Origin of the sequence: Novosphingobium sp. (genome assembly GCF_036820275.1) — a bacterium.
Lineage (GTDB): Bacteria > Pseudomonadota > Alphaproteobacteria > Sphingomonadales > Sphingomonadaceae > Novosphingobium.
Window position 1 is genome coordinate 57672 of the sequence record NZ_DAISLT010000020.1, and the last position, 44068, is coordinate 101739.

33 protein-coding genes (1 of these 33 running past the window's edge) are annotated in these 44068 nt (G+C 64.8%); 9 read left to right on the top strand and 24 right to left on the bottom strand.

Translation table 11 applies throughout. The features are described 5' to 3' along the window. The 4 genes from V7066_RS16345 to V7066_RS16360 form a co-directional block, all read left to right on the top strand. Positions 1 to 6: the 3' end of an amidohydrolase gene (locus V7066_RS16345; protein WP_334184044.1), read on the top strand. The gene continues 1455 nt to the left of window position 1, outside the view; the window shows 6 of its 1461 coding nt (coding positions 1456-1461); its start codon lies off the left edge, out of view; its stop codon occupies positions 4 to 6. Between the two features lie 115 nt (positions 7 to 121). Beyond that, the gene (locus V7066_RS16350; RefSeq protein ID WP_334184045.1) at positions 122 to 1381 is read left to right on the top strand and encodes a dicarboxylate/amino acid:cation symporter; all 1260 of its coding nucleotides are present in this window, start codon (positions 122 to 124) and stop codon (positions 1379 to 1381) included. Between the two features lie 222 nt (positions 1382 to 1603). Next, positions 1604 to 3208 carry a sensor histidine kinase gene (locus V7066_RS16355; protein ID WP_334184046.1) on the top strand — a complete coding sequence of 535 codons (1605 nt, stop codon included), beginning with the start codon at positions 1604 to 1606 and terminating at the stop codon, positions 3206 to 3208. Then, a complete protein-coding gene (locus V7066_RS16360) occupies positions 3205 to 3801 on the top strand; it encodes a response regulator transcription factor (protein WP_334184047.1) in 597 nt (198 codons plus the stop codon). The genes V7066_RS16355 and V7066_RS16360 overlap by 4 nt, the downstream gene beginning before the upstream one ends. 214 nt (positions 3802 to 4015) lie before the next feature. Here V7066_RS16360 and V7066_RS16365 read toward each other — a convergent pair whose 3' ends face one another. The 3 genes from V7066_RS16365 to V7066_RS16375 all read right to left on the bottom strand — a co-directional run bounded on the left by V7066_RS16365 (position 4016) and on the right by V7066_RS16375 (position 5584). Further along, positions 4016 to 4369: a hypothetical protein gene (locus tag V7066_RS16365; protein WP_334184048.1), complete on the bottom strand. Its 354-nt coding sequence runs from the start codon at positions 4367 to 4369 to the stop codon at positions 4016 to 4018. Between the two features lie 84 nt (positions 4370 to 4453). Further along, the gene (locus tag V7066_RS16370) at positions 4454 to 4858 is read right to left on the bottom strand and encodes an acyl-CoA thioesterase (protein WP_334184049.1); all 405 of its coding nucleotides are present in this window, start codon (positions 4856 to 4858) and stop codon (positions 4454 to 4456) included. Positions 4859 to 5002: 144 nt separating this feature from the next. Then, positions 5003 to 5584 carry a DUF4142 domain-containing protein gene (locus tag V7066_RS16375; protein ID WP_334184050.1) on the bottom strand — a complete coding sequence of 194 codons (582 nt, stop codon included), beginning with the start codon at positions 5582 to 5584 and terminating at the stop codon, positions 5003 to 5005. 121 nt (positions 5585 to 5705) lie between these two features. Here V7066_RS16375 and V7066_RS16380 point away from each other — a divergent pair, with 121 nt between their 5' ends. Then, positions 5706 to 6107, top strand: coding sequence for a DUF3597 family protein (locus tag V7066_RS16380; protein WP_334184051.1), 402 nt, complete (start codon positions 5706 to 5708; stop codon positions 6105 to 6107). 113 nt (positions 6108 to 6220) lie between these two features. Here the strand turns inward: V7066_RS16380 and V7066_RS16385 are convergent, their stop codons facing one another. The 7 genes from V7066_RS16385 to V7066_RS16415 form a co-directional block, all read right to left on the bottom strand. Continuing rightward, positions 6221 to 6403, bottom strand: a complete 183-nt coding sequence (locus V7066_RS16385; RefSeq protein ID WP_334184052.1) for a hypothetical protein — start codon at positions 6401 to 6403, stop codon at positions 6221 to 6223. Positions 6404 to 6494: 91 nt separating this feature from the next. Continuing rightward, the gene (locus tag V7066_RS16390; RefSeq protein ID WP_334184053.1) at positions 6495 to 6950 is read right to left on the bottom strand and encodes a hypothetical protein; all 456 of its coding nucleotides are present in this window, start codon (positions 6948 to 6950) and stop codon (positions 6495 to 6497) included. Positions 6951 to 7087: 137 nt separating this feature from the next. Then, entirely contained in the window at positions 7088 to 7264 is a 177-nt protein-coding gene (locus V7066_RS16395; RefSeq protein WP_334184054.1) for a hypothetical protein, read from the bottom strand. 110 nt (positions 7265 to 7374) lie between these two features. Beyond that, a complete protein-coding gene (locus V7066_RS16400; RefSeq protein WP_334184055.1) occupies positions 7375 to 9441 on the bottom strand; it encodes a glycoside hydrolase family 97 protein in 2067 nt (688 codons plus the stop codon). Next, on the bottom strand, positions 9438 to 11060 hold the full coding sequence (locus V7066_RS16405; protein WP_334184056.1) for an alpha-amylase family glycosyl hydrolase: 1623 nt from the start codon (positions 11058 to 11060) through the stop codon (positions 9438 to 9440). The genes V7066_RS16400 and V7066_RS16405 overlap by 4 nt, the downstream gene beginning before the upstream one ends. A 22-nt stretch (positions 11061 to 11082) precedes the next feature. Then, a complete protein-coding gene (locus tag V7066_RS16410) occupies positions 11083 to 12897 on the bottom strand; it encodes an alpha-amylase family glycosyl hydrolase (RefSeq protein WP_442947336.1) in 1815 nt (604 codons plus the stop codon). Positions 12898 to 13065: 168 nt separating this feature from the next. Continuing rightward, positions 13066 to 15849, bottom strand: a complete 2784-nt coding sequence (locus V7066_RS16415; RefSeq protein ID WP_334184057.1) for a TonB-dependent receptor — start codon at positions 15847 to 15849, stop codon at positions 13066 to 13068. A 251-nt stretch (positions 15850 to 16100) separates the two neighbouring features. Here V7066_RS16415 and V7066_RS16420 point away from each other — a divergent pair, with 251 nt between their 5' ends. From V7066_RS16420 to V7066_RS16430, 3 genes are all read left to right on the top strand, one after another. Then, complete coding sequence (locus tag V7066_RS16420) at positions 16101 to 17186, top strand: LacI family DNA-binding transcriptional regulator (protein WP_334184058.1); 1086 nt, start codon at positions 16101 to 16103, stop codon at positions 17184 to 17186. 112 nt (positions 17187 to 17298) lie between these two features. Further along, complete coding sequence (locus tag V7066_RS16425) at positions 17299 to 18795, top strand: MFS transporter (protein ID WP_334184059.1); 1497 nt, start codon at positions 17299 to 17301, stop codon at positions 18793 to 18795. A 499-nt stretch (positions 18796 to 19294) separates the two neighbouring features. Next, a complete protein-coding gene (locus tag V7066_RS16430) occupies positions 19295 to 19942 on the top strand; it encodes an NPP1 family protein (RefSeq protein WP_334184060.1) in 648 nt (215 codons plus the stop codon). A 205-nt stretch (positions 19943 to 20147) separates the two neighbouring features. Here the strand turns inward: V7066_RS16430 and V7066_RS16435 are convergent, their stop codons facing one another. From V7066_RS16435 to V7066_RS16480, 10 genes are all read right to left on the bottom strand, one after another. After that, the gene (locus tag V7066_RS16435) at positions 20148 to 21164 is read right to left on the bottom strand and encodes a FecR family protein (protein ID WP_334184061.1); all 1017 of its coding nucleotides are present in this window, start codon (positions 21162 to 21164) and stop codon (positions 20148 to 20150) included. Then, positions 21157 to 21690 carry an RNA polymerase sigma factor gene (locus V7066_RS16440; protein ID WP_334184062.1) on the bottom strand — a complete coding sequence of 178 codons (534 nt, stop codon included), beginning with the start codon at positions 21688 to 21690 and terminating at the stop codon, positions 21157 to 21159. The genes V7066_RS16435 and V7066_RS16440 overlap by 8 nt, the downstream gene beginning before the upstream one ends. A 127-nt stretch (positions 21691 to 21817) precedes the next feature. Continuing rightward, positions 21818 to 24802: a TonB-dependent receptor gene (locus V7066_RS16445; RefSeq protein WP_334184063.1), complete on the bottom strand. Its 2985-nt coding sequence runs from the start codon at positions 24800 to 24802 to the stop codon at positions 21818 to 21820. Positions 24803 to 24926: 124 nt separating this feature from the next. Next, positions 24927 to 27659 carry a TonB-dependent receptor gene (locus tag V7066_RS16450; RefSeq protein WP_334184064.1) on the bottom strand — a complete coding sequence of 911 codons (2733 nt, stop codon included), beginning with the start codon at positions 27657 to 27659 and terminating at the stop codon, positions 24927 to 24929. A gap of 292 nt (positions 27660 to 27951) precedes the next feature. Then, positions 27952 to 30816, bottom strand: coding sequence for a M16 family metallopeptidase (locus V7066_RS16455; RefSeq protein WP_334184065.1), 2865 nt, complete (start codon positions 30814 to 30816; stop codon positions 27952 to 27954). Positions 30817 to 30947: 131 nt separating this feature from the next. After that, positions 30948 to 31694, bottom strand: a complete 747-nt coding sequence (locus tag V7066_RS16460) for a TonB family protein (RefSeq protein WP_334184066.1) — start codon at positions 31692 to 31694, stop codon at positions 30948 to 30950. Between the two features lie 70 nt (positions 31695 to 31764). Next, positions 31765 to 32865, bottom strand: coding sequence for a cytochrome-c peroxidase (locus V7066_RS16465; protein WP_334184067.1), 1101 nt, complete (start codon positions 32863 to 32865; stop codon positions 31765 to 31767). Between the two features lie 8 nt (positions 32866 to 32873). Next, positions 32874 to 35705 (bottom strand): TonB-dependent receptor, encoded by a 2832-nt coding sequence (locus tag V7066_RS16470; protein WP_334184068.1) that lies wholly within the window; start codon positions 35703 to 35705, stop codon positions 32874 to 32876. Between the two features lie 163 nt (positions 35706 to 35868). Further along, positions 35869 to 36849: a FecR family protein gene (locus V7066_RS16475; RefSeq protein ID WP_334184069.1), complete on the bottom strand. Its 981-nt coding sequence runs from the start codon at positions 36847 to 36849 to the stop codon at positions 35869 to 35871. A 123-nt stretch (positions 36850 to 36972) separates the two neighbouring features. After that, positions 36973 to 37476 carry a sigma-70 family RNA polymerase sigma factor gene (locus V7066_RS16480; protein ID WP_334184070.1) on the bottom strand — a complete coding sequence of 168 codons (504 nt, stop codon included), beginning with the start codon at positions 37474 to 37476 and terminating at the stop codon, positions 36973 to 36975. 269 nt (positions 37477 to 37745) lie between these two features. Here V7066_RS16480 and V7066_RS16485 point away from each other — a divergent pair, with 269 nt between their 5' ends. Next, positions 37746 to 37988 (top strand): hypothetical protein, encoded by a 243-nt coding sequence (locus V7066_RS16485; protein ID WP_334184071.1) that lies wholly within the window; start codon positions 37746 to 37748, stop codon positions 37986 to 37988. A 50-nt stretch (positions 37989 to 38038) separates the two neighbouring features. Here V7066_RS16485 and phoA read toward each other — a convergent pair whose 3' ends face one another. The 4 genes from phoA to V7066_RS16505 all read right to left on the bottom strand — a co-directional run. Beyond that, positions 38039 to 39442: an alkaline phosphatase gene (gene phoA / locus V7066_RS16490; RefSeq protein ID WP_334184072.1), complete on the bottom strand. Its 1404-nt coding sequence runs from the start codon at positions 39440 to 39442 to the stop codon at positions 38039 to 38041. A gap of 47 nt (positions 39443 to 39489) precedes the next feature. Continuing rightward, the gene (locus V7066_RS16495) at positions 39490 to 40374 is read right to left on the bottom strand and encodes an endonuclease/exonuclease/phosphatase family protein (RefSeq protein ID WP_334184073.1); all 885 of its coding nucleotides are present in this window, start codon (positions 40372 to 40374) and stop codon (positions 39490 to 39492) included. Positions 40375 to 40461: 87 nt separating this feature from the next. After that, positions 40462 to 43242, bottom strand: coding sequence for a TonB-dependent receptor (locus V7066_RS16500; RefSeq protein ID WP_334184074.1), 2781 nt, complete (start codon positions 43240 to 43242; stop codon positions 40462 to 40464). 292 nt (positions 43243 to 43534) lie between these two features. Next, positions 43535 to 44068 (bottom strand): hypothetical protein (locus V7066_RS16505; RefSeq protein WP_334184075.1); only part of this gene is annotated, 534 nt, incomplete at its 5' end.

Consider the following 44068-nt stretch of genomic DNA (forward strand, 5'->3'; position numbering starts at 1 on the left):
GACTGATCGCCTTTCCAGAATTGACCGTACCCATCCTGACCCCGGTTCCGCCGCTCCAATTCCGGCGGAACCGGGGGCTTTTTTTGGGCTTCACCCACCTCCTTCGAAAAGAGAATTTCCTATGTCGCGTCGCCTGACGACCTTCATCGTCGCCGGGATGGTTTCCGGCGTCTGCGCGGGGTTCGCCGCCAACCGGCTCGTTGGCGATACGCCCGAGACGGCCAGGGAAGTGGCGGGCTACTTCCACCTCCTCGCCGATGTCTTCCTCCATCTCATCAAGATGATCATCGCCCCGCTGGTGTTCTCCACGCTGGTGGCGGGCATGGCGCATATGGAGGACGGTAAAGCGCTCGGCCGGATCGGCGGGCGGGCGATGGCCTGGTTCCTCACCGCCAGCCTGCTCTCGCTGGCACTGGGGCTGGTCCTCGTGAACCTGCTGGCACCGGGCGAGGGACTGCACCTCGTGCGCAGCGGCGGCGCGTCGGCAATCGATGCTCAAGCTCTCAACTTCCGCGACTTCGTGCTGCACGTCTTCCCGACCTCGATGGTCGGGGCCATGGCGGAGAACTCGATCCTGCAGATCGTCGTCTTTTCGATCTTCGTGGGCGTGGCGCTCACCGCGATCGGCGAGGACGCCAAACCAATCGTCACACTGATCGAGGCGATGGTGAAGATGATGCTGACGGTGACCGGCTATGTCATGCGCATGGCGCCGCTGGCGGTGTTCGGCGCGCTCGCGGCGGCAGTGACGACCGAGGGTATCGGCGTGCTGGCGACGTTCGGGCGACTGGTCGGCTCGTTCTATCTTGCGCTGGGGACGCTGTGGCTGCTGCTGGTCTGCGCCGGAGCCCTGTTTCTGGGGCGCCGCATTCTCGACCTGCTGCGCCATGTGCGCGAACCGGTGCTGCTGGCATTCTGCACTGCGTCGTCAGAGGCGGCCTATCCCAAGATGCTCGAACAACTGGGCCGTTTCGGCGTGCCGCGGCGCATCTACAGCTTCATCCTGCCGCTGGGCTACAGCTTCAACCTCGACGGTTCGATGATGTACGCCACGTTTGCAACGCTGTTCATCGCCCAAGCCTATGGCATCGACCTGCCGATCCTCACCCAGATCACGATCCTGCTGGTGCTGATGGTGACGAGCAAGGGCATCGCCGCCGTGCCCCGCGCCTCGCTGGTCGTCGTCGCGGCGACGCTGGGGCAGTTCGACCTGCCGGTGGAAGGCATCGCCTTCATCCTCGCCGTCGATCACTTCATGGACATGGGCCGCACCGCCACGAACGTGCTCGGCAACGCCATCGCGACCGCCGTGATCGCGAAGTCCGAACAGAAGCTGGAGGCGGCGATGGGCACATCTCTCGAATGCGCCACCCCGGCATGAGATGGCGGGGATACGCGACATAGCCCCGCCCATTCGGCATTCGATTGCCGCAAGAATGTGCCCGACGAAACGAAGGGACGCGATATCAAGATCTTGCTTGCGGAGTAACCACAAGTCAGGCGAAGGCACCGCGGGACCGTAAAAGCTCCGGGTATCGCGATGAGACTCCAACTGCCAAGGCTCCGGCGGATGAACTTGCCGGAAAATCGATCCGGGACGGAAATGTCCTGGCGCTGCTTGCGGCTGCGTACCGGCGAGTTGCCCTTGCTGGTGGCCTATGGTTTCGCCTTCGCACTGCTGCACTGGACCGCCAGCCCATGGAGCGGTGAAGGGTTCTTCTCGCTGTGGTACCCGCCCGCCGGTCTGCGCTTTGCGGTTCTCTGGAGCCGAGGCGCGCGCCTTGCCCCCTGGCTGGTTCTGGCCGAACTCGTCTCCGACTGGTGCACCGGAAGCATGTCGTTGGCGGGACCGGAGGCATTGCAGGCGGTGACGGGTGTCATGCGACCCGGCCTCACTTGTGGGCTGGCCGTGGCGGCCGTCCGCCGCTTTGCGCAAGGGCGCGGAAATATTGCGCAAGGGCGCGGCGATACGCTCTCCCTGCCGCCCATGCCGCTGGGTCTCGCCGCCGTCGCCGCCCCGGCTCTCAATGCCTTGATGGTGATCCCGATCGAGGCGCTGCTGCCCGCCGCCGCCGGACGTTACCGGATCGGGGTCGATATCGTCATCTCGCTCACCGGACTTGCCGTGGGCGATCTGCTGGGCATTCTCGTCCTCGCCCCGTTGCTCCTGTGGATGGCCGCACTGATCGATGCACCGCGGCGCGCCTTGCCCGGTGTGCCGAAACTGCGGCCCGTCCTCGAAGACGCCCTCGTCATCGGCGGCTGCCTGCTGCTGACGATGGCCCTGTGGCGCGCCGGGCTGGGCGCCCAGCCCGCTCCCGGACTGCTCGCAGGCGCCTGGATCGGGCTGCGCCATGGCCGTATCGCCGCCTGGCTGGCGATCCTGGCCCAAGTCTCCGTCTTTCTGCCCTATTCCGCCGGACGACTGGACGATGCGACACGGCTGGAACTCCATCTCGGCATCGCCGCCGTAGTGCTGGTCACCTGGCTGGCAGGCAGCTTTTCCGATGCCCAGAAGACCGCCCGCGACGTCCTTGAGCGACGCAATCGCCTGTTGTTCCAAGCCGAACGGCTCAAGACCCTGCGCGCCATGTCGGTCGCGGTGATCCACGAGATCAGCCAACCGCTTACCACCCTCGCCATCGAGGCCGGCCATCTGGCCCGCGCGACCGAGGGCCTGCCCGCCGACATCGCCGAGAGCGCCGCGCTGGTCGATCGCAAGGCCCGCGCCCTTTCCGACCTCGTGCGTCGGCTGCGCCGCTTCGGAGGCCGCGACGTCGACGAGCCTTCGCCGCTTCCGGTCTCCATGCTGCTGCAGACCGCCGGCCAGATCGTCGCCGCCGAGTTGCGCGCTTCGGGGGGGCGGATCGCCTTCCCCGGCGTCGCGCCCGATCTGCTCGTGCAGGCACAGGAGATCGAACTGACTCAGGCCCTGGTGAACCTGCTGCGCAATGCCCTCACCGCCAGTCCCGGCGAAGCGATATCCTTGCATGCAGAGGCACGGCAGGACGAAGTGCAGATCGCCGTCACCAATCCGCTCGCCGCCGCTTGCGAACCGACGGCCGGCATGGGCGCCGGTATGGGCGTCGGCCTGGTCATCGCCCGCACCATCGTCGAGGCGCATGGCGGCACACTGGTCAGGCGGGACGCGCCGGGCCTGGCCCGTTTCATCGTATCCCTCCCGCTCCTGACCGGATCTCCCGCATGACCGATACCGCACCCCCTCTCGTCGGCGTTCTCGACGACGATGCCGACCTTGCCGCCACAGTAGCGCGGCTGCTGGGCCGCAACGGCCTGGCCGCACGCGCTTTCGTGGCACCTCAGGACCTGCTCGCGGCACTGCCCGCCTGCACTTTCGGCTGCGTCATCAGCGATATCCAGATGGGCGAGATGGACGGCTTCGCCTTTGCCGACGCCTTGCGGATGCGCGACCCCGCCGTGGCGCTGGTCTTCATGACCGCTTGGCCTACCACGACCCACGCGGTCGATGCGGTACGCCGCCACGGGGGCCTCGACTATCTGGAGAAGCCGATCGACGAAGCGCGCCTGCTCGCAGCGGTTCGGGAAGGCCTTGCCTGGTCGGCGCGCGAACGGCGCATTGCCGCGCTGACGGACCAGTTCACCCGGCGCGAGCGCCAGGTCTTCGATCTTCTGATCCGCGGCCATTCCAACAAGGAAATCGCCGAACGCCTGACGATTTCCGCACGCACCGTGGAGGATCACCGCGCCGCGATCGTCGCCAAGTCACGCACCAACGGCCTTGCCCAGCTCGTCGCCCTCAGCCGGGGCGAGACCTTGTAACGCAAAGCCGGACAAGGGGAGGAAGGCCGAAAACACCGGAAATTTCCCGGATCGACCTCCCCGCCGCGCGGCTTCATTCTCCGTTTGCGACCCGAGGGCCGGGGCATTCCCGCATAAACCGGCCTGAACCTGGCCGGTGAAGGCCGTTCGGCTTTCACCGGCCATCTGTGCGCCGTCCATGCCATCTATGCGCGCGGCGCCGCGCCGCCGCGCTTCAGGAGCGCGCCTTCGCCACGGTGCCCTGAAGCTCTGGAAAACACTCGCGCGCAAGGCTCTTCCACATGGGTTCGACGGCATCCTTCCAGTCGCCGTAACCATAGAGGATCAGGGTACCGTCGTGGCGCGCCTCGAACGACATGAGCGGACTGGTGGGGGTATCGACATCCTTGGCCACGCGGAAATCCACCTTGCGGCCGAATTCGACCGAGAGGTTCTCGCTCACCCCGACATCGTCGAATTCGGTTTCGACGCAGGCCGCGACCTCACCGATGGGACGGTCCGAATGCGCCTTGATGGAAGCCGAGACCGAAGGCATCGCTGCCGAAAGCATGATAGCAGCAAGAAACATGACGCGTTGATACCACGAGTGGACAGATGGCCCAAGGCCGCCCGTCGGAGGACGCGGCAACCGGCGCGTATGACGGTCAAAGGATCAGGACGGGTTTCCGAAGAAATGGTCGATCACGTCCCGTGCCAGACGGGCAGGCTTGAGCGTGGCGGCATCGAGACAGCACCAGCTGGACTTGACCTCGGCAAGGACTTCCTCCCCGCGCTTGATGATCGTTTCGTAGAAGGCCCGTGCGCCCTGGACCTTTTCCAGCAGCACGGTGGCGATCACGTCGTCCCCCAGGAACGTCGGCTTGCGATAAGTGATCTCGTGCTTGAGCGCGACCCACAAGTGCTGGCCGACCACATCGGTCGGCGCGATGGCCCGCCAGTGGTCGAGAACCGCATCCTGCACCCACTTGAGGTAGCTGGCGTTGTTCACATGACCCATGAAGTCGATGTCGGCAGCATCGACGCCGATGCGGAACTCGTGGGGAATCGCGGTGCTCACGGCATGACTCTAACAGAACTGCGGCCCGCGCAGCAGACAAATATCTCCGCCTTCGGATAAACCGACATTATTGCAGAACCGCGACAGCGGCAGGGATCGCCGCCGCCTTCCGGGCGACGATCCCTGCCTGCGATCGTACCGTCGTTACAGTGACTTGGCCATGTTGAGATGGGCCGTAACAGTCGGGACCAGGCCCTTGGCAAAGGCCTGGAGCGGCGCGGAATCGCCGTTGGCGGCATAGTCCTTGAGCGCCGTCAGCGTTGCCTGATGGGCTTCGACCTGCGCCTTGGCATAGGCCTTGTCGAAATCGGCACCGCTCAGCTTGCCCAGCGAATCGACGGTCTGCTTCTGCGCATCGCTCAGCGTCGCATAAGGCGTGATCGCGGGAGAAAGCTTGTCGGTGACGCCCTTGAGCTTCTCGGTCGAGGCCGTGTGCGCTTCGATCATCTTGTCGGCAAAGCGCTTCACCGCCGCCGATGCGCCCTTGGCCACGGCCAGCTTGGAGGTCTCGATTTCGAAGGCGTCGCTTGCGGCGGCCGTGTTCGCGAAGGCCTGCCCCGGGCTTTGCGTAGCCGTGCCCATCGGCACGTCCGCGCCCGGAATCGCGCCGGGAACGACGCCCGTTGCGGTGCTGGTGGCCACGTCGCTGGGGGCCGGAGCTTCTTTCTTGCAGGCCGCCAGCGCGAGCGCGGCGAACGAAACGGCGAAAAGTATCCGGTGCTTCATGGTGAGTTCCTCTTCCAGACTATGCCTCTGCGTGAACCATCTTCTCCGCCGAGCGTTCCCGCACAGGCTGCTTCCGGTCGCCCGGACCGGCAAAGCGCCCTTTCCTGCCAGGAGCACGACAATGGGAATCCTCGGAAACATCTTCGACAAGGTCTTCCATCGCAACAAGGCGGAAGCTGCCCCCGCACCTTCCCCGACTGCCCCGGCCGCGCCTGCCCCAGCCGCTGCCCCACCGACCGCCGCCCCGGCACCGGCGGCGGAGCCTGTCGATGTCGGCGCCGTGCTGGAGGAAATGGCCTCGATGAAGGCCGACCATGGCGGCAACTACAAGACCTCGATCGTCGACCTGCTGAAATTGCTGGACCTCGATTCCAGCCTCGCCGCACGCAAGGAACTGGCCGACGAACTCGGTGTTCAGGTCGCCGCGGACGGGTCCGCGGAACAGAACATCGCCCTGCACCGCGCGGTCATGGACAGTCTCGCAAATAACGGCGGCGTGGTTCCGGACAGCCTTCGCCAATAGCCTTAAGATATCGGGCGATCGGAACATTCGATCGCCCAGAGCATCAGATCAAAAACCTGGGGCAGTTGATCCAAGGAATTGGGATCGGAAACTGCTCCAGTTTCTCAACGTTTTCAATTCCTCAACATGTTCCAGTCGTCATCGCCGCCCTTCATCCGCAGGACATCGAGCGCCGTCTGGACGTGAATCGCGGCAAGGTCCTGCCCGCAAGCGTCGAGACGTCCGACCGCCTCCTGAAGCAGGGCAGCGATGCTGCGCAGTTCAAGGACAAGCTGCTCCTGGTTGGTGAGTGCCATACAAAACCGTCTCTCCCCCTGGCCCTGACGCCAAGGCTAAGCGATCGGAGACGCTTCACCAAGTGGAATTACGTATTATTTGTGGCGAACGTCAGACAATCCGTGCCGCGCGCCTGAGATAATCGTGCATCAGCGTGGAACCCTTTTCGGTCAGGCGGATGTCTCTGTCCAGTCTGTCGCTACCCGGCGCATGATGGACAAGCCCTTCTGCTTCAAGGACATTCACCCACCGCTGGGTCGTGTTCCAGGACACCATGCGTCCAGGCATGGTGCGGCTTTCGGACTGCCCGATATAGAGGTCGAGAAGGATGTCCCATGCGGGATCTCCAAAAAAATCGGCACCGAACACGTCGTCCCGCAGCCGCCGACAGCTGCAGATGAATTCCGCCATCGGCACCAGATCGACAGGTTCCAGAGTATCTTCGGGGTTGTCTTCGAGGTTGTCTTCGAGGTTGTCTTCGCGCTCGCGCTTCAGCAACCGGCGCGCCAGAACCGCCAGCTTCGGCGCGACGCCGGCGGCTTTCCCTTCCCGCAGTTTTCTACCCATTTCCCCCGCTTCTCGATTCCACGATCGCAGCTCATACCGCAGTTGCGAATGCAGGAAGCTCGCCGTGCTGACAACGGCACAGCTGCGATAGATGTCACGACTGCAAAAAGTTAATCAGCAGGGCCTTGCTTCCGACATCATCGGCGACGGGCCGCGGCAACCAGCGCGTAAGTCGTCACGCCGCTGATCGCCAGCGCCAGCACGAAGCCCGCGATCGCGCCCCATTTCGCACCGACCGGCCCCAGAAGAAACCCGCCGAGCGCCAGTCCCATGAGCGGGAGGACGATCAAAGCAAGGCAACCGATTGCGAACACGGGTATTTCTCCTGTCAGGGCCGGGCTCTTGCGCCCCCGGCCCTGAACCCAAGCTTTCGCTCCTCTTCCGTCATTCCAGCCCCGAAGGGAACCTGAGCGACGCCCCCTGTTTACTTGCCCGGCACCAGCCGCATCGCCGCGCCGCCGCCCGGGGCGAGCCAGAGCGTGTAGGTATCGCCCTTCTTCACGTTGCGCGTATCATAGGCGATCCTGTGGCGGGCATCGGTAAGGTAGGTCGCGCCCTCTCCGTCCTTCCAGATCGTTGCCTTGTAGGTCTTGCCCGGTTCGAGGAAGTCGAACGAGAGCGTGACATTACGTGCCGTCGCGTCGTTGACGCCGCCGACGAACCATTCGGGGCTTCCCCGATCCTTGCGCGCGAAGATCGCATAGTCGCCCACTTCGCCCGCGATCAGGTGGCTTTCCGCCCAGTCGGTGGGGACATGGCTGATGAACTCCATCTCGCGCGGATGCTTGTCGAGATTCTCGACGAAGTCCGCTGCCATCTGGATCGGCGAATAGATCGCAAGGTAGAGCCCGAGCTGCTTGGCCAGCGTGGAAGCCAGCGGATCGTGGTGTGCGCCCTCAAGACTCAGCACGCCCGGCGTGAAGTCCATCGGGCCGGAGAGCATGCGGGTATAGACCAGCGTCGGCTCATGGTCCGGCCCGTTGGCGAAGGCGCCCCAGGCGTTGTATTCCATGCCCCGCGCACCTTCGCGGCTGACCCAGTTCGGATACGTGCGGCGCAGGCCCGTGTCCTTGACCGGTTCGTGCGCGTCGATGGAAATGTGGTGCTGCGCGGCCAGCTTCACGACGTCCAGATGGTGGTTCACCTGACGCTGGCCGTCATGCCATTCCATATGCGTTTCACCCGGTTTTTCGCCGTAATGCCAGGTATCGGCAATGATGCCGCCGCCATCCGCAACGTAACCGGTCTTCACCGAAGTGACGCCCAGCTTCTCGTAAAGTGCGAAGCCCGCGTCCATCTGCTTTTCATAGATGGCGATGTTGCCGCCGGTCTCGTGGTGGCCGATCAGCACCACGCCCTTCTTTCGGGCATAGTCGGTGACCGCCTTGATATCGAAGTCCGGCGTCGCCTCGGTAAAGCTGAAATCGCCGTGGCCGAACCAGTCGCCGTCCCAGCCCTTGTTCCAGCCTTCGATCAGCACGCCGCCGAAATTGTGGCGGGCGGCATAGTCGATGTACTGCTTGGCCCGCGCGGTGGTGGCGCCGTGTTTCGGACCGGTCGCCCAGGTCCAGTCGCCGCGGATCATGCCCCACCAGATGCCGATGTAGCGCATCGGCTTCACCCAGCTGACATCACCCAGCTTGTTCGGTTCGTTGAGATTGAGTTCCAGATCGTTCTCGACAAGGCCCGCCGCATTGTCCGCAATGCGGATCGTGCGCCAGGGCGTGTTGAACGGCAGGTCGCGCACCACCCGCGCGCCGCGCGACGAGGGCGAGAGCGTGGTGCGGAACTTCTGGCCATCCGCCCGCTTGAACCAGTAGCCGGCATAGTCGACCAGCGCCGCCTCGTGGAACGACAGGTGGGTGCCGTCCTCCAGCTTCATGGTGATCGGCGTGTGCGCGGTGGAAACGGCGTCGATCGGGGTCTTCTGGTAGACCTGTTCGTAGCGGTTCCACTCGCCGCCGGGGATCCACCATGCCTCGCCCTTGGGCACGATGTCGAACTCGGTGGTTTCGTCGGTGATCTTCATCGTCTTCATCGCCGGCTGCTCGGGCAGTTCGTAGCGGAAGCCCACGCCGTTATCGAAGAGGCGGAAATGCACGTCCATCAACCGGCTGCCCTGCGAGGCGGACTGGCGGAAGTGGACGGTCACCTCGTTGTAGTGATCGCGCACATGGGTTCGCTCGCCCCAGGGCTGCTCCCAGGTATCGTCCTGCTTGCCGGTCTCGCTTCCGGAAATCGCAAAGCCGCGCACCATGTTGACGCCGTCGGTCAGCACGAAGCCCAGCTTGCTCGGCGCGATCAGCAGCTTGCCTTTGCGCGACAGTGACCATGTGGGGCGGCTGTCGTTGTCGGTGCTGACGGTGAGCACGATCGAGCCATCGGGCGAGGCGGCGGTTACCTCGGGCCTGGCCTCCTGAGCGTGGAGCGAAAGCGGCGCAAGGGCAGCGGCGAGGATGCCGGCTTTTGCCAGCAGGCGGAAAGGCTTCATGCGTGTTCTCCGTTCGGAGCCTTGGCTCCGTCTTCAATCCAGATCGCAGCCCATGCAGGGAGCGAGCCGGGTGCGGTATCGTTGACGGCGGCGAGGACTTGGCCGGTAGTCGGCACGCCCTCCGGCCAGACTGCATCGCGCTCACCGATGTTGAACACCGCCAGCACCGACCGCCCCTCGGCCTCACGGCGCAGCACAAGCCGCGTCTCGTCGGCGAGCAAAACCTCGCAAGTTCCCCGGCGCAGCGCCGCATCGTCACGGCGCAAGTGGATAAGGCGGCGCGTCAGGTGCAGCAGCGAGGCGGGATCGGCCTCCTGCCGATCGATGGCGCGGGCAAGGTTCGCTTCGGAGAGCGGCAGCCACGGTTGGCCGCCGGTGAAGCCGCCGTGCTCATCCTGCGCCTTCCACGGCAGCGGCGTGCGCACGCCGTCGCGCGAGAGGGTGAGCGGCCAGTTGGCGATGGCCTCCGGGTCCTGCAGCAGCTCGAACGGCACCTCGTCCTGCTCTAGCCCCAGTTCCTCGCCCTGAAACACGATCGGATTGCCTCGGAGGGACAGCAGCAGCATCGCCTTCATCCGCGCAAAGGCGTCGCGGTGTTCAGGAGCACACCAGCGCGAGACGGCGCGGGGGGCGTCGTGGTTCTCGAAAGCCCAGCTCGGCCAGCCCATTCCGGGTTCGTCCGGCCAGAAATCCTGTGCCGCCGCGACGCGCGCGGGGGTCAGGTTCTCGGCATAGAGGAAGTCGAAGCCATAGGCGCTGTTCAGCCGGGCGGAGCCCTGCGTGAAGGCCTTCATCTCCACCCCGGCGTTGAGCCCGCCGACCTCGGCCAGCGAATAGGTATCGGGATAAGAGGCGATCAGCGCCTGCAACCGCTCGATGAAGGCAAGGATGTCCGGGTGCGACTGGTTGTAGCGCTGGATCTGGAAATCGTAGGGTCGGGTACGCAGCTTGCCGTCCTCGGGCGCGGGCGGATTGTCGCGCAGCAGCGGGTCGTGCATCGAATGGTTGAGCGCATCGATGCGGAAGCCCGAGACACCCCGGTCCAGCCAGAACTTCGCCACGCCCAGCAGCGCGTCCTGCACTTCGGGGTTGTGGCAATTGAGCTGCGGCTGCTCGGTCAGGAAGTTGTGCATGTAATACTGCCCGCGCCGCGCGTCCCAGCGCCATGCGGGGCCGCCGAAGATCGACTGCCAGTTGTTGGGCGGAGTGCCGTCCTCCCTGGGATCGGCCCAGACGTACCAATCCGCACGCGGGTTATCGCGGCTGGAGCGGCTCTCCACGAACCATGCGTGCCGGTCCGAGGTATGCGCGTAGACCTGATCGACGATGATCTTCAGCTTGAGGTCGCGGGCCCGCGCGATCACCGCGTCGAAGTCTTCCAGGGTGCCGAAGATCGGATCGACCGCACAGTAATCCGAAATGTCGTAGCCGAAATCGGCCATGGGCGAGGCGTAGAAGGGCGAAATCCACACCGCCTCCACGCCAAGCCCGGCGACATGGTCCAGCCTTGCCGCGATACCGGGCAAGTCGCCGATGCCGTCGCCATTGGCATCCGAGAAGCTGCGGGGATAGATCTGGTAGATGGCGGCGCCGCGCCACCATTCGGCAGGTTGAGTCATGGTCGTTTCCGGGGGGAGTGGATCAGGGTTTGGCCGCGCAGACCGCAAAGCCCAGCGGCGGCAGTTCGACGCGCACCGAACCCGGCGCGCTGGCCGTGGCGGCGCAGGCGGTGCCCGCCAGCGTCTCGAATGCAAGCGAGGCCGGATCGACGGCAACAGCTGCGGAAACCGGTGCGGTGGAGGTATTGAAGGCCAGCAGCACCTCCCGGCCCGTTGTCGGATCGAAGCGGGAAATGGCGACGAGGCCGGGCTTCTCCGATGCCGCGCGGGTGACCGAAGGGCCTTGAGTCAGTGCCCGGGTCTTCACGCGCAAGGCGGAAAGCTGCGCAATCAGGCGGTAGAGCGGATGCGCGGGATCGAAGTTTTCGGTCGCGGTGGAGTTGGCCGTGCCAACGAGCGCCTCGCCGTTGTAGATCGCCACTTTGCTGGCGAACATGTCCTGCCGCGAAAGCTGGTCGCCGCCGACGCCGGCAAAGCCCTGCTCGTCGCCGTAATAGATCGTCGGCACGCCGCGCAGGGTGAGCAGCATGGCATGGGCCAATTCGTCGCGCCGGAGCAGTTCGTCCGCGCTCATCGCCGGGTTCGCCGCCTTCAGGAACATTGCCGCGCGCCCGGCGTCATGGTTGCCGAGGAACGTCGGCAACTGCATCGCGGCCTTGGCGCCGCCCTCGTAAAGCCCGTCGTCATCGGGCAGGCGCGCCAGTTCCTCACTGCTGCCACCGCCCGCAGCCTTCAGAACCGCGTGCATGAAGGCGAAGTCCAGCACGCCGGGCAGACCGGCATTGCGCGTCCAGCTCGCCAGCAGCGCCGGCTCGTAATCGCCGGTCATCACTTCGCCGAAGATGTGGAAGTTCGGGATGCCCTTGGCCGCCGCGCGCGCCTTCATGGCGGGAACGAACGCGCGCCAGAATTCGGGGTTCACATGCTTGGCGGTATCGATGCGGAAACCGTCGACGCCGTACTTGTCGATCCAGTCGCCGTAGATCGCGATCATGCCCTCGACCACGCGCGGGTTCTCGGTCGCGAGGTCGTCCAGCCCGACGAAATCGCCGTACTGCGCGCTCTCGCCCTTCCAGTCGGTATTGCCGCGGTTGTGGTAGTAGATCGGGTCGTTCAGCCAGGCGGGCGCTTTCACGTGCTCCTCGCCCTTCGGCACGTAGGGGATATAGGCGAAGGACGGATCGGTCATCTTCGCCCAGTTCGCCGCGCCGGCATCGCCGTCGCCCGCAAAGCCGGGATTGATCGGCGCGCCGGAGACACCGCCTTTGCGCGAGAAGGGATAGTCCGCCTTCGAACGGTAAGGGTACTCCTGCGCAGCGCCTTCCCGGTACTGGATCACGTCCGCCGTGTGGTTGACGATGATGTCCATGTAGACCTTCATCCCCCGGGCATGGGCGGCATCGACCAGCGCCTTGAACTCCGCGTCCGTTCCGAAATGCGGATCGACATGGGTGAAGTCGGTGATCCAGTAGCCGTGATAGCCCGCGCTCTCGCCCCCCTTCGGCCCCTGCACGGGCTTGTTTTTGAAGATCGGCCCCACCCAGATCGCCGTCGCGCCGAGGTTCTGGATATAGCCCAACCGCTGCGTCAGCCCCTTGAGGTCGCCGCCATGATAGAACGCCTTGTCCGCCGGATCGAAGCCGGTCGCGAGCTTTCCGCCCTTGAGGCCGCCCGCATCGTTCGACGGATCGCCGTTCTCGAACCGGTCCGGCAGGACGAAGTAGATCACTTCCTGCTCTGGCGAACGCGCGCGCAGGTCTTCCAGCGGTCCGGCCATCGCGACTGGCGCGGCGAGCGCTGCGGCCAAGGGCAGGAGAGAAGTAAGCAGGCGGTTCATTTCAGGCACTCTCCGATGTTTTGCGTCCCGATGTTTTGCTTCAACGTCGCCCCGAAACCCGTTCGGGGGAAGCGGAACCGGGAAGGGAGGGAGAGGGACTTCCCGGTTCCGCCCATTGCGGTGGCGCCGGAGAGGAGGAGGTTCCCCGAGCGGCACCGATAATTGGCCTCAGAACTTGTACGTGAAGCCCGCCAGATACCTCGCGCCGTAGCGCTGGTAGTCGATGATCTGACGGCTATCGCCCGGATTGGTCGTCACGAAGGGCGCGTTGGTGAGGTTCTGGCCCTGAATGTAGAGCGACAGCCCTTCCAGCGCGCTGCCCGGCTGGAAATCGTAGCCGATCTGCGCATCGATGATCGTCTCGGGCTGGGCGCGGCGCCGCGTGCGGTTGGCCGCAAAGCCGGAGACTTCGCCGATGAAGCTCGAACGGTAGCGCACCGAACCGCGCACGTTGAAGCCCCCCTTCTCGAAGAAGGCGGTGCCGTTGGCCACCCACTTCGAATAGCCCGGCAGCGCGGAAGCGGCCTCTCCCGGCGTCGGATGGATCTTCGATTGCGTATAGGCCACCGAGCCGGTCACGCCGAAGCCGGAAAGCACCGAGGTGAAGGCGTCGAAGGGAACGGTCCCGGCCACTTCCACGCCGTAGAGCTTGCCGCCCTGGCCGTTGACCGGCACGTTGATCACCGCGATCGGCGAGATCGTGTAGCCGCTGCCCGGATTGGGCAGGGCCAGCGTCGAACTGTCGATCACCACGTCCTGATTGTAGATGTAGCTCTTCAGTTCCTTCCAGAAGAACTGCGCGGCGATATAGCCCTTGCCGGCGAAGTACTTCTCAAACGTGAGGTCCAGCGCATTGGCGCGCCACGGACGCAGATCCGGGTTGCCCGAGGTTCCCGTCACCACGGCGACGCCGTTGGTGAAGGTATAGCCATATTCGAGCGAGGCGCGCATGTCGTCGAGGCGCGGGCGGATGATCTCGCGCGCGGCGGCGAAGCGGACGACGAAGTCGCTGGGGAAGCGCAGCGAGAGATTGAGGCTGGGCAGCACGTCGATATAGTCGGTGCTCGACTTGCGGGTGGCGTAGAGGTAGCTCGGCGAGCCGTTGGGGTTGAGGATCTGCTCCCCCGTCACCGGGTCGAGGTTGGGCGCGGCGCTGCCGCCGCTGGAGTTCTGGTCGGTCCAGATCGCCTGGACGCCCAGGTTGCCGGTCAGTTCGGCGGCGCCGATCTGCGACTTGATATTGGCCTGGACATAGCCGGTCATCAGCTTTTCGCGGATCGCATAGCCCTTGGAAACGACGTCTCCGGTCGGGTTGGGCACCAGATTGTAGATGCCGTCGCGGATCAGCGCGAGCGGGTTGTAGCTGATGACATTGCCGAGGCCGAGATACTTGAGGTCGGTCGTGCCGAGCTGGTACTGTTCGGGAACCGCCACGCTCACCGTGCCGTCGGTATTGGCGGCAAGGCCCAGGAAGTATTCCTCGGGCGTCAGCGTCTTGGCGTGATTGGTGTAGTTCATCCCCGCCTGAATCGAGCTGAGGAAGGAGGATTCGAACTCCTTCTTCACTTCGGTGCGGAACTGCCAGAGTTCGTCCTTGATCTTGCGGTCGTTGTAGTAGCCGTCCTGCCCGCCGTAGATTGCGGTGCCGTCGGTGCCGATCTGGGTGCCGCCCCAGCCTTGCGGGCTGGTCAGCAGGATCTGGTTCCAGTCGCCGTAGTCGATGCCGTGGGTGAAGGTGGTGCCCTTGGCGGCGCTGGTGAAGCCGATCGTGTCGGTGGCGCCCGCGCCCAGGCGGCCGGTGCCGGAGTAGCTTTCGACGGTCAGTTCGTTGCGGTCGGTCTTCGAATAGCTGGCATCGAACATCGCGGTCCAGCCGTCGTCGCCCTTCCACTCGTTGTTCCAGCCGAAGGAGTAGAGCTTGGCGTGGCGCTGGAACACGTCGTTGCGCAGCACGCCCTTGACGTCGGAGAAGCTGCCCGTGGTGATGAGGCCGTCCTCGACGGTATAGCCCGGATTGAGCACGGCGGAGGACCAGTAGAGCGGCAGTTCGATGCCGCGCTTGATCTGGTCGTCCTTGAAGTCCGAATAGAAGGCGTCGATCGTCGAGGTGAAGTTCGGGGTCGGGCGCCACTGCAAGGTGCCGTTGAGACCGAGACGCTTGAGCTTGCTCGAGGTGTTGTACGACTTCGAGCCACCGATCACCTGGTTGCCGTCCGCCGCATCGGCATAGCCCCAGGAATTGAACTCCTGCACCTGGTAAGGTTCGTCGTTGTAGCTGGCGCCCAGGGCCACGCCGATGGTGTCGTTCGCGAACTGGTCCACGTACATGCCGTTGACGCGGAAGCCCTTGTCGTCCGACCCCTTGTTGAGCTTGCCGAGATCGGCATAGACGCCGCGCGCGCCCACGGTGACGATGCGCTTGCCGGTGTCGAGCGGACGGATCGTGCGCATGTCCACCGTGCCCGACAGGCCCTGGCCGACCAGGCTGGCCATCGGCGTCTTGTAGACGTTGACCGCGTTGATGACCTCGGAGGGGTACTGGTCGTACTCCACCGCGCGGTTGTCGCCGGTCGAGGTCTGCTCGCGGCCGTTCAGCAGCGTGGTCGAGAAGTCCGGCGCAAAACCGCGGATCGAGATCGCATTGGAGCGGCCGTTGACGCGCTGCGAGGTCAGGCCCGGCAGGCGGGCGATGGATTCGGCGATCGAGGCATCGGGCAGCTTGCCGATGTCTTCGGCCGAAACCGATTCGACGATCACTTCGGCGCGCTTCTTCTTGTTGACCGCCGATTCCAGGCTGGCGCGGAAGCCGGTGACGATGATCGCCTGATCCTGCCTGGGATCCTCCGCCGGCGCCGCGTCCTGCGCGAAGACGCAAGTGGGCGCAGCGGCGAGAGCCGCGGCAAGCGCCAGCGAAGACGAATTCCGGCGCGAAAACTGCTTATGAAGCGACATCCTGTCCTCCTCCTCAAGTGGCCGTCCGCTTCCCTCGCTGTCTCGGGAGGCGGCCGTGGAAGGCCCGGCGTTTTTGCGCCGCGACTCTTTCCGTTCCCCCTCGCTTAGGGCGGGACAGAGCAATGCATAATATGGCATACGTATACGCAAGTGCCGTGAGGCCACGTTGCGTTGCGCGAATGCAACGCTGCGGACATGGGCCGAGCGAAGCGAAAACAGGGCTTTAGCGGAAAGAGCCGGAAAGCGAGAGGATGGGACGCAGACCAGGCAACAGGCCGACCAGTTTCGATATCGCCTATCGGGCGGGCGTGTCGCAGCCCACGGTCAGCCGGGCGCTGAGGGGTAGCAAGGCGGTGAGTGCGGCGACGCGCGCCCGCATCGAAGCCATCGCGCGGGAACTGAACTACTCGGTCGACAAGAACGCCTCGTCGCTGCGCTCGCAGCGGTCGAACACGATCGCGTTGCTGTTCTTCGAGGAGCAGACGCCGGACGATTCGAAGATCAACCCGTTCTTTCTCGCAATGCTGGGATCGATCACCCGGCAATGCGCGAATCGCGGGCTGGACCTGCTCATCTCGTTCCAGAAGATGGAGGACGACTGGCACGTCCGCTATCAGGACAGCCACCGCGCCGACGGGCTGATCCTGCTGGGTTACGGCGACTACACGCTCTACGAGAGCCGCCTCGAACAGCTTGTCGGCCAGGGCACCCATTTCGTGCGCTGGGGCTCCGTGGGCGAACAGAACATCGGCGCCACCGTGGGCTCGGACAATTTCGGCGCGGGCAAGCTGGCCGGCGAGCACCTGATCGGCCTCGGCCGCAAACGCATTGCCTTCCTCGGGCAGGCGGACGAGCACTACCCGGAATTCGCCGACCGCTATCGGGGCCTGTGCACCGCGATGGCCGAGGCCGGCCTCGCCTGCGACCCCGCGCTCCAGCGCGACGCGATCAGCCATGAGGAACTCGGCCACCGTGCCATGCAGGACATTCTGGACAGCGGCACCGCGTTCGACGCAGTGTTCGCCGCCAGCGACCTCATCGCGATCGGCGCGATGCACGCGCTCGCCGCTGCCGGACGCACGATTCCGGGAGATGTCGCGGTGATGGGTTTCGACGATCTGCCCGCCGCCAGCATGACCAATCCGCCGCTGACGACAGTGATGCAGGACCTCAAGGGCGCAGGCGAGCGGCTCGTCGAAACACTCGTCGCGCAGATCGAGGACGGTCCCCGGCCCGCCCCTACGCTCGCATCGCGGCTGATCGCGCGGGCGAGCACGCTGGGTACAGCCAGGGACGCTCCCAAGCGGGGTGCGCAATCGGATCGGAAACCGCTCTAGGCATTCGTATGCATCTTGCCGTGGACGGACCGCCGTGCAAGGCCCGAGGCCGTGCAACCGACGGGCCGGGAAGGCCTGCGCAGCTCAGGGAAAGGGCGTGATGGAAGACGCGATGAGGCTTGAAAAGCCCCGGCAAGGCTGGACCGGACTATGGAACATCAGCTTCGGCTTCTTCGGCATCCAGATCGGCTTCGCGCTCCAGAACGCCAACATGAGCCGCGTCTTCCAGTCGCTCGGCTCCTCGATCGAAGACTTGCCCGCCCTGTGGATCGCCGCCCCGCTGACCGGACTTCTGGTGCAGCCGGTGGTGGGCCATCTGTCCGACCGGACATGGCTGGGCCGGCTCGGCCGCCGACGCCCCTATTTCCTGGGCGGTGCAGTGCTGGCGACGCTGGCGCTGCTGGTCATGCCGGAAAGCACCGGCCTGCTCATGGCGGCAATGCTGCTGTGGATGCTGGACGCCAGCCTGAACATCTCGATGGAGCCGTTCCGCGCCTTCGTGGGCGACATGCTGCGCAAGGATCAGCACACTGCCGGCTATGCGGTGCAGACCGCCTTCATCGGCGCGGGCGCAGTGGTGGGATCGCTGTTTCCCTACGTCCTCGACCATCTGGGCATCAGCAACCTGGCCGGGCCGGGCGGCATCCCGGACACCGTGCGCTTCAGCTTCCGCGCCGGGGCGCTGGCGCTGTTCGTCGCCGTGCTCTGGACGGTGCTGACGACCCGCGAATACTCGCCCGAGGAACAAGCCGCCTTCGCCGACGGCGATGACGACCACACGGCGACGACCGCCGCCGCGCTGGCCCGGCGCAATCCGCTCGGCGGGCTTGCCTGGATCGCCGCCGGTGCAGTGGTCGCGCTGGCGGTGTGGCAGTGGGCGCTGGAGAAGGAAGTCTACCTGCTTGCCGGCCTGCTTGTCGGCTACGGCCTGGCAGTGATCGCGGCGATCCTTCTTGCCCGCTCAGGTCGCAGCGCCTCCATGCTCGCCGGAATCGTGGGCGATTTCGGCGGAATGCCGCCGATCATGAAGCGGCTGGCCTTCGTGCAGTTCTTCAGCTGGTCCGCGCTGTTCATCATGTGGATCAACACCACGCCGGTCGTCGCGCAGTACCACTTCGGCTCGGCGGACCCCGCCAGTACCGCCTATCAGGAAGCGGGCAACTGGGTAGGCGTGCTGTTCTCCGTCTACAACGGCGTTGCCGCGATCGCCGCGCTGGCCCTGCTGCCCCGGCTGGCCCGCCGCCTCGGCAAGGCCCGCACCCACGCGCTTTGCCTGACACTGGGCGCACTGGGTTTTGCCGGGTTCTTCATGCTGCGCGACCCCCAGGCGCTGATCTTGCCGGAAATCGGCATCGGCATAGCCTGGGCCTCCATCCTGGCCATGCCCTACGCCATCCTGGCGAGCAGCCTGCCGCAAGCGAAGCTCGGTATCTACATGGGTCTTTTCAACGTCTTCGTGGTGCTGCCGCAGCTGCTCGTGGCAACCGTCCTGGGGTCCGTGATGAAGCACTTCTTCCCGCAGGCCCCGATCTGGACGATGGCCTTCGCTGCCGGAACCCTGCTGGTGGCGGCTTGCGCCGCCTTGCGGATCTCCACACCCGCCGATTGAGCGGCCGAACGCACTGCTGGGCGCTCCAGGGTAGTGAATGTCGAACCACTTCGCCGGGCGCCAGGTGGCTTCCGGTTCGGTGCCGTGGCCGACTGCCCGAGGTTGACGGTGCTCTTGCCTTCGACCTGGCCGCTGGCTTTGATCCGTTCGCCCGGTCAGTTGCCCTAAAGCGCCGTTAAATGACTTAAAAGCTTCATAAAATTCCCTGTCCCCGGTTTGCCTGCCCGATCTTCTCCCCTCTCGGGAGACCTGCTGCAATCTGCACGACGGAGATCTGGGATGCTCGTTATCGCCATCGCTCAATCTTCGCAGACAGCCTGCGCATGGTCCCTGCCTCCGTCGTGCATCGCGTTCTCCTGCCTTTGCAGAATGACGCCGATGACACGCCGGATTCGTGACTTTTGCGGATAGCCTTTGAAGGAGCAATGCGATGCGTTCTGTTTCTCGCCTGCACAAACTCGTTGGATGGCATAAGCTCGTTGGATGGATAGTCCCGGCAATGGCCGTATTCATCGCCGGACCGGCCGCTGCCGCGGTCATAGGGCACGATCAGGTTCAACCGATCCCCGCCGCAGCCGAAAGCTACATGTCCAAATTCCAACCCGTGTTGAAGGTGGAGGACGGCTGCGTTCCGTTCCCCGCCGTCGACGCCAGCGGCAATACCAACGGCGGCCTTTCGCCTACCGGCTCACGGAACGGCGGATGTTCTTCCAGCGTCGGGCAGGTCTATGTCCGCGCCCAGAGCCATTATGGCCTCTGCGCGGTCATGTATGCCTGGTATTTCCCCAAGGACCAGGTCCTGGACGGTCATCGACACGATTGGGAAAGTGCGGTCGTCTGGCTTTCGAGCTGTGAGGATTCCGCCAGCGTCGTTGCGGTTTCGTACTCGGCGCATTCGGGTTACGACAAATCGACCTCGCCGCCGCTCGATGGCAGCCACCCGAAGGTCCGCTATTACACCAACGGCATCACCAACCATCAACTTGGCTCGACCACGTCGCAGGGCGGACAACAACCCCTGATCCAGTGGGAAAAAATGCCCGCGGCCGCGCGCGACGCCCTGACGAACACCAGCTTCGGCGATGGCAACGTCCCGATGAAGGATGCCAATTTCGCCAACAACATCGTCAAGGCCGATTTCCGTTAGAGCATTTTCCAATCGGGTGGGATCACCTGATGACTCGGAAAATTCGGCAAACCAGTAGTTTAGAGCGGTTGATCCGGCACAACCGGATCAACCGCTCCAAGGCCATTTGACGGGTTTCGTTTCTACTCGGCCCGCTGCGCTTTCGAAGTGCGGCGGGCAACCCTCGCGAGGGGGGGTAAAGACGTCGCCGGACCGTCGCTTCGCCTCAGGCGGCGGCAAGGTAGATCCCGTCCGCCTGTTCCTTGACGTGCAGGCCGAACAGGGCACCGATCAGCGCCAGCGACTGCTCGGGTCGGTTGAGCCGGAAGCGACCGCTGAAGGTCAGACCCGCCAGCCTGGGATCGGCAATGCGCAGCGGCACGGCGCTGTAGCGGGCGAGGCGCTGTACGGCGAAGCCCAGCGGCATGGCATCGGCATCCAGCCAGTCGCTTTGCCAGTCGGAATGACTGGCGGGGTCGAATGCTCCGGTCGAGACCGCGCGGCCGCCGACCAGTGCCCAGTGATCGGCCGGGACCACTCTGGCTTGCTGCCCCGCCACATCCAGGCGGACGCGGCCGGCAAAAACGCGCAGTTCGCTCGCCTCGGCCAGATGATCGACGCTGAAGCTGGTGCCGAGCGCGACCATGGCGGCGTGCTGCGTGCGCACTTCGAAGGGCCGCTGGGGATCGTGGCGCACATCGAAACGCGCGGCGCCCTGCTCCAGCCGCACATGGCGGCGACCTGCGGAGAAATCGACGGCCACGCGGGAGGCGGCATCGAGCAGCAGGGCCGATCCGTCGGGCAGCGTGAACCGCCGCCGCTCCCCCACGCCGCTGGCCAGAGGCAGCGGCGTGGCCGGGTCGGCTGCATGTTCGCGCGTCAGCCAATAGCCCGCGAAAGGCAGGGCAAGGGCACCGGCCAGACCGGCGGCAATCGCCTGTCGGCGGGCAAGCATGGGCCTGGGGCGATCGGCGGTGCGGGCGGGTCGGCTCGTCCGGGCACGCAAATCCGGCAGGGGGGCAAGGGCCTGCGGCGCCTTGTCGTCGCCCCCCAGGGCATCAAGCATCGCGGTATCCGCCATCAACCGCCGCATCCGCGCGAAAGCGGCGGCGTTCTCCGGCGAACCCTCCAGCCAGACGGCCAGTTCGCGGCGTTCCTCGGCGGTCAGTTCGGCAAAGCGGTCGGCCCAGTCCGCCGCACGTTCAAGGGGGGAGGCCAGAGGGGAAATCTGTCGGTCATCCATGGTTTGCTTGTCCCTCTCCGGCGGGTTCGAGATCGCCCTCCAGCGTCTGCGCCAGATCGGCCATGGCGCGCACGAGATGCTTCTTCACCGCCTCCAGGCTCAGGCCGAGTTCGGCGGCAATCTCCTGCCGGGATTTTCCGTCGACATGACGCAGCCGGAACACGGTGCGGCGCATCGGCGTGAGACGGGCCAGGGCGGCTTCGAAACGGGCGAAGCGTTCGCGATAATCCAGCACTTCGTCCGCCAGCGGCATATCGCATACGAGTTCGAGTGGATCGAGTTCGCAGCCGATCCCCCCTGCCCTGCCGCTCTTGCGGACATCGGCGATGATGACCGAATCGGCCACGCGGAAAGCATAGGCCAGCGGGTGCTCGATCGCTTGCCGCCGCTCCTGCTCCATCACCCGGGCAAGGGTTTCCTGCACCACGTCCTCCACACCCTCGGGATCGCGCATGCGCTTGCGCACATAGCTCTTCAGTCGGCCCATCCCGGCCAGCAGCGGGCTGGTGGCATTGTTCATGAACATGCGCGGCATCTCGATGCAGGGGCCGATCGGGAGGCGCGTGGCCCGAACGAACCGGCGCGCCTGAACGGTAGAGGCGCCGAAGCGCCAAGCGGGGACAGGTCGAATGATGAAAGGGTCCGCGCCATCGTCAGAACGCGCAACGCATACCGAGCGAGAAGATCCGGCCGGACCGGGTTCGGGCCAGCAGGCGCCGGGCTTCGCGGTCGGTGTACTGGGTGATGGGCGCGTCGGTCAGGTTGCGCGCCTCGAACATCGCCTGGAGATTGCCGCTCAGCCGGACGTGGGCTGCGAAGTCGAGCGTCATGCCGCCCTTGATCCATTCGCCGATGTTTCCGTTGTTGCCGATGTCGATGCGATAGGTGCCGCGCCAGGCCGCCGCCACGCGTGCGTCCCATCCGCGCCCGGTGTAGTAGAGCGTGGCATTGCCCGACCAGCGCGAAAGGTCGATCAGCGGCAGTTCGATCGCCGTGCCGTCATAGATCACATCGCTGCGGCCCGAGGCGAACGTCACGTTGGCTTGCAGGCCCAATCGGTCGAACGGGCTGGGCAGGAAGCGCAAGTCGCGCTGGGCGGCGGCTTCGACACCCAGGATCGATGCACCCCGGCCGTTCAGCGGGCGCACCACGTTGTAGAGCACCGAACCGTCCAGACCGTCGTAGAGGAAGGCCAGCGGCAACCCGGTGTCGCGATAGGCCATCATGGTGGTTTCGGACGTGATGAACGATTCCATCCGCTTGTAGAACAGCCCGAGCGAGACATAGCCGTCATGGCCCATGTAGCGCTCCAGCGAGAGGTCCAGCGCCGTGACGGCGAAAGGCTTCAGCGCGGGATTGCCGGTTTCGACGGTGCCGCCGAACGGGGTGGAGTTGACCGAAGCCGCGGCGCGCAAGTCGGCGACGTCGGGCTGGTTGAGATTGCGTCCGGCGGCCAGCCGCAGGCGCAAGTCGCGGGCCAGGTCCATCCGCGCCTGGAACGAGGGCAGCCAGGCCGAATGGCGGCTGCGCTGCACCACGGCGACCAGCGTGCTGTCATCGCTCGCCTCGCCCGAGGATGTCGTGACCATCCGCAGATATTGCAGGCCGAATTCCGCCTCCACGGGGATCGTCCCCAGCACGAAATCGAACTGGCCCAGCGCGAAGGCGGCATAGCCGTTTTCGCGCACGCGATAGGCGGTGCCGGGCAGGTCCGCCGCGGCGGTCAGGTCGCGCGACTGGCCGAGCGCGGCGAAAGTGGCGTCCAGATCGGCGACGACGTAGCGGGCGAGCGAGCGGGCGTCGATCCGCGTGGTGACGGCCCGATCTGCCCCGGTCGATCCCGCCGCGTCGCGGTAATCCGTGGTGATGCGCCGTTCGTAGCCGTCGTTGCCGAAGAAGCGATAGCTCGCGCCCACCCGCAGTTCCGCGTGAGCCCCGAACCGCCGCACCAGTTCGATCCGGGCGCCGGCGTTCTCGTTGACGACGGCATCCTCGCGCACGTCCGCGCGCATGAGGTTCCAGTTGGCGGCATCGGCAATGTCGAAGCCATAGGCGTTGCGGGTGCGCGCACCGGTGGCGACGTAGGCGAAATCCTGCCCGCCGGATTCCAGGAAGACCTTGTCGGACACCGGCTCCTCGAAGTCGGACCGGGCATAGCCCGCGCGGACCTCGATCCTGGTGGAAGCGCCGAGCGGTCGCTGCACGAAAAGCGCGACCTGATCGAAATCGGTGTGGTCCTCGGTCGTCTTGCGCTCCGTGCGCATGTCGATGCCGCCCAAGTCCGCTGCGACCATCGTGTCGCCGACGATCTTCGCGGACCTGAGAACTTGCGTGCCGCCGACGGTTCCGGTCGTCAGGCCGTTGGTGCCCGCCGCCGCCAGCGAATATTCGCCGCGATGATTGGAAAGGCGCGCGTGGATCAGGTCGAGCGCGACGTGCAAACCGTCCTCGCCCTCATGCTCCAGCGAGCCGACAAGGTTCAGCCGGTCGAAGCGGTTCGTCCAGGTCGAGTACGTCTGCCCGCGCGACATGTAGACGGGATCGCCGTGGCCGGTCAGCCGCGCCCGGTCGGCAGCGGCGACGCCGGGGCCGATATTGGCTTCTCCGAAAGTCACCGGCACCCAGTCCCAGTTCCGATAGCCGTATTCGGTCACTTCGTTGCGGCTGTAGGATAGCGCGAAAAGCGCGCCCCAACTGCCGCCCCGGCGCGAGACTTCGGCGGTGACTTGCGGGGTGACGGCGCCGCCGTTGCCGGAGGTGCGGCCCTTCACCGAAAGCAAGGTCACATCGTCCGGCCGGTCGAACGGGCGCAGCGTTTGCAGTGCGACAGTGCCGCCGATGCCGCCGGCGTCGAGGTCGGCAGACCATGTCTTGCGCACGTCCACGCCGGAAAACAGCCCGGCATCGAACACCGAATAGTCGAAGCGGCGCTGGCGGCTGACGGAACCGCGATTGTCCATGCCCGAAGCGGTCGTCGCCAGCGCCTCGATTCCGTTGAGCGTGGTGCGGGTGAACAGGGGACCCAACCCGCGCAGCGAGATCTGCCGCCCTTCGCCGTTGTCGCGACTGATGGCGATGCCCGGCAGGCGCTGCAAGGCATCGGCCGCGTTGTGATCGGGAAAGGCGGCGATGTCTTCGGCGCGCGTGACTTCCAGGATCGATCGGGATGCGCGCTTGACGGCGACGGCCTGCCGCAGGCTTTCGCGATAACCGGTAACGACGATCGGCTCGGGGGGCGGAGCCGGTTCCGATGTCGGCAAGTCGCGGTCGTTCGGCTCCGGTGCCTGCACGGGCCGGACCGGAGCGGGCGTGACCAGATAGCCGCCCGGCATCTGCCGAACCGTGACGGGAAGGCCCTGCGTCACTTGCCGAATCGCCTCCCCCACCTCGAAGCGGCCGCGCACGGGATGCGCGACGCGCAAGTCGGCGGGCACGGACGTGACGACCTGCGTTCCGGAGCGGCGCGAAATCTCGGCAAGCGCATCGGTCAGGCGGATGGCGGCGATATGCAGCGAGATACGGGCTTCGCGCGGCTTGCCGTCATGCGCCTGCGCCGCTGCGGGCAAGGCAGCGGTAAACAGGAAGCCGGACAAGGCGAGACGGGCCGAAAGCAGGCCGACTGACTGGAGCGAAGACACGGGGATGCGCCCTTTCGGGGGCGCGGCTAACAGCGCTGCATGACATTGATGTGACCTGCCGGAACGGCGGGATAAAATCGTCTGAAGGGCGGGTATTGCGCCCGCCCTTCAGACGCGGATACGATCAGAACTCGAAGCGGACGCCGCCCATGACCGTCGTGCCCGAACGGGTATTGACGTAGAGCCGCTTGGTGCTGTCCGAATACTGCTTTTCGTGCTGGTTTGTCAGGTTGATGGCGTCGAGCGTCAGTTGCACGCCCTCCATCACCTTGTAGTGCGCGGACATGTCGACATAGACCGTCGCCGCATAGCCCGAGAGGTCCTGGTCGAGACCGAGCGAGGTGGAAATCGGCGCCGCGCTGTAGACGTAGCTGCTGCGGTAGTTGGCCGAACCGCGAATGTCGAACTTCGCGTCCTGGTAATAGAGCGTGATGTTGCCGTTGTACTTGCTGAGACCCTCCAGCGTCGTATTGGCACCGCCCGCATACATTGCCGAATAATCGTACTTCGAATTGACGTAGGTGAAGTTCACCGCCGTACCGAAGCGGTCGAAGGGGGCGGGCAGGAACGTGAAGTCGGTCTGCGCAGCGAGTTCCAGGCCCCAGAGGTCGGTCTTGCCCAGGTTCACCGGACGCGAGAACGTGGTGACATTGGTGCTGCCGGTCACGCCCGTGACGAGGGCGGTCGAAAGCCCGGTCTCGCTGTAGGGCACGTCGTTGACGGTCTGGGTGGTGATGAAGCCGTTCAGGGTCTTGTAGAACAGGGCCGCGCTGACCGATCCGACTTTGCCGAAGTAGTATTCGACCGAGAGGTCGAGATCGGTGGACTTGTAGGGTTTCAGTGCCGGGTTTCCGACGGAGACCGAAAGCTCGTTGTTGTCACCTACCGTGACGGTGCCGTTGACCGCCAGCGAACCGAGCGCCGGACGGTTGATGTTGCGCGCCGCCGAAGCACGCACGACAAGATCCTTCGCCGGATCGAAGATCAGGTTCACCGCCGGCAGGAAGCCCTGGTAGCTGGACGAGACCGCGATCGGCGCATCGGTGCCGCCCACGGTGCCGACACCGGCCGAAAGGATGTCGGTGTGGTAGTAGCGTCCGCCGATGTTGCCACGGAACGGCAGGCTGCCGAGCTGGTGATTCCAGTCGTACTGGACGTAGCCGGCGGCGGTGCGTTCCTCGACCGCGAAGACGCTGTTCTCGCTCGTCAGGTATTTGCTGCGGTCGATCCCGAGAGCGGACAATGCCTTGTCGTAGTCGACGATCACCCAGTCCTGGCCCTTGTAGCCGGTATAGACCTTGGAATAGTCGCTGATGTCGGCGCTGACGGTTCCGTTCTTGAAAGCCGTCAGGAGGGCATCGTTGTAGGTGCGCTTGAAGCCGGAGTTCTTGAACCGGCGCCACTCGCCGCCGACCGAAATCTTGTCGTCAGGCGTGATTTCGTAAGCCAGACTGCCCTTGACGTTATCGAAGGCGGAGTCCTGGAAGCTCTGGTTCATGTCGATTTCATGCGCGTGGTAGTTCGACGCATCGCCGGTGTCCCAGCCGTAGGTATTGACGAGCCCGTAACTGCCGCCGCGATAGTCCGAGATCACGTTGCCATAGGCCTCGGTGTAGAACTGGTCGCTCAGCGGCATGTCATAGCTGGAACGCTCGATACCGCCGAGGAACGTCGCCTTGAGGCCCGGCACGATCTCGGCATCGCCGCTGAAAGTGAGCTGCTTAAAGGTGTTGCTGGCCTTCTGGATACGCGTTTCGGTCGCCGTCTGGCCGCCGGTGACGTCGAGGTAGGTCACCTCGTTCTGGTCGTTCCACTCGATCGCGTTGATCTTGGAGTTGGGATAGGTCACGCCGGCAAAAGTCTGGCCGCCGCCCAGCCAGGTCGAGCCGCCGCCGCCGCGCGAGGCAAGGTGAGTCTCGAAACGATCGGCCTTGTACTTGCCGTAGAGGCCGTCCAGCGTGAGATGGACGGTATCGGCCGGGTTCCACTGCGCCGAAGCCGTCACGCCAAGGCGGTCCTGCGTGCTGTCCCAGACGGACTGGCGATTGCCGCGCGCGAAACGTAGTTCGCCGGAGTTGATCTTGTCCTGCTCCTCCTGCGTCAGCGCGGAAATATCCGAGCCGTTAGCCTTGTTCCGGCGCCAGCGATACGTATCGACGCCGGTCTCGCGGGTCTGGCGATGGCTGTAGGCGGCCGAGACGAGAATGCCGAAATCGCCCCAGTTCTTGGAAACGAGGCCGGTCAGGCGCGGCTGGAAATCCTTGGTCAGGGTATTGGTGCCGCCCGAAGCGGAGAAGGCGAGCTTGGTGCCCGTATAGTCGAACGGACGCGCCGTGAAGAGGCCGACGGTACCGGCAAGGCCACCTTCGGTCTGGTCGGCCGAGAACGACTTGCGCACATCGACGCGGTTGAACAGTTCGGCGGCGAAGATGTTGAAGTCGAACGCGCGGTCGCGCGTGCCCTGGCCGCGGCTGTCCTGCGGGGAATCGACGTTGCCCAGCACTTCCATGCCGTTCAGCTGCACGCGCGTGAAGTCCGGCCCCAGGCCGCGCAGGCTGACGCGGCGGCCTTCGCCCGCCTCACGGTTGATGGCCACGCCGGGCAGACGCTGCAACGCTTCGGCAAGGTTGAGATCGGGGAAGGCGGCGATGTCGTCTGCGACGATCGAGTCCTGGATGATCGTCGCATTGCGCTTCACATCGCGCGCGCCTTGCAGGCTGGCGCGGAAGCCGGTGACGACAATCGCTTCTCCGCCATCGGCCGGAGCCGCGGCGTCGGTTGCCTCCTCGGCCAGTGCGGGTTGCGCCGCGAAGGCCAGTGCCGTCGATACCAGCCAGAGGCTGCGCCTGTTCCACATTGTCATATCCCTCATCTTCATTTCGTCGAGAATTCCACGGCCCGGATCGGGTGCGCGAACGAGGGTGAAGAGAGGGATGAGACGATGGCGGGGACAAAAGAATTTTATGAAAGTTCAAAGACTAAATATGACATTTCCATGAAATTCAAGACGAGAAGACGAGAGCATGTACTGAAACCATCCAGTATTGTTTGAGCGGACCAGTCCATTACCGAATCCGCCCTTTTTTCCGCCCGCAACCTTGGCCGCATTTTCCGATTGATCAGGCGAACCCACCTGATTGGAAAATGCTCTAAGGATCGCGTCGGGCGATCTTCCCGGCCACGGTTTTTGCTTCGTCTACGCTCTTGCCGATCGAGAGAACTTCCAGGCGGCCATCCGCACGAAGGTAGCGAACGGCGGTGTCCTTGAGATCGACAGCCGAAATCGAACGCAGACGATCGGTCGCGCCCTCGAACCGGGAAATGCGTTCCGGTTCCGACTGCGACCGCGCGACAAGGCTCATCCAGCTGCCATTGCTCTTGAGCGCATTGGCAAGCCGCTGAAGGACAGGTTCGCGTGCGCGCTGAAGGGTGTCGGCATCGACGGGACCGGCCCGCAAGTCGGCAACGACCTCCTCGATCGCGTTGCGGGTCGCCGGGATATCGACCGCATCGATCGATGCATTGACCTGGAAATAGCCATAGCCCTTCCAGACATGCGAGGTGAGACTGGCCGACCCCGGCGAATAGGCCTTGCCGAGCTTTTCGCGCAGCTGCTCGGTCAGCCGGATGTTCATGACCTCGTGAAGCAGTTCAAGCCTGGCCTCTTCGAGCGGATCGGCATCGTCGCGAGTGGGCCAGAGCATCCGCAGGATCGCCTGGTTCGCCGGTCCCTTGTGGCGGATGACGTGACTGGCAGCGGTTTTCGGAAACACGCGCGGCGCCTGTCCGTCATGCGTGCCGAAGGCCGCCTCGCGCTGGGGGAGCGCACCGAAAGTGCGGGCTACGAGGGCAATCGCGGCTTCTTCGTCGACATCGCCGACCAGGCCGATCTCGATTGCGCCGTGGGCAAGGCGATCGCCGATGTCGGCCTTGAGGCGGGTAAAGGAGAGGCTGCGATAGTCGTCGGGCGATCCCAGCGAGAAGCGCGGATCGCCGCCGCTGGTTATGCTGCCCAGCTCGGCCTGCATTGCCGATTTCGGGGTGGCACCGATCTGGGCGAAGCGGTTGTCGATCGACTGGCGATAGCGAACCTCGCCCTCGGGCCGATAGCCCGGATCGGTAATCAAGGCAGCCAGCAACTGCAATTGCAGCTCCAGGTCGCGCGGCGTGGTGACGCCCCCGGCATCGAAGGAATCGTCCCCGCTGCCCAGACCCATGCCGACGCTGCGTCCGGCCAGGATGGACCTCAATTCGTCGGCGCTGTGCCGACCGAGGCCGCCGCCCGCGAGGCTCGACACAAGCTGCGTCGTGCGGGGATTTTCCCGTGTGTTCAGACGATTGCCGCCGTCTAGCGCGAAGCTGAACCGGATGCGGCCTTTCTCCAGCCCGGTCCGGCGCAAGTTGACCATGACCCCGTTGGCGAAACGAACCTGACGGATGCCGAGATCCGACCGCTTGTCGCTGACGACCTGCCCCGGCGTACCGAACGTGGTGTAGGCGAAAGGCCGGGGCTTCGCTTCGCCGGTTCTGCCGATCTTCGACCGCTGCACCGAAGCCCATGCCGACCGCAGCGCGCCCTCACCGCCTTCCGGCGCCTTTCGCCCGGTAAAGCGGATCATCGGTCGGTCCAGAGGGACGGCCTCGCGAAGCATCGCCTGCAAGACATCCTCGGGCGTGATCCGGGGCGCCAGTTCCTCGATGCGCTCCAGCGCGGATTGCGGCGTGGAAGGTACGACGCGGTCGTCCACCAATCCCAGCGCCAGCTGCGCCAGCCCCTTGTTGCCGCGGGTCTCCGCCGAGGCGGCGGCATTCTGCGCCCCGGTCAGCAAGCGCGCGACCTGCTCCGCCACTTCGGCTTCGGTGAAACCATGTTCCAACGCGCGCCGGTATTCGAGACCGGCGGCGTTCATGCCCGCCTGCCATGCGCCGTCGACGGTGCTGATGCCAAGCGCCGTCGAGCGCGCCGTATCGAAAAGGTCGCCGGTTCCGAAGCTGGCGCTGCGGAAGGGAGGCTTGGTGCCGCTGGCCAGCCGGCTCAGGCGCCGGTTGACAATGGCATATCCCACGGCGCGCAGAATGGCCTGCTCGCGGTTTTCCAGGGTATCAGCCTCATCGATATAGGCACCGTTGCGCTGGATCGTGACCTTTTCGGACAAGGAGGGTGCCGTGTAGATGCGTACGCGGTCTGAATCGGCGGGATCGATCGGCCCCGCGTCGGGCTGTGCTTCGGCGCGGCGCGGCTGCCAATCGCCGAAGCGGCGCCGGATATCCGCCTCCACCGCATCGACATCGATATCGCCGACGACCACGAGCGTCGCATGGGCAGGCACATATTCGCGTTCATAGAAGGCACGAAGCGAGGCGGCGGTCGCGGCCTCAAGCGTCTCGGTCGTACCTATCGGCAAGCGCTGCGTGTAGAGCGCGCCGGGATAGAAGAAATCCATTCCATCCAGAGTGCTGCGGAATGCCGGAGAATCGCGGTCGCGCATCTCGGCGAGCACGACGCCGCGTTCGCGCGCCACAGCATCCTGCGCGATCGTGAGATTGCTCGCCGTCTCCCGCATCAGCATCAGGGCCGTGTCGAGCAGCGCGCGGTCCGCGCGCGGAAGGTCGAGCTTGTAGAGCGTGCGGCTGAAATTGGTCGAAGCATTGGTGTCCGACCCGAACGCCAGCCCTGCCCGCTCCAGCAAAGGCACCATCTGGCCTTCCGGAACATTGCGCGATCCATTGAAGGCCATGTGCTCGAGGAAGTGCGCAAACCCACGCTCGCCGGGCGCTTCATCAAGCGAGCCGACGTTCATGTCCATGCGGACCACCACCGTGCCGGCCGGCATGCCGTTGTGGCGCACCACATAGCGCATCCCATTGGCGAGGCGGCCGACACGGAAACCCGCGTCCATGGGAACATCACTGCTTTCGAACGCCCACGAGGTGTCGTCCGCGCGGTCGGGGGCACTCGCCGCGAGGGGGCTGGCGGCAAGAAGGAGAACGATGGGAACGAGCGAGGTCTTCATGGTCTGGCGCGGGGCTCCGTGGGAGAGGCTGCAAGCGGGGGACGAGGCAACGGTCATGGGTTCGTTGCCCGCCCATCGGTTTGGTTGTCGGAAGAAGTTGAGAATTGGCCGATCGGCGCGGTCCAAGGCGTTCAGGTCGAGGCGCGATAGGTCATGGGCACGATGAACTGGAGCTGCGCCGCGCTCAGCTCTTTCGGCGGGCGGGGATAAGGTACGGCCCCCCGGATCTGCGCCAGCGCCAACCCGTCAAGCGCGGCAACGCCGCTGCTGCTGACGATGAGGATGTCGGTGATCTCTCCCGCTCCCGTAAGGTTGAAACGAACGAGCACCCGGCCCTGGACACCCGACCGGGCGAGGCGGGCGGGGAAATCCTTCTTGCTCAGGATGTGGCGGAAGACCTTGACGGCATAGCTGTTGCTCCCCCTGCTTGACCTGGCCGGAGCGGATGCCGGCGATGCCGCGGACGAAGCCTCGGGACGGCCCTCGTCGGATGCTGCGGGCGATGCCTGCGGCGGGGCTTCCGCCGAAGCCGCATTCCGGCTCCTGGCGCCCTGCTTCCCCTCGCCCTCGGCAATCTGGACCGGCCGTGGCAGCGGCAGTTCCGAAACCACGGGGGGTGCCGCCGGCAGCGAGACAGCAGGTTCCCGTAATGCCGCCGGCCGGGCCGCACTGTCCGCTGCGCGCGCCGCCTGCTCCGGGCGTGGTTCGGGTTCGCTGGCTTCGTCCGGCGCGGCGGCAAGCGATACGGTGGTCAGGCGCTCCCCATCGGCAGTGCCTTGCAGCTCCGCCTCCGGCGCCCGCCACACCGCCAGAAGCAGGAGCAGGACGGCGGCGTGAACCGATATCGCGAGGCATGCCGAGGTGATCCGGGACGTCATCGAACCCCCACCTCGCCGCCTTGCCACCTGTGCGTGAGCAGGCCTGTCGCTGCATTCGATGCGTTCATCGTCACAAGACCTTGAGGAAAGCCACGAGCGCATCGCGCTCCTGGCGCGTCAGCTTGAGCGGCGTCAGCAAAGGATCGTGGATGGGCGCAGGCACGCCGTTCCTGCCCTGAGTCCGGTCCTTGCCCCCTCCGACATTGTAGAGCGACACGACATCTTCAAGCGTCGGAAACAGCCCATTGTGCATGTAGGGCGCCGTCCGACTCAGCCCGAGCAGCGATGCGGTGCGAAAGCGGCCGACATCGGCCGGGTCGCCGGTCACGTCATAGCGCCCGAGATCTTCGCGGGGACGCCCGTAGAAGCTGATGCCGAGATTGTGGAACTGCCCGTCGCTCAGCAGCGGTCCGTTATGGCAAGCCGCGCAGCCCGCCTTGGTGCGGAACAAGTGCAGGCCTTCGAGTTCCTGATCGGTCAACACCGCAACGCCTCGTTCCATGACCCGGCTCCAGCGCGTGCGCGGCGGTCGCAAGGTCCGTTCGAAAGCCGCGATCGCGGAAGCGGCCGTCTGCAAGGTCACCCGGCGCTGGCCACCCTGGGCGCGGAAGGCCGTGCGGTAGCCCTTGTCTCGATTGATGCGCGCCTCGATCAGACGGGCCGTGCCCGCCATCTCCTTGCCGTCGAGCATCGGGCCGAGCGCCTGTTCCTCAAGGGTCGCGGCGCGCCCGTCCCAGAACAACGGGGTCATCCAGGCGGCGGTATAAAGCGACTGGGCATTGCGGTGCCCGCGCTGCCGGTCATGCCCGAATGCGGTACGCAATCCGTCCCCCATTCCCAATTCCGGACTGTGACACGATGCGCAGGCGATCTGCCCGGAGCGTGACAACGCGGGATCGTCGAACATGCGCTTGCCGATATCCGCCAGCGCCTTTTCGCGAGGCGTCGCTTCCGGGAGCCGGGGGAGCGGGCCGAACTCGATGAAGCGAGCCCCCTCCCCCAGCCGCGGGGCAGGCCAGCTTTCCGGCTTCCCCGCATAGAGCGCCCGCAGCGCCCCCGCCTGCGGATCGTCTCCATCGACCGCCTGCTGCGCGCGCCCCACGACATTCCCTGCGATCGCCAGGATCGCCAGCGTCATCACAAGGCGCGGCAGATTGAGAAAACGGAACATCGAAAGCCTCAGAACCGGTAGTTGAGACCGGCCCAGAACGAGCGTCCGTATTGGTAGGGTTGCGCCGTCGCGGTGCTGTTCGGCGAGGGAATCCGGTCGAGCAGGTTCGCCACGCGCACGTCGGCGGTCAGCACCCCGTAGCTCGAACGGATGAGTTCGGCCTGGAGGTTGAGATTCACGTCGATCGAACGCGGATACTTCACATAGTCGTAGACGTCGTAGCTGCTGCCGTCGATCGTCTCATTGACGGTGGTATCTTCGATACGCTTGAACTTGTCAGTATAGCGCAAGTTGACGTTGGTGGTGATCCGGTCGTCCAGCCAGAGCGCGGTCCAGGTCATGTTGGCGATGAACGGCACCGCCAGGTCGGGACGCTGGTTGAGCGCAACGAGTTCGGAATAGCTCAGAACCTTGCCCTGGAACGAGACCATCAGGTTGGCGAGGTCGTCGTCCACGTTCGCCATGTAGTCGTCGTTGGTCGATGTGGTCTTCGAGAAGTTGGTATTGAAGGCGACCGAGTGCTTGCCGAAGCTGCGCGCCCATTCGACCGACGCGCCCCGATACTTGCTATAGCCGTCATTGGTGATGACGAACTGCGTATAAGTCGAAATATTGCCGTTATCGAGCGTCTTGGTCACCTTCTCACCGGCAGAGCTGGTGAACTCGTCATGCCCTTCGCGGTAAATTCCCTTGATCCGCAGGCTTCCGCCAAGGACGCGGGCAGAAAGCGCGGCCGAAAGCTCGTCCGAATAGGGCGTTTTCTTCTTGCCGTCCGCATAGCTGTTCGATCGGTTAGTGGTGGACAAATACCAATCGGCGTCGGAATAGGTGGTGAGCCCGCCGCTTGTGACGCCCTTGCGCACATAGGTATAGTTGTCCGGATACTTCTCGCGCAGGGCATAGCCCAGCATGGAGCGCCCGTAATAGCGGTTCGCGCCCAGGGTCACGCTCCAGCCGTCCCACGGCAGCGCGTAAGTGGCCGAAAGACGCGGCGAGACGTTGTGGTTGCCGAGGAAGCTCTCGTAATCGTAGCGCAGCCCCCCGCGCAGCGTGAAATCGCCGATCTCGGCGCTGTACTCGGCCCAGCCGGCCACGCTGTCGAGGTTCACGCGGGCACGATAGGCCTGATAGAGCGAATAGGCCGTCAGCGCGTATTCGCCGGTGGTGCAGGTCAGGCTGTCCGGCTGCGCGCAGACGATAGTGGCGGCGGCGGACCGGGCCGTCGTCGTGCGATAGGCGTAGTTATCCTCAAGGCGGCTGCGCATCGCCTCGATCCTCTGGTAGTCGAAACCGGCGGAAAGACGGCCCGGCCCAAGCGGCGTCGACCAGCGCCCGGTCAGTGCATAATTGTTCTGCCACTGCCGGATATCGCCATAGCTGCCGATCACGCAATTGGTCGAAGTGGAGCAACCGCTGCCCACCTCGGTCCACGAGGAGATCGTGTAGTGGGTTCCGGGGGCGTCGCGGCTGGTGTCGCTGTGCGAAAAGCTGGCGGAGAGCGACCAGTTGGTTTGGCCCGACTTCGCCAGTTCAAGCCGGCTGGTCACACCCCCGCCGTGCGAGACCATCTGCGAATCGATGGAGTTGTTGACCTCGGATTCGCTCGTGTAAGGCGTATAGGAGAACTGCCCCATCAGCTTCAGGTCGCCGGCGACGTCCGCCTCTGCCTTGGCGAGGAAGTTGTCGCTGGTGCTGGACTGGCCGTAAGACTTGCTGCCGTAGGCTGCCGTTTTGCTATAGGTCACCCGCGCCTGCGAACGGTTGTAGCCGAGCAGCAGGCCGATGGCGCTGCTGACGGGAAGGTCCACAGTCGCACCGTAGCGCCACTTCTCGAACGAGGGCTTTGCCGGAAGCTCGCCGTCCAGACTTTCGCGCGATCCGTCTGAAATCTTGAAGTTGGTCAGGGCGTCGGAACTGTAGGATACCGTGCTTGAAAAACCGAACTCGCGCTTCGGAGCGCGGGTCTTGATATCCAGTGCGCCGCCGGTGAAGCGGCCATATTCGGCCGAGACGTTGGAATCGCGCAGCGTCACCTCGCCGATCAGGTTGGTATCGACCCAGAGCGCCTGCGCGGATGCGCCGGTGGGTTCGGCGAAGTCCGCCTTGCTCGTAACGTCCACCCGCGCATTGGCATCGATGCCGTCAAGGGTGATGAGGTTCTCATAAAAGCGACCGCCCGAGATCGAGATGTCGGAAGGACGGATATCCTGGATATCCTCGCGCGTGGCCATGTTTTCGTCGCGGCGGAACTGGACGGTCGGCATTGCCTTCAGAATCTGGTTCGCGTCGCCCGAACCCGGTGCTCGGGCGCGGATTTCCTTTTCGGTGATACGGGTCGTGCCCGCCTCCGCGCCCGTGCCCATCACGTAGCTTTCATCGGCGCGCTCGCCGTCGGCAACCACTTCGGGGAGCGCCTGTGCGCCGGTTTCACCAGCCACTGCCGCCGCCTTCTGGCTGCCGCCCGCAGAGAACGAGGCGACCAGCACGTCACCGCTCGCGGCCTGACCGAGAGGCTCCAGTGCCACGGTACGCTCGTCGATCCAATGCCAGGCGAGACCGGTCCCCGACAGCATCATCCCGAGCGCTTCTGAAGTTTCGAAATCGCCGGAGACCGCGCCAGCGGCGCGGTCCGACACGAGGCCGCCTTCTGCGGTGATCTGGATGCCGGACTGGCTGTTGAACAGCGCAATGGCACGCAGCAGCGGCTGCGACGGGATATCGAAGCGGCGCACCGTCGTGTTCTGTGCGGCAGCCAGGGTGACAGTCGCGGTCATGGTCATTGCCGAGGTTGCCAGGAGCGCGGCGGCCATCACGATCCGCTTCGTTCCCCTGCTGCTCACTACCCCATGCATCGATCGAATCTCCTGAAAAACAGATTTGTGCTATTGCGATGCAACCGCACGAACCCGTTGGTCAGAGTGAGACGATCCCCACCACCGATTTTCCAGAAAAAATTTCATGCCGCGCGGAAACACTCGGCAAGCCATTGGATCGATATGGTTTTCAGGTTATAAAAATCAGCCACGGCGTGATGCGCTGCACTTTGCCGCCAGCGCGCGAAACGATGGCCGCGAGTGCATTTTCCGGCTCATGCGCATTGTAGACGCCGTCGATCCGGCTGCGCGCGAGCGCGCGGTTCAGCAGCACGATGCGTCCGCCAAACCAGGGGCGCAGTTCGTCGATGACCTCTTCGACCGGCCGATTGCTGGCAATGATCGCCCCGACCTGCCAGGCGCCCAGCAGCGCCGGATCATCCGCACCGGTCTCGACACCGTGTGCTTCATCGACCCGGACCCATTGGCCCGGCGACAGGTCACGCGTGAAGCCCTCGGTCGCTACCCGCACGCGTCCGCGTTTCAAGGAAACCGCGGTTGCCCCGCCGACGCGCCGAACATCGAAACTGGTCCCCAGCACGGTCGTCTGCACGTCGCCGGCGACCACACGAAAGGGCGCTGCGGGATTGTGCTCGACGTCGAACCACGCTTCGCCCGCCAAAAGACGAACCGAGCGGGCCTTGGCACTGTAGTCGACCGCAAGAGCACTGCCCGGCCCCAGGTTCACGGTACTGCCGTCCGCCAGCGTCACGCTGCGCACTTCGCCGGGCGCGGTCACATAATCGGACTGCAGATTCAGCAAGGCGGCAGGGGCGAACCATAGCATCAACGCAGCCGCGCAAGCGCCGGCGACAAGTTGCCCCGGCCGAATGGCTGCGGCACGGCCGGGGTTACCCTGCCGCCATCGCCATCGCCGCCGCGCGCGTAGGGGGGCCATGTCCGTCCCCTGCCACCGGCTGCCCGGTTCCGGTTCGACCTCGGCGATCGTCCCGAAAGTCTCGGAAACGGCAACCCATGCACAGGCATGTACGGGATCGTCATCGAGCCAGCTCTCGAACCGCCCCTGCAGGGATGCGCTCTCCGGTTCCTCGCGCAGAAGAATGAGCCAATCGGCCGCCTGCTGTTCGGCGGTGCGCGTGCTATCGCTCACAGGCGGGCTCGCTTCCACGCCGGACAACGGCTTCAACCGTCCGATATGCTTCACAAGAGAAGGGCGCGCGAACCTCATGGGAGTGAGACGCTTCAGGGTATCGATTTTTCAGAGAAAATTTTCTCATGGCCGATCGCCTTGGCCGATACCGCACCTCGTGGTGCAGGCGGCAAGGCCATCTGCGATCAGCACGTGGGCTAGCGACACGGAAATTCCCAGACGATCAGCGATTTCCCGCAGCTTGTAGTCACCGAGCCGGTACATCTCAATCGCTATGCGCTGGCGCTCCGGCAAGCTGCGGAGCACGCCCATCACACATGCGAGATCGCGCCGGACAAATACCGTCGCTTCGGGGGTGGCCTGGCCATCGACTGCCGTGCGGGCCGCGCTTTCCAGATCGCCGCCCATCAGCCTGGTTTCTCGGACACGTCGCCGCAGCGCGTCGATGGCAAGGTTCCGGACGGTCGTGCGCAGATAGCCCAGCGGCTCGCGGACATCCTTGCCCCCGTTCCGCTGAGAGAGCGCCAGCCAGGCTTCCTGAACGATGTCTTCGGCTTGTTCGCGATTGCCGATGACCTTCGAGGCATAGTCGATAAGCGCGGGACGATGCGCCATATAGGCGCGCATCGTCGGCGTTTCGACTTCGGAGGCTGGCGACTTACGGCTCTTCAACGGGCATCCTTTCGTGCCCGCTGATTCCGGAACGATCGAAGGCCGCCATTATTGCGATTCATTCGCAGTGGCAACAGTGAATGCCGAACGGCAGTCGAGATAGATGCCGGTCCGACCAGCTTCGTTCGTCCAAAAGCGGCTGTTCATGAGCATTTGCTGATCGAGTAGCATGACCTGATGACTCGGAAAATGCGACAAATCAGAACTCTAGGACAGTTAATCCGATGCAATCAGATCAGAAACGGTTCCAGACCGCATCCGTCCGGGTAGCGGGCAGTTCGACCGATGTCGCACAGGCCATGATCGTCACCGCATGGAACCTGGCGATTGCCGGGGTCGCGATCCTGGGCGGAGCATTGCTCGATCGCTACGGCGCCCGATCGCTGCCCTGGACGGCACTTGCACTGCTCGTTGCCGCAGCGGCAACGCGGCCGCCCCTCAGGCGCGAGGCTGTTGCGCGCGCCTGAGGGCGATCGACGATGAGCCGTCGATCAGCGGCCGGTGTCAGCGGCTCGTTTCAATCGAGGCCCAGCGTCCCGCGCACGATGTAATGCAGATCCGTCTGGTCGATCAGCCCGGCGACGTTGGCCGCCCCCGGACCGTAGGCGGCGATGCGCAGCTGGGTGCCGGTGTGCCCCATCGCGCCTTCCTCGGAAGTGCCGTAGTTGACGGTCATGACCGCGCCGTCCTTCGTGACGAGCGCCTCGGTCAGGCCCGGCGCCTTCGATCCGTTGCTGATGATCTGGCTGGTATGCGCATGATCGGCCGTGACGATCACCAGTGTGTCGCCATGCTGACGGGCATAGTCGAGCGCCACCTGCACGGCTTCGTCGAGATCGACCGTCTCGCCGATCTGCCCGCAGGGATTGGCGCCGTGGTTTTCCTTGTCGATCGATGCGCCTTCCACCTGGAGGAAGAAGCCCTTGGGCTTGTCCTTCAAAAGCGCGATGGCCTTGCGCGTCATGGCGGCCAGAGTGGGCACGGTGGCGGTGCGTTCGGGATTGGCTTCGCATCGGACCGGGGCCTGGTCGATATTGCCGTGATGGCTGGCACGCGGACCTTGCCAGCGAACCGGCATGTTCCCCGGTGCGAACAGCCCCAGCAGAGGCGCGTCGGCTCCAGCGGCGGTCACGGCCTCCAGTCCGGCAGCGTCACGCACGATCGTGAAGCCGCGCGCCTTGGCCTGCTGAAGGAGTGTCCTGCCCTTCCACTTGCCGCCGCGCGCGGTTTCATCGAACGTGGCGGAGCCGCCGCCCAGCGTTACGTCGGGACGCGCCGCCAGCAATTGCTCGGCGATCGATCCTGCGCCGCCTGCTTCCAGCGCATTGGTCGGACAGATCTTCGCGGTCGCCTCCGGCCCGAAACACTTGCGCTGCGTGACATGGGCATATTGCGCGGCCGGCGTGGCATCCTCGATATCGGCGGTGGAAACGTCGCCCGTGGCCAGGCCCGCGGCCTTGGCACGCTCCAGCAGGCTCGTGTGCGGCTTGCCCTTGACGTCGACGCCGATGGCGCCGTTGTAGCTCTTCACGCCGGTGGCCCAGGCCGTGGCGGAAGCGGCGGAATCGGTGACGTAATCGGGAAGACCGGTCTCGCGGTCGAGCGAATAGTGCGTGTACTGGCCCGTCACCGGCAAAGCGTCGATGCCCTTGAAGAAGCCGCCTGCGCCTTCGGCATAGTTGCGCGCCAGGGTGATTTCGGAATCGCCCATGCCGTCACCGATCAGCAGGATCACGTTGCGGGCCTTGCCGCCGACGATCTGCTTGCGGAATGCCTCGGTGCGGTCGCCGGAGATACGCCGTGCGCCGCCCGCTTCGGCGATGTCGCCCTTTGCGGCGCGCGAGAGGTCGGACGTGTCCTGCGCCAGAGCGGGCTGCGCCGCAAGGACCAGGGCGGCAACGAGAGAAAGGCGTGAAATCATGATGGTTCCTGTGATCTGGATAGGGGCGTTGCAGCTATTTGACGCAGCTATTTGACGGAACTGGACCGCACCCCGGCGGCCGGGCCGCCCGCCCAGGCGAGATCGGCCACGACGGGGAAATGATCCGAAGGATAGCGGCCGTCGGAGGAGGTCGTCACGGTCGTCGTCCGCAGCGGGACGAGATTGCGGACGAGTATCCAATCGATGCGCGCAGCGGGAACGCCGGTGAAATCGTGATAGGTGCCTTGCGGCCCGCGGCGCTCGGCCGCCGCCTCGTAGGTATCGGTCAAAGCATCGGTAAGGATGCCGTGAGGCCGCGTGTCCGGTCCGGCATTGAAGTCGCCGGTCAGGACGACCGGGATGTCGGCGGGCAGTTTAGCGATCCAGGCGGCGATAAGCGCTGCAGACTTTTCGCGGGCACGCTCGTCTTCGTCGCGGTGGGCGAAATGGGTGTCGAGCAGGTAGAAACGGCGGTGGTCCGCGCCGCGCTCGAACAGTGCCCAGTTGACCATGCGGGGAAGCGTCTCTCCCCATGTCGCGCGTCCCGCCACCGTGGGCGTGGCAGACAGCCAGAACATGCCTTGTTGCAGCACCGACATGCGATCGGCGCAATAGAAGATGCCCATGTGCTCGTCGGCATGACCGCCGCGCCGGTCCAGTCCGAACCACCGGTATTGCGGCAGCGCGGTCACGAGATCGTCGCCCTGCTCGCGAAACAGTTCCTGCGTGCCGATCACGTCGGGATCGGCCTCGGCCACCGTCCGGGCCAGGATGGCGCGCCGGTGAGGCCAGTCGTTGGCGCCGTCGTCCGCGGGATAGCGCACGTTGAACGTCATGACCCGCAGGGGGCGTGCCTCTTCCGCCGATGCGGCCTGCGGGGAGAGAAAAGCGGAAAGCAGCGCCGCGAGCGGCAGCAGCAGACGACAGGACATTACAGGTTCCTTCGCGTGCGGTGGATGAACGGGGAAGAAGCCGCCGATCCGACGGCATCGGATCGGCGGCTCCCGGTTTCCGGTGTTTTAGAACTTCACCGTCGCGCTGACCTGATAGACGCTGCCGGTCTTCAGGTATCCGCCGTTGCGATCGTTCGAGATGTACTTCTTCGATTTCCCCACGGTGGTCCAGTAAGCGTGCTGGTTGAGCACGTTGCGCGCGGACACGCCGATCTCCACCGCGTCGCTCAACTCATAGGCGGCGCCGAGGTCCAGAGACCCCATGGGCTGGATGTAGATGTCCGGGTCAGAACTCTGCACCGTCGCCAGGATCCGCCCGGTGTGATGATAGTTCGCGTTCGCGCGGAAACGGCCGCCGGTGTAGAACAGGCCCGCGTTGTAGATGAGGTCGGGGGCCTGCGGCAGGCTGGTCGTGCGGACATCGTCCTCCGCCAGGGCGTATGTCGCCCTGGTCTTCTGCACGGTGATCGAGCCACCAACACCGAAGCCGTTCAGGAACGAGACTGCGCTGCCGTCATACGTGTAGCGGCCCGAGATCTCGACGCCCTTGGCGCTGCCGCCCAGCCCGTTCTGGGGCATGAAGGTCGTCACCGTGGAACCGGTCGACCCGACCAGGTTCTGTCCGGCCGTGGGCACGATGATGTTGCGCAGCTTCTTGTAGTAGAGCGCAACCTGGAGATACTGGCCGACGCCGCCGTAATATTCGAGGCCCAGGTCGAAGTTCCACGCCGAGGTGGGCTTGAGGTTCGGATTGGGCTTGGTGATATATTCCAGCGCGTCCGTCGTATCGTTGAACGAGTAGGTCGCCGGGCCGGCTAGGTCGTTGAAGCCGGGACGTGCATAGCTGGAGCGGACCGAGCCGCGCAGGACCAGGCTGTCGCTGGGCCGCCACGCGACGAGCAGGCTGGGATCGAGCCGATCGTACTTGCGGGAGGAAGACACGAAAGCCCCGCTTCCGCCCGCCGTGCTTGCGCCTTCGAAGTAATCCGCCGCGAAGCGGTTGGCCTCGTAGCGAAGGCCCGGCAGGGCTTCGAGGTTCCCGAACTGGAAGCGCGCGTTGGCGTAGACGGCGGCGCGGCGTTCCTTGCTGTCGGTCACGCCCTGGTCCAGCGTTTCCTGCGAAACCTGGCTGGCGGTGCCTCCGACGGAATCCACATATTGCGCCACCTGGTCCTCGATCGCGCCGCGCGAGACCACGCGGATCGGCCGGGCGGGATAGGTCCCGATGAAATCGGTCAGGGTCTGGCCCGGAAGCTGGGAAACGGGCAGGCCTGCCACGTCACGCGGATCGAACGGGCGCGAGAACACATAGCGGGTGTTGTCCGGCGCGAGTTCCCGGCCTTCGCGGTGCGAATTCTCGTACAGGCCACCGATCTCGAAGGAGCGGAACACGCCCGTCTCTCCGTCCCAGTGCAGGTTGCCGCGGATCGTCCTCTTCTTTTCGGAATCGAAGTTCCAGCCCTTCTGAACATAGTACTGGCCCGGCGTATCGAGCGAGGAGACGTAGGCGGTCGCCTCCGGCGACATCACGGCCTGGGGCGCGCGCGGATTGCTGAGGTCGACGGTGACGCCCGATGCGCCATATCCCACGCCGCGCCAGGCCGCCTCGATGCGGTTCGGCTGGTTGTAGGCGCCATAGGCATAGGCACCTTCGAGCGAGGCGACGAAGCCGCCGCCCAGTTCGAACTCGCCGCCGAGCTGGGTGGAGAACAGCTTCTGGTCGGTGTCTTCGGTGCGGAAATAGCCCGCGGGGTTGACGCCGGTCCCCACGAAAACGCCGTCCGCGTTGTAGTTGCCGTTGCCGCCCGCCGCGACATTGGGATTGGGCTGGCTGGTGCCGTCGGCGTTGCTGGTCAGCTCGCTGCGCAGGCCCGTCTGGTTCATCGTGTTGGTATTTCTGTACCGCGCATAGTTCATACGCAGGTACGTCTTGATACCCTCGCCATGATAATCGAGCGAGCCGGTGGCGCCGTAGCGCTCCACCTTGTTGGTGAAGGCGTTCCACTGCAGCCCTTGGGCGGACAGGGCATCATAGTTGTCGCGCGTGGAACCCACGTTCTGCCGGGTGGTCACATAGCCGCTCTGGGCCGCGATCGACTGCGCGGCATTCGAGCGTTTCTCATAGTAACCGGCAAGATAGATGCCGAACTGGTCCCCGGCCCCGAACTTGCGCGCGGTATCGATGCCGATCGCGCCGCCCAGGCTGGGCTGATGGGAATCGGCTGCCAGGGCGGCAAGCTGGCCGAGGGCGCGAACGCGGCCGAAGTTGTTCGTGAAATCGAAGGCGGTGGGCGTGTGCAGATCGATGGCGCCCGCGATCGAGTCCGAATCCTTGTCCGCGCCGGGCGTCTTGTCGGCCGAGATGTTGCCGATCGCGAAAGGCGAAAAGAGATTGAGCGAGATCGCGCGGGAATCGCCGGCGACTTGCGGAAGGCGCAGGCCGTCGAGCGTATAGGCGTTGAAGCTGGTGTCGAAGCCGCGCACCGTGACGAACTGGGCCTCGCCCACGGCGGTCTGGTTCGCGCCCTGGTCATAGCTGGTCGAAATACCCGGCAGCGCGCGGGCAATGTCGGCGATCCCGGTGTTCGAGCTTGTGGCGATGTCGCCGGTCGTCAGGATATCGACGGTGCCGATCGCGTTGCGCTCCATATCGAGGGCGGTGCGGTCGATCTTGCCGTTGACGATGATGTCGGAGGTCAGCGTATCAGCGGCAGCGGCTCCCGCGGCGCTATCGGCGGACGTATCTGCGGCCGAAGCCTCGCCAGCCCAGGCCTGCCCGTGCAGCGACAATGCCGCCAGGCTGCAACCGAACATCAGCCGCAGCGTGCGGCTTTCCAGAAAATGCATGTCGACCCTTCTTTTTTGATACGCGCTATGTTGCGAAGGGCGGCCCCCTATGGGGGGCATGTGACAGAACCATGCGAATTTCCGGACACTTATGTGACAGAATGACCACTCGGTTCTGATTTACAGGCGATTTATCCGGTTCAAAGCGAGAGGTGCCAATTACGCACCCTTGCTTGCGTTTAAAGCTATCGCGCGCGCTACGCCATTTTCCGCGTCGCCCGATACTCTAGGCTTCAGCTCACCCGTGCGAATTGCTCTTGCGGTTCAAGCCGTGTCGGATGCGGCCATCCCATCAACCGGATAGACGAGTTGCTTCCGTGGGCTTGGGAGCGGCCAAAGCATTAAATAGGTTGGTCGTTCGGAAGCCCATCCCTCGATTCAGATTTCTACGCTTCAGGTCGAGTAATTTGCGAACGTCGGCCATTTCGCTCTCGACTGAGTTGGCAATTTCTTCCCATGTTTGTTCCGATAAGCGCCGTTCTTCTGCTTTCTGCGGACAACTAGAATGGTAAGGTTCTAGCGAAATCTCCTGCTCGCTGTCTGGGGCAAATTTTCCACCCATCTCAAGATATCGCCGCTCTAGCGCTTCATATTCTTTGAAAATCAATCGATTTTGGCGCGCTCGCTCGCGATTGGAGCATACATAATGCGTTAGAGGATGCAGAAGCCAGCCTCCACGTGCCCTGTAAAAGAAAGCAACCAGTTTGTGATCTACGTCGTCTGAGTTTGCCAAAGAGGGTGTCGCACCAGCGATCAATGCGAAGGCAAATATGTGCACGGCGGTGACAAACCAGGCCAATGGAGCGCCGGCAAATTGCTGAGCGCG

Excerpts from the sequence above, each read along its gene's own strand:
- V7066_RS16455 (WP_334184065.1), bottom strand. The coding sequence starts at position 30,816 with ATGAAGACCTCGCTCGTTCCCATCGTTCTCCTTCTTGCCGCCAGCCCC.
- V7066_RS16425 (WP_334184059.1), top strand. The coding sequence starts at position 17,299 with ATGAGGCTTGAAAAGCCCCGGCAAGGCTGGACCGGACTATGGAACATC.
- V7066_RS16375 (WP_334184050.1), bottom strand. The coding sequence starts at position 5,584 with ATGAAGCACCGGATACTTTTCGCCGTTTCGTTCGCCGCGCTCGCGCTG.
- V7066_RS16385 (WP_334184052.1), bottom strand. The coding sequence starts at position 6,403 with ATGGCACTCACCAACCAGGAGCAGCTTGTCCTTGAACTGCGCAGCATC.
- V7066_RS16390 (WP_334184053.1), bottom strand. The coding sequence starts at position 6,950 with ATGGGTAGAAAACTGCGGGAAGGGAAAGCCGCCGGCGTCGCGCCGAAG.
- V7066_RS16410 (WP_442947336.1), bottom strand. The coding sequence starts at position 12,897 with ATGAACCGCCTGCTTACTTCTCTCCTGCCCTTGGCCGCAGCGCTCGCC.
- V7066_RS16355 (WP_334184046.1), top strand. The coding sequence starts at position 1,604 with ATGTCCTGGCGCTGCTTGCGGCTGCGTACCGGCGAGTTGCCCTTGCTG.
- V7066_RS16465 (WP_334184067.1), bottom strand. The coding sequence starts at position 32,865 with ATGTTCCGTTTTCTCAATCTGCCGCGCCTTGTGATGACGCTGGCGATC.
- V7066_RS16405 (WP_334184056.1), bottom strand. The coding sequence starts at position 11,060 with ATGACTCAACCTGCCGAATGGTGGCGCGGCGCCGCCATCTACCAGATC.
- V7066_RS16485 (WP_334184071.1), top strand. The coding sequence starts at position 37,746 with ATGCAATCAGATCAGAAACGGTTCCAGACCGCATCCGTCCGGGTAGCG.
- V7066_RS16380 (WP_334184051.1), top strand. The coding sequence starts at position 5,706 with ATGGGAATCCTCGGAAACATCTTCGACAAGGTCTTCCATCGCAACAAG.
- V7066_RS16415 (WP_334184057.1), bottom strand. The coding sequence starts at position 15,849 with ATGTCGCTTCATAAGCAGTTTTCGCGCCGGAATTCGTCTTCGCTGGCG.
- V7066_RS16350 (WP_334184045.1), top strand. The coding sequence starts at position 122 with ATGTCGCGTCGCCTGACGACCTTCATCGTCGCCGGGATGGTTTCCGGC.
- V7066_RS16365 (WP_334184048.1), bottom strand. The coding sequence starts at position 4,369 with ATGTTTCTTGCTGCTATCATGCTTTCGGCAGCGATGCCTTCGGTCTCG.
- V7066_RS16360 (WP_334184047.1), top strand. The coding sequence starts at position 3,205 with ATGACCGATACCGCACCCCCTCTCGTCGGCGTTCTCGACGACGATGCC.
- phoA (WP_334184072.1), bottom strand. The coding sequence starts at position 39,442 with ATGATTTCACGCCTTTCTCTCGTTGCCGCCCTGGTCCTTGCGGCGCAG.
- V7066_RS16440 (WP_334184062.1), bottom strand. The coding sequence starts at position 21,690 with ATGTTCATGAACAATGCCACCAGCCCGCTGCTGGCCGGGATGGGCCGA.
- V7066_RS16420 (WP_334184058.1), top strand. The coding sequence starts at position 16,101 with ATGGGACGCAGACCAGGCAACAGGCCGACCAGTTTCGATATCGCCTAT.
- V7066_RS16500 (WP_334184074.1), bottom strand. The coding sequence starts at position 43,242 with ATGCATTTTCTGGAAAGCCGCACGCTGCGGCTGATGTTCGGTTGCAGC.
- V7066_RS16495 (WP_334184073.1), bottom strand. The coding sequence starts at position 40,374 with ATGTCCTGTCGTCTGCTGCTGCCGCTCGCGGCGCTGCTTTCCGCTTTT.
- V7066_RS16460 (WP_334184066.1), bottom strand. The coding sequence starts at position 31,694 with ATGACGTCCCGGATCACCTCGGCATGCCTCGCGATATCGGTTCACGCC.
- V7066_RS16430 (WP_334184060.1), top strand. The coding sequence starts at position 19,295 with ATGGCCGTATTCATCGCCGGACCGGCCGCTGCCGCGGTCATAGGGCAC.
- V7066_RS16480 (WP_334184070.1), bottom strand. The coding sequence starts at position 37,476 with ATGCGCGCCTATATGGCGCATCGTCCCGCGCTTATCGACTATGCCTCG.
- V7066_RS16400 (WP_334184055.1), bottom strand. The coding sequence starts at position 9,441 with ATGAAGCCTTTCCGCCTGCTGGCAAAAGCCGGCATCCTCGCCGCTGCC.
- V7066_RS16450 (WP_334184064.1), bottom strand. The coding sequence starts at position 27,659 with ATGTGGAACAGGCGCAGCCTCTGGCTGGTATCGACGGCACTGGCCTTC.
- V7066_RS16435 (WP_334184061.1), bottom strand. The coding sequence starts at position 21,164 with ATGGATGACCGACAGATTTCCCCTCTGGCCTCCCCCCTTGAACGTGCG.